We start from the raw sequence: 57,671 nt of genomic DNA, 5'->3' as shown, positions 1-57,671 counted from the left end.
CCAAGCAAACAGCAACCAATACAGGAAAAACGACTGCCAAGGCTGCACAGCAAGCGACTGACGAAGCCGAGAAGTATAAGAAAATGAGCAGCGACAAGCGTATTCGTTACGGTGCTTACGACATTGTCGGCATAGAGAAAACGGTGGTATTAAAGAAAGGTCAGACCATGCAATCGTACAGTCGTAGGGCACTTGGTCCCGACATGGTGGGCTATTTCCAAGTGTTGAACAATGCCACAACGATGTCTGCAGGCGACACTATGAAAGTTCCCAAAGTGGAACTCCGTCCACAATACCGCACAAAATAAATTGTCAAGAACATAGCAACGATTCGTTAAAGGCTATGAACGGTTCGTCAGGAGGTTATGAAAGAATAGCCGACCGCCGTTCATAGTGCAATCGTTTGACTTCATATAAGCTGTATTTATTCCACTTTCTTTCTACTAATATTGTCTGAAAGCAGTATCTTTGCAATGTAATAGTATTAGTAGTGATAAGTAAAGTTGATGATTGAGAATATCAAAGGCAATTAGTTAGTATAAAGGTTATAGGCTTTTTCCCCTTAACATACTTAATTAAGATTTGGTATTTAGTTTTTGATTAGTACGGCTAAACATTTTTATTGGTTTAGAGTAAGGCCCCATTTGCTGATAGAAGTAAGTGGGGCTTTTATTTTATAGGTACGTAAGTACTTCCTATAAGCACAACAATGGAACAATTGAAAATGAATGGATACAACCTATTTTACGAATGAAAAGAAGGGTATATAGCTGTAAATATTTTTCGCAAGTTTAACTGTCGCATAACTATCTTGCTATCAACGTTTTGCAAAACCTATTGTTTTGCATTCTAAAAGCGGCTGTTTTGCACGCTAAAAGCGTAGGTTTTGCATCGCAAAAGAGCCGCTTTCGCAATGCCAAATCGAAATTATGGTTTTTCCTACGAATTATTTTTACAGAACTAAAGCTGTTTTCAAGTTCTGTCTTAGAATTTCTAGAAAGTTCTAGTTTCCTAGATTTTCTAGATAACACTGCTGTCTCTTCGGTGTTAGGGGTGCGGTTTATCGCACCCCTACCTGCCACTACGCAGCATAAAATCTATGTATCTGCAATACTAAAGCAACTTTCAGCAACCATTCCAAGCAAGTTTTCTCAGCCTATATTCAGCAACAGGGAGGAATCAACTTTAAGAATCGGTTGCCGTTGAATATTTATTTCAGCAGCTTTTTCACTTCTACAAGCGCAGCAATCCAATTGGTGTCGAGCGAGAATTGAGTAGGGTAGTCCTCGCGATTGTAGTATGCCAAGATAATATCGTCGTTCTCGTCGCCATACAATGGGTTGTTTATGCTGGCTTCACGAAATATCTTCTTTATGCGGTTCCGCTCTCTTTCTGTTGTCGCCTTTGCGTAACTCTTCAAATAAAGGTTCACATAGTCGTACATATAGTAAGCCATTGAGTCCAACCGACTGTTCAAACGTGCGATTTCTTTAGCTGTTAGTTTTGTTTGGGGAGCAGAAAGTGCTTCCAAAGTCTTTGTTTTCAGATAGCCGATAGCGTCTACCTTGAACGATGCAATCTTACGTACTTCGGTGTCTTCTTTCTTGTCGGAAGCTACTTTATATGAGCTTCTGTAAATCTGTTCGTACACACGCTGTGGCTTTTGTGCATAAGTTGTGGCTGTGAATGCCAAGGCAGCGAGTGCCAAAGCTGTTTTCTTAAATCTAATCATTATACTTGAATTTTATTATTATCTTATTTCTTTAAATGCAAAAATACATATCTTTTTACGTAAAAACGAACGAAACGTTTAATTCTTGAAAATGTTGTATGTTATTTATTACTAATTACGTACTTACTTGTTGCTAATTCTTGACTTGTTTTTTACTGCGAAATCTTTCCACGACCCATAATGTTTGGCATCGGTTTCGGGGCGGTTCGATTGCAGGAAATGGCAATAGGCGGCTCCAAGAGCGTCGGTTGCGTCCATAAACTGCGGCATTTCGTTGTCTTGCAGGTGCAACAAACGCTGAAGCATTCCTGCAACTTGGTCTTTCGACGCTGCACCGTTGCCCGTTATAGCCATCTTTATCTTCAGCGGTGCATACTCGTGAATGGGAATATCGCGCTGTATGGCAGCTGCAATGGCTACCCCTTGAGCACGCCCTAACTTCAACATCGACTGGATATTCTTGCCAAAGAAGGGGGCTTCTATCGCCATTTCATCGGGCAAATACTCTTCGATGATGCCCGTAACACGCTCGAAAATCTTGCCCAATCGCAAATATACGTCTTTCTCTTTGCGCATATCAATAACGCCCATCACCACCATTTCGGCTTTGTTTCCTTGCGTTCGGATAACGCCATAGCCCATAACGTTGGTTCCAGGGTCGATGCCAAGGATTATTTTCGAGGGTCGTTGCTGCACCGTTGCCATACTTTTATCGGTCCATATAGGGGTTGTGTGCCAACTCGTAGCCTATTGTTGTCTGCTCTCCGTGCCCCGAATAAACAACTGTATTATCAGGAAGTTGCGATAATTCTCTCAAGCTGCTGATTAATTGAAACATACTGCCACCTTCAAAGTCGGTTCTTCCCACGCTGCCACGGAAGAGTGTGTCGCCCGTAAAGGCTATGTTCTCTTCTTTACAGTAGAACGTTACACCACCAGGAGTGTGTCCGGGGGTATTGATAATCGCAAGTTCGTGTTGCCCGAACTTTATCGTTTCGCCTGCCTTGAAAGTGTTTCCAACAGGTGGAAAGTCGTAGTTTAGCTGCATTCCGAACATATTTTGCGCCTGTTCTTTGAGCGAACGCAATGCTGGAGCGTCTTTTTCAGACACTTCGGGCAGCAAACCGAAAGCATCGTTTATGGTGTTTATGCCGAAGTTGTGGTCGAGATGAGCGTGTGTTGCCAACAAATGCACAGGCTTCAGATTATTCTCCTTGATGAAGTTTACAATTGTTTGGCGTTCCTCTTCATAGAAAGCACCGCAGTCAATGATGACGCATTCCAAGCTGTCGTCCCATAGAATGTAGGTGTTTTCTTCTATCATATTGAACACAAACCGCTTTACTTGTACCATATTTTTTAGTTTATTGAGTCTTCTTATTTACTTTAACGAACAACTATAAATACATTAAACACGAGGAACATATATCAAATTCTTTTCCTCGAACCACGCTTCCGTGAACCATTGCAATAGGTTTTCCACGATAGCAACCTTACTAAAGGGTTGCAACTCTTCGTTAAGGTTGCCTCCTTTCAGCACAATGACACCATTTTCGAGTGCATTGTGGTTGTCTTTTGCGATGTTCTTGCGCACTATTTTCATTAAATCGGGCAGCGGCATCACTGCTCTTGATACGATAAAGTCGAACTTTCCCTTCTCTTCCTCTCCACGTTTGTGTTGCGGAAGTACGTTTTCCAAGCCAATAGCGTTCGCCACTTCTGTTGCTACCTTTATCTTTTTGCCTGTGCCGTCAATCATTTTGAAGTTCGCATTAGGGAACATTATCGCCAAAGGAATACCTGGAAAGCCACCGCCAGTGCCGAAATCGAGTACGTTTGTGCCGTCCTTGAAACGTATGAACTTTGCAATGGCAAGCGAATGGAGCACGTGGTGCTCGTATAAATTGGTAATATCCTTGCGCGAAATAACATTTATCTTTGCATTCCAATCTACATATAGGTCGTACAAAGCTGCGAACTGCTCTCGCTGTCTCGCTGTTATCTCGGGAAAATATTTAGTTATAACGTCTATCATATCTGTTTCTTAATTAGTTATCTATCGTTACACGCACTTCTTTTGAGTTGATTTCGCCTGCCGAATACACAAAGGTTGTGGAGTCTTCGTGAAGTATGAAGTTGGCAGAAGGATAAAGCTTGATGCCCACAAAGTAACCTTTGCTTTGCGCTTGTGCCGCATTGTCGTCGTCCCAATCGTAGTTTTTCGCCATCTGTGCTATGATTTTCTTCGTCAGTGTTTCGTTATAATCGTCTCCAAAGGCTTCTTTCAGCGTTATCTGCCTGCCTGTTTTGGGGTCGATATTGAAGCACAGCGAATATTTCGTGGTGGTTTCGCCCGTTTTTATCGCAATGTCGGAGATATAAACTATGATGTTATCCCTGCTCGGAAGTATGCGCGTATCGATGTTGAGTGCCCAGTTGAGTTGGCTTTTCTCGTGTTCACGGTCTTTCAACCAGCGTGCCAACTCTATGTATTCTTTACCATAACGACGTACTAATTCCGAAATGACACGCTGTGGCGTAAGCCGTTCGAGGCTTGTAGCAAAGTAATTGGGCTGCAAAGTGCCCATACGCAGCAACGAATCGTTGGCTACGGCATACTCATTGCCTTTCAGAAAGGCATAGTTGATGTGTATTTTGCACGCTTCGTCTTTGCTGAAACTTATGGTTGTGTCCATTGTTACCTTATCAACAGGCACAGCCAACTGCGGTTTAGCTTTCTTTTCGGTGCAGCTTATTACGAAGAAACAAGCGGCAGCAACGACCGAAAGGCATATAAAACTCTTCTTTACCATATTAATGGGACAAAGTTACAAAAAACTTTCGTAACTTTGCACAACGATTATAACAATATAAAGAAAATGATAAAAGCGTGTCTTTTCGATTTAGATGGAGTGGTTTTCAATACCGAACCGCTTTATACCGTGTTCTGGGGAGGTATCTTTAAAGAGTTCTATCCTGCAGAACAAGGTTTGGAACTAAAGATAAAAGGGCAGACACTCACACAGATTTACGACCGTTATTTTGCGGAACAGCCCGACCGACAGGCAGAGATAACACGCCGATTGGACGAATATGAACGGCAAATGCAGTACACGTATGTAGACGGTTTGACAGACTTCGTGCAACAGTTGAAGCAAAAAGGTGTAAAAACCGCAATAGTAACGAGTTCCAATAAATCGAAGATGGAAAACGTTTACCGCCAACACGCAACGTTCAAGCAACTTTTCGATGCCGTGTTTACTGCTGAAGACTTCCACGAAAGCAAGCCTTCGCCCGACGGATACCTTACTGCTGCCCGTGCATTGGGCGTAGAACCAACCGACTGTATCGTATTCGAGGATAGCTTTAACGGATTGCGTTCAGGTCTTGCTGCTAAGGCACAAGTAATTGGACTATCAACTACAAACTCGGTAGAAAGTATCAAAGAATTTACAAAAGAAGTAATACCAAACTTTGTTGGCTACAAGCTGACAGAGTGATAATAAAACATAGAAACCATAATGGGTTATTTATCAACAGACAAAAAGAAGATAACGGCAAAGACACTCCGCGAGATGAAGGTTGCCGGAGAGAAGATTGCGCAGATTACAGCCTACGACTACACGACGGCAAAGATTTTCGACGAAGCGGGTATCGACAGTATTTTGATAGGCGATTCGGCATCGAACGTAATGTGCGGTAACGATGACACTTTGCCCATCACCATAGACGAGATGATTTATCATGCCAAATCGGTGGCAAAAGCATGCAGCCACGCCTTCGTGGTATGCGACATGCCGTTTGGCAGCTATCAGATAAACCGCGACGAAGGTGTGCGCAACGCCATTCGTATCATGAAGGAGAGTGGTGCAGATGCCGTGAAACTGGAAGGTGGTAGCGAGATTATAGACACCATAAAAGGTATTCTCGCAGCGGGCATTCCTGTGGTGGGGCATCTTGGGCTGACCCCTCAAAGTGTGCATAAGTTCGGTGGTTATAGCGTTAGAGCAAAGGACGAATCAGAAGCAGCTAAACTATTGAGCGATGCAAAGTTATTAGACGAAGCTGGAGTGTGCGCTTTGGTGTTGGAGAAAGTGCCACACAAGCTGGCAGCTGAAGTGTCGAAGCAAATAGAAGCCCCTACAATCGGAATAGGTGCAGGCAACGAAACCGACGGACAAGTGCTGGTTTATGCCGATGCAATGGGTATGACACATGGATTTAAGCCGAAGTTTCTGCGCGTTTTTGCTGATGTTAGCAAGTGTATGAGCGAGGGAATTGCTGATTATATGAAGTGTGTGAAGGAGCAGACGTTCCCTAATGAGGGGGAGTCGTATTAGGGAATGGCAGGTGGTTATAGAATTTCTAGGAATCTTAGATATTCTAGGAGCATAGACATTATAGTTCTTTTGGAAACCATTGGGAATTATTAGCTGAAGCATGGAAAAACCGCTGTTGTTTTGTAAAGATAATTCTGAAGAAAAACGATAGTTTCGATTTGGCATTGCAAAAGCGTAGGTTTTGCACGCCAAAAGAGCCGCTTTTACCGTGCAAAAGCGGCTCTTTTACAATGCGAAACAATAGGTTTTGAAAAGCGTTGATAATGAAACAGTTATGCGATGGCGACGCTCTGAAAAAATATTTACACTTTTATAACATTCTTTCCATATAGATAAGATGGTTTAAAGCAGCAACAAGCATAAAGCAAAAGGTAGGGCAAGATTAGATTTTGCCCTACCTTTATTGTTTCTATTCTGTTTATTCCTTGCTATCGCCTAACGGTGTTCGGCTATCTTGAAGAATGTTCCCGTAGGACAAACAAAGCGGCAATAGGGACGTGGGACGAAGAAAGAGAGGACTGCCACCACACCGCCGAGCACCAAAACGAACACAGAGGCAGTTTGGAAAATGAAGGCTGAGAACACCTCGTAGTCTATCCACTCAAACCAAATACCACTAAGCGTGAGCACCAACAGCACTGCAAAAAGGAGTTTTCGGAAAGCATTCAACCGCTTCACCGTATTTGCGCCCATACGCCACTTCTTGTTTTTCGTCTTTGCGGCTAAGTCTTGAAACGCTCCGCAAGGGCATACATTCGTGCAATAGTAGTTCTTCTTGCCGAAAAGAGGGTAGGCAAAAGCCGTTATCAGCATAATAATCGGTACGAGAGAAGCCCAGAAATTAATGCCGCTCGACATAAAATTGATGAACAAAGTCCACGAAAGGAAGGTGCCACAACCAAATCCCAACACCACCACGTTGAGCAAAAGCTGCACCGTATGGTAGCGTTTGCTGCGATAGAACAGCGGAATGGTGGCAGCCAAGAGCACCACGAGAAGTCCTGCCACAGCCTTTGCATCAAGGTTCATCTGCTCTAATATGGTCGGTTCTATTGCTTTCTTCGCGGCATAAGCCAATCCTCGGTGCATATTTCCGATGATACCGTGCGACGAGAATGTTGCACCACTGACGGCATCTACCTTCAATGCCTGTGCCTGTTCGATGGTTTTGCCGTTCCATTTCGTAAGCAACGGCTTCACTTGCTCGAAGAATTCGGGTGTTTCAGCATTCTTCAACGCCTTCACCTGCACTACTTTGCCATCTTTTATATATATGTCCAACGGCACAGCACCGCTATATCCTACGATGTCTTTGCCCAGTTCGGTGGTGTTTATCACCTTTGTACCATCGTCGAGCGTGCGCATTGTGTCTACCTTTGCGGTCTTCACGCTGTCGGCAAGCAACGTTTTTATGCTGCGCCCCCATACTTTTCCATCACGCTGAATGGCTGCCACCATCAGCACAAGCATACAGGTGGCAAGCATTAAAATCTGTTGTAGTTTCTTCATCATTCGTTTGTTTAATCCTTTCCGACGTAATTTTCAATCTCATCAGATATTCGTCGACAAAGATAGAAGTTTGTCTATACTTCAGCCATCTTGCTCGCTACTGACCACAAACTATTAAGCAAAGGTAGGAAAAAGATTTCTTTTATTGAAGCATTTTTGCTTTTTTAATGGAGGGAAATGCTACGGTTGGCAATAAAAACACTACCACGCTCGCCCGAACCAATATTTTTTCGTAAATTTGCAAGCCCTCGATTGCGGTGGAGAAGCATCGGCTTTTGCCGCCCAACGAGTGGGTACATATATATAATAAGGTGGGAAAAGCCACCGACAAACATAAAAAATATAGGTCTAAACAATGAAATATATCATCATTCCTGAACGAAAAACAACCCCTCAGTTGCCTTTCTACTTTGCCGTAGAGGAATATGTGGCACGCACATACACCGATGACGACTACTTTATGGCGTGGCGTGTGGAGCCTACGGTGATGCTTGGACGCAACCAGCTGACTGAAAACGAAGTGAACATAGACTACTGCAAGCGCAACGGCATACATATTTTCCGCCGTAAAAGTGGTGGAGGCTGCATCTATGCCGACAAGGGTTGTATGCAATTCTCCTACATTTCGTTTGCCGAAAACGTAAATCATGCCTTCGTAGAGTATATGCAGGGCATTGCCGATATGATAAAAAGCCTTGGCATAAACACTGAACTATCAGGCAGAAACGATATTCTCGTGGAGGGAAAGAAGGTTGCAGGAAGTGCCTTCTACCGACTGAAAGGACGCAGCGTGTTGCACAATTCGCTCTTGTTCAGTACAGAATTGGAGCATCTTGCACAAGCACTGACACCCGCAAAAGAGAAGTTGCAGAGCAAGGGAGTGGCGTCGGTGAGCCAGCGTGTAGGCAATGTGGGCAACCATACCGACCTCAGCATCGAGGCGTTTATGGACTACGTACGCAAGTATATGTGCGGCGACGAGGTGTTGGAACTGACTGCCGACGATATGAAACATATCGAAGAAATAGAAAAGGAACTTGCTTCTGACGACTTCACATATGGCAAAAACCCGAAATATACGGAGGTTCGGAAAAAGCGTTTTGCCGATGTGGGCACCATTCAGGCTCACATAGAACTGAAGAACCAGAAGATTGTGAACATTAATCTGATGGGCGATTACTTCCTTTCGGGCGACCTCGACCGTGAGTTGCTCGACCTTTTGCACGGCGTAGATTTCACACGCGAAGCGGTAGCAGCAGCGATTGAGGGTGTGGAAATGGGCAACGTGATTCGCAATTTCACGACAGAACAATTCCTACGCCTGCTCTTTGGACGTCCGCCACACGTGATGAAGCCCGATTGGTTGAAGATAAATCTTACCTCGAAAAAGTCGTCTGGCGAAACGGCGGGCATTCTCGCACGCCACCACATGAATACTATCTGCACGAGCGGACTATGTCCCAACCGCACAGAATGTTGGGCAGCACGCACCGCAACACTTATGATAGGGGGCGAAATATGCACCCGCAAGTGTAAGTTCTGCAACACATTGAGCGGTCGCCCCAACGCTTTGAACCCACACGAACCGCAGCACGTGGCAGAGTCGATAAAGGCTTTGAACCTGCGTTATGCCGTGATAACATCGGTAGACCGCGACGACCTGCCTGACTATGGTGCCGACCATTGGGTGAAAACCGTGGAAGCCGTGCAGCAACTGAACCCCGACACGAAGATAGAACTGCTGATACCCGACTTTATGGGCAAGAAAGAGCTGATACAGAAGGTGCTGGCAACAAAGCCACACGTGTGTGGGCACAATATGGAAACCGTTCGCCGACTGACTCCTTCGGTGCGTAGCGTGGCACAATACGACCGCAGTTTGGAGGTGTTGGCAGAGATTGCGCGCAACGGTGTGCAGGCAAAAACAGGCTTTATGCTGGGCTTGGGCGAAACACACGAGGAGATTTTGGAAACGATGGACGATATTCTTGCCACTGGCTGCAAGCGTCTGACATTGGGACAGTACCTCCAACCAACATCGAAACACCTGCCCGTAGCTGCCTACATCAGTCCGAAGCAGTTCGAGGAATACAAGAAGATAGGATTGGCAAAAGGCTTTAAGCACGTAGTGAGTGGTCCGTTGGTGCGCAGTTCGTACCATGCAGCAGAAACAATGTAAGCTGAACGAAAGCGTTTTTTATATGTTGGGGTGGGGGGTACCATGTTCCTAACAGTGAAGAACAAGCAGGTTTATCTAGAAATTCTAGGAAAACTAGAACTTTCTAGAATTTCTACGACAGAAGTTGAGAATAGCTTTAGTTTTGTAAAGATTATTCGTAGGAAAAACGCTAATTTCGATTTGGCATTGCGAAAGCGGCTCTTTTGGACGGCAAAAGAGCCGCTTTTACCGTGCAAAACCTACGCTTTTGGAACGCAAAACAATAGGTTTTACAATGCATTGATAACAAGCGAGTTACACAACAGATACGCTTGTGAAAAATATTTACACCTTTATTGTCTGTTTTTCGCTTATATCATACGGTGAGAAAGCCTCGCTTTCTTGGTACTGAACAGAAATCAGGACAACGAAAAAAGGCATTCCAATGGGTGTTGGAATACCTTTTAAAAAACTAACTAATAGCTCTCCAATAGAGTAATGTATCTAACACTTGATAATGATTGATAAAGGAAAATTGTTTAATTTCGTTAAAGACATAACGTATTTTTATTCTAATAGTTAATTATATGTTTTTATAATGAATTTTATCATCTAAATAAATATTTTTTTATATCTTTGCTTTAACTATTTAAATCATCAAAAATCAATCTTATGAACACTAAAAAATTATTTTCAATTTGTGCATTTGGAGTATGTCTAACATTTGGGGGATGTTCAACCAATGATGAGTTAGACGATATTCAAACTATGCCCGAAACACAAGTTACAGTTACAGAAAAACAAACTTCTGAATTTACTTATTCTTTAGTAACTGCTATAGAACAAGCTGTTTCTAACCCAGTTTACTTTATTTACGACTGTGCAACTAAAGAAAGCCTAATTTGTAATGAGGAGCAATTCATTTTAGGTCAAAGTCTTTATAAGGTTCTGAATGCTGGAAATGATAACATTGTAAAAGATAATAATGAGAAAACTAAAATAGAAATGGAGAACGAAGGTTGGACTTTTGCTGGAAATATCAACGGTAAACTGCAAGCATTAAAACTTGCTTCTAAGTTATCCACACAACTACCTGCTGATAAGACGGTGGAAATAAGGATTGTACCACGTAAGGACGGTAGCAAAGACGTGTATTATCGGATTGAAGGATAAAATTCACTGAGAGTTTCTTTACAAAATTGTTCAGCTTGAATAATAAAATGAGAATAGCTCTATTAAATTTCTACTGAACTCATTTTGCGTATAGGATACATGATATAACAACATAAAAAGGCATTCCAATACCCATTGGAATGCCTTTTTTACATATACTTTTTCTTTTGTTTCGTTTGCTTATCGGCGTATAAAGTTGTAGTCAGACTCGAACTGCTTAGGCGGACGCCCTATAAGAATGGTGTTCAGCAGGCAGTTGGCTACAATCTCTTCTTTCGATAAATCGACTTTCGGGTCGATGCGTACATCTTTTCCCAACAGCACGTCCCAAGGGCCGTTGAAGTTGCTGTCGTCGGCACCGAAGAACATTTCGTTCGTGTCGGGGTCTTCCATAAGCTGGTAATGAATGTACTTTTTCGTTGCAACAGGCTTGATGTCCAACAGCAAGTCGTAAGCATGCTGGAAGGCTTTGCGCTGGTTGCGTGCCTTCGGATACATCAGTCCGATGTATGGAAAGATTTCTTCAAACTCGTATGCTTGGAAGTATTCTTTTAGTTTCATTGTGTCGTTGCTGACTTTTCCTTTAGAACTTAGCCATCTTTATGGCTACTATTGCGCATTCATCGCCTTTGTTTCCGTGCTTACCACCACTTCTATCCTTTGCCTGTTGCAGGTCGTCGGTGGTGAGAAGTCCGTATATTACAGGGATTTCGCAGCTTGCATTGAGACGCGAAATGCCATAAGTTACACCTTGACAGATGTAGTCGAAGTGGGGCGTTTCGCCACGAATGACGCTTCCGAGTATGATGATGGCATCGTATCCGCCGTTCAATGTCATTTGGTGGGCACCGTAAACAAGCTCAAAACTGCCAGGAACGGTTTTCACGTGAATGTTTTCGGGAATTGCTCCGTGCTTCTCAAGCGTCTTCACTGCACCGTCAAGGAGTGCTCCCGTTATTTCTGGGTTCCATTCAGATACCACGATGCCGAAGCACATATTGCTGGCATCGGGTACGGAAGTGAGGTCGTAATCTGATAAATTGTGTAATGCTGTAGACATTTCCTATATCAGATTAGTTGCTTGCGCGTTCGATATACTTATCGATGTCTTGGCTCATAGGAGAATTAACATACTTAGACTTAATCTCCTGATAAATCTTCAATGCGTCAGCCTTCTTGCCCTGGCTTTCAAGAATGATGCCTGCCTTTCTCAAAGCCAATGGTGCAACGCTGAGGTTAATGCCCTCGAAGCCTTTTGCATTTGCCATATCGGCAGCCTTCTTGAAGCTTTCAACAGCCTTGTCGTTCTGGTTGTTGTTGGCGTAGATGTCGCCAAGAGCCATTTGCGATGCAGGACTGATGATTTGGTCGTTTGAAGTAGAGAACTTCTGCACGTATTCCAATGCCTTTGTCCAGTTTGGTTTTTCTTGGTGTGCATAGCAAAGACCAACATAAAGGTTAGCGAGGTTGCCTGCATCGGTGCTGCTATAATCGCTTTGAACCTTTTGGAAACCCTTGAGAGCTTGGTCGAACTGCTGCATTTGGAAAAGCTTTTGTGCTTTTGCCAACTCTGTGCTTGCTTCTGCTTCGCGAGGTTCAGAGACGTAGGTTCTGTAAAGGAAGAAAGCTGCAACTACTACAAGTACTGCTACGATAGCAATGATTGCGGTCTTTCCGTACTTCACGAAGAAGGCTTCCGATTTGTTGAGGGTTTCTTCGTAAGTACCCTCTGCTTTTTTGTTTACCATTTTTGTTTATCTTTTTTTATTATTTTCGCTTTTGTTTTGCTATGCTGCTGATTGCGGCAAGTTTATATAACGTGGCAAAATTACTGAATTTCTCGCATATATTGAAATATATTGCGCTTTTTTTTAACATAGATATAAAAAAGGTCGCTCAATGTGTTTACATTGTAAGTATAATCTTCTTTATTTCTTGTCGAATGGCTTTGTTTGACGATGAGAAATTCTTTGGTATCGAGTAGGTGTTTAAAATCAGACAGTGGAAAATGAATTATACAACCTACTTTAGGGACGAAAAGAAAGTGATAAAGTTGTAAATATTTTTCACAAGCTTATCTATTGTGTAACTCGTTATCTTTCAATGGTTTGCAAAACCTATTGTTTTGCGTTCCAAAAGCGGCTGTTTTGCACGGTAAAAGCGTAGGTTTTGCAACGCAAAAGAGCCGCTTTCGCAATGCCAAATCGAAATTATGGTTTTTCTTGCGAATTATCTTTACAGAATCAAGGCTGTTGTGAAGTTCGGTTCTAGAAATTCTAGAAAATTCTAGTTTTTCTAGAATCTATAGATAACCCTGCTTTTTCTTCGCTGTTAGGAACGTGATAAATAACGCCTGTGCCTGCAATTGCAATTATGGAAACTATGGTTTTGCGGTATCGAAAATGTTTTCGGAAGCTGCTTTAAGCGAGAAAAAGGAAAGCTGTCTTTCTTTTTAAAAACCGCTTGTTCCTACGTTGTTGCTTGCAACAGTGTATATACGGAAAAAGGCTGATACTATGCAAGCTTTGCTTTGCACAATATCAGCCTTGTTTGTTCTGCCATTATGGGACTTTCTGCCCATAACGTTGGTTTACTTTTCGCCCTTGTCTTGCAAGAAGCGTTCAGCCTCGATGGCTGCCTTGGCACCACTGCCTGCTGCCACAACACCCTGACGGTAGGTTGGGTCGGCAACGTCGCCAGCGGCATAAACGCCTTCTACGCTTGTAGCAGTAGACGTGCCTTTGGTAACGATGAAGCCCTGTGGGTCGAGTTCCAGCTGACCTTTGAAGAGGTCGGTGTTGGGGAGATGACCGATAGCGAGGAAGAAACCGTCTATCTGAATGTCGTATTTCTCTTCGTTTTCTTCGCCCTTAAAGCGTACCAAATGTGCGCCTTCTACGCCGTTTTCGCCGTAAAGTCCGAGCGTATTGGTGTTGTAAAGTATTTCAATGTTTTCTTTTTCCTCTACTCGCTTGCGCATTATTTCGGCTGCACGGAGGTAAGGCTTGCGCACAATCATGTAAACCTTCTTTGCCAAACTTGAAAGATACATTGCTTCTTCGCAGGCTGTGTCGCCACCGCCTACTACGGCTACGGTGCGCTTGCGATAGAAGAAACCGTCGCAAGTGGCACACGCACTGACACCTTGTCCGCGATATTTCTCTTCGTCTGACAAACCAAGGTATTTCGCACTCGCACCTGTTGCAATGATAAGCGTGTTGGCTTCGATTACGTTGCCACGCTCGTCCTCAACGATGAATGGACGTTTGCTGAGGTCAGCCTTGACGATTGAGCCGTCGCGAACGTCAGCACCAACGTTTATAGCTTGCGCTTTCATCTCCAACATCAGCTGGTTGGCGTCGATTCCGTCCTTGAAACCGGGGAAGTTTTCTATAATGGTGGTCGTTGTAAGTTGTCCACCGGGTTGCAAACCTGCATATAACACTGGCTGCAAATTTGAACGGCTTGCGTAGATAGCTGCAGTGTAGCCTGCGGGACCGCTACCTATGATTAATGTTTTTACTTTTTCCATAGCGTTTATTTTACAAATTTTATGTCATTTTTTAGTTGTTCCTATTTGTCAATACTGTGAAGCATTGTTTCTGAAAGGATAGGGCGTGTGCCTATTTCGGGGGGAATAGACCGAAGAGGCGGGCGTCTATCATGTCCTCGATGCGCTTGAAGTCTTGCGGATTACCAGCGAAATCGGTGGTATCGCCGTCCACTATCATCAGCTCACCCTCGTAGGTTTTAATCCAATTCTCGTAGCGTTCGTTCAGTCCTCGCAGATAGTCGATGCGCATTGTCTGCTCGTAGTCGCGGCCACGCTGCTGAATGTGGTCGATAAGATGCGGCACGCTGCTCCTTATATATATAAGAAGGTCGGGCAATTTCACCAAACTCAGCATAAGGTCGAACAGGTGTGTGTAGTTCTCGAAGTCGCGGTCGCTCATCAATCCCATATCGTGGAGGTTGGGAGCGAAGATGCGTGCGTCCTCGAAAATGGTTCTGTCCTGTATCACGGTGTCACTCGAACGTGATATTTCCACCACGTCGCGAAAGCGTTTGTTCAAGAAATATATCTGAAGATTGAATGCCCAACGGTTCATATCTTCGTAGTAGTCGGCGAGGTAGGGGTTGTTGTCCACTGGTTCGAACTGTGCCTTCCAGCCATATCGTTTGGCAAGCATCGTTGTAAGTGTCGTTTTGCCTGCTCCAATGTTTCCTGCAATTGCTATATGCATAGTCTTTATTATAAAGTATATGTAAGTTTGGTTGTAAAATTAAAATAGTCCGAAGAGCTCACGGTCTATCTTGTCGGTAATGAAACCGAAGTCCTTGGGGTTGTGCTGATAGTCGAGATTATCGACATCGATGGTCAGCACACGTCCTTTATACTGGGTTTGTATAAACTCGTCGTAGCGTTTGTTGATGTTTTCGAGGTAGTCTAACGGCATACGCTGCTCGTAATCGCGACCTCGTTTCTCGATGTTCTCCACCAAATGGCTTACCGATGCCCGCAGATAAAGCATAAGGTCAGGATAGCGGACAGCGTCTGTCATATCCTCAAAGAGTTCCATATAGGTTTCATAGTCGCGGTCGTCAAGGTTTCCCATAGCGTAGTTGTTCGCCGTGAACACGTAGACTCCCTCGTAAATGCTTCGGTCTTGAATGACGTCAGCATTCGATTGGCTAATTTCCAACAAGTCTTTGAAGCGTTCTTTCAGGAAGAACACCTCCATAGCGAACGACCAACGCTTTATGTTTTTGTAGTAATCGTCAAGGTACGGATTGTATTCCACCGACTCGTAACGTGGCTGCCAGCCGTAACGCTTTGCAAGCATCGTGGTCAATGTAGTCTTTCCGCTGCCAATATTTCCTGCTATTGCTATGTGCATAGGTTGTTTTAGTTTTATCGTAATACAGCCTTGCCGATGCAGCCGTTGGGCATTTGTATCTTCAGCATTGCACAAACGGTGGCTGCAATATCGTTGATGGTAACTTCTTGGGTGGTTTCTCCGTGGTTCACGTGCCAACCGAACATCACCCAAGGTATATGGCTGTCGTAAAGATAAGGCTGTCCGTGCTGTGTGCCAATGTAGTCGGGAGAGTTCCTTGCGCCGAAGTATTGCGCACGGGTAACTACTCCTATCTCGCCTGAACGATGACGCATATAGCCGTTCATCATACGTGTCTTAATGAAATCGGGCATCGTTTCGGTGGCAATACGCTCTTCGTCGAACACGAAAATGTATTGTGGGTCTTTCTTCAAGAACTCAACAGACTCTTCAATAATGTCGTCCTTATCCTTTCCTGCCTTTTCTATCATCTTGTCGTTGAATGCAAACTGATAGTTGTCTTCGCCCATAACGGGTTTGATACCGAACTTCTTTTGCAAGTGATTGTTAAGGTCTTCCACCGCTTTCTTGTATTCGAAGGCCCCACCAGGCATACGATGCTTCTTCAAGAAGTTGTAGTTGTGGGCAGCACCGTGGTCGGCTGTGAGGAAAAGAAGATAGTTTCCGCGTCCTACTTTCTCGTCCAAAGCATTGAGGAACTGGGTCAAATCCTTGTCCAACTGCATATATACATCGTGGTTTTCCTTGCCTCTTGTGCCGTATTTGTGCCCGATAGCGTCGGTAGAAGAAACGCTGACAGCGAGCATATCCGTTTCGTCGCCCTGTCCTAAACGTTCGTTCTCCAATGCAGCAATAGCCATCTTGAAAGTCATTGTTACACCTTCGTTCGATGTCTTGATGTTGTAATTCGGTGCTGTACGGTTGGCTTTGTTGAACTTTTCCACCCACGCTGGCAACTTGTCCATATAATAAGTAGAGGTAACGAAGTGCCCTGCTGAGGTGTCCCACCAATATGCTGCGTCGGCAGAGTGCCCCGCTGGCAGAATGGCAGCACGGTCTTTCAGAGATACACCTATTACTTTTGAACGGAAGTTGGTAGCCAATTTCAGTTGGTCGCCAATGGTTGTGGTGAGCAAGCGGTGCGGGCTCATCTGTCCTTCCTTGCTGTTCGAGCCTACGCTGCGCACGGTTGTGTCAGTGCAACAGTACACATACTGGTCGTTTTGCCAGAAGTTGTTGCCACAAATGCCGTGAATTGCGGGCACCGAACCTGTGTAAACAGACGAGTGTCCTATGGCTGTAACCGTAGGAGCGTAGTTTATTTGTGTGTTTTCAAAGGAGAATCCCTCGTCAAGAAGACGGCGCAAGCCTCCTTTTCCATATTCGTTTTGATAAAAATAGAGGTAATCCCAACGCATTTGGTCTACCACAAGCCCCACGATAAGTTTAGGTCTTGCCACCTGAGCTTGCACTGTTATCGCCATAAACAGCGTTAGTACAAAGACTGATATTTTTCTCATTTTAAGCTATTTGAACGGTTTTAATTGAACTTTTGCTCTACCATTGGCAGGGCAAACAATCGTTATTTTACTCTTGCAAAGATACAATTTAATTATGAAACAAGGGTAACAAACCTGCAAGTATTTTCCGTTGCCCTGCAATTTCATTATTTCAACATCAGTTCGATATAAGAATTACGTCAGTATATTATTTTATAAGATATTTAAAGAAAGAATTGATTATAGTTTGATATGCTTATAATCAAAAAGAAGTGAAATATCTTCACCTTCAAATTCTTATACCGAACTCACGTTGTTTTTGAACGAAAAGAAGACAACAAAGGTGTAAATATTTTTCACAAATATAACTATTGCGTAACTATTTGTTTATCAACGCTTTGCAAAACCTATTGTTTTGCGTTCCAAAAGCGGCTGTTTTGCACGGTAAAAGCGTAGGTTTTGCATCGCAAAAGAGCCGCTTTCGCAATGTAAAAGCGCAGTTATCACTTTTTAACAGAATTATCTTTACAAAATTGGATAGAAAAACGCTCATTATTTCATTAGGACTTTCTTAAAGACATCTGCGAGCTTACCTTTCTTAATCTGCTTTCTTTATGCTAACATCACGTTATTTTATAATGTGCAATCTTGGTAATACCAAAGTTTTATTTTATATTTGCCGAAAAATAAAAATTACACAAATGAAATATGTAAACGAAACCGTACGCCGACAAGACCGCCTTATGGACGAGGCAAAGGCGTTGAAATTGCTGGAAAACGGAGAGTACGGTGTGCTCTCAATGGTATCTGACGGAGGCGGCTATGGCATTCCTGTGAACTACGTTTGGGACGGTAAGGACAGCGTTTATATACATTGCGCGCCCGAAGGACGCAAGTTGGAAGCACTGAAAGATAACAACAAGGTGTCGCTCTGCGTCATCGGCGAGGTGAATTTGCTGCCAGACAAGTTCACCACCGAGTACGAAAGTGCCCTCTTTTTCGGCACGGCGCATATCCAACTTAGCGACGACGAGAAGATGAAAGCCCTGCACCTGCTCATCGACAAGCTTTCTGCCGACTTCAAGGACATAGGCGACAAATACGCCAACAAGAGCTTCCACCGTGTGGAAATCATACGCATCGACTTCACGGAGTTCAGCGGAAAGCAGAAGAAAGTGCCGCAGGCAGCACGATGAATCCTTGCATGAGATAGGTAAACAAAGTATTAAAAAAACAGAAAACAACTGCTGTTCCGAAGATATTGCTTATTTTTGCTGTCGTTAAGACATAGACATCATAAAACAACAAGAATACTAATAAAAAAGAAAACATATAAATTTATGAAGAACAACTTAAAGAAAACTTTCCTCGTTGCAGGAATTGCTTGCGCCGCGCTCATAGCAACACCTGCTTCAGGGCAAAAGATTAAGAGGGGACAATCTATGTACACGAACCCATTAATGCAGAAAAGTCCGTTACCATTTGGCGCACCCGACTTTAGTAAAATAAAGAGCGAGCACTATCTGCCTGCTATTCAAATGGGTATAGAGGAGCAGCGTGCAGAGATAAAACAGATTGTAGCGAACAAGCAAAAGCCTACATTCCAGAACACTATCTTGGCATTTGAAAAGAGCGGAGAACTGCTCGACAGGGTTAAAAACATCTTCTTCTGCATTACAGAAGCCAACAAGACACCCGAAATCGAGGCTGCCGAAAAGGCTGCAATACCACTGCTGACAGAGTTTGAAAACGAAATCAACTTCAATCAGGACTTCTTTAAGCGTGTGAAATATGTGTACGACAACGAGCGAAACAGCCTGAAGGGCGAAGATAAGGTGTTGCTCGAAGAAATATACAAGAACTTTGTGCGTTCGGGCGCATTGCTGCCAGAAGACAAAATGGAACGTATGGAGGAAATAAACAACCGTCTTGCACAACTGCAACAAGACTTCGGCAATATGCTGCCAAAGGCTTCTGTGGCATCAACCGTATGGGTGGACGACGTGAAAGAACTTGCTGGACTTAGCGAAAGTGCCATCGCACAATGCAAGAAAGACGCCGAAAGCCGTGGCGGAAAGGCTCCTTACTGCATCGTCATCACCAATACCACACAGCAGCCCATACTTGCAAGCCTCGACAACCGCCAGCTTCGCGAACGTGTTTACAACGCTTCTATCCACCGCACCGACGGCACGGGCGAGTTCAACGCCTTCCCTCTGATTGTGGAAATTGCAAAACTGCGTGCCGAAAAAGCAGAACTGATGGGCTATAACAACTTTGCGTCTTACGGTTTAACCAATGCTATGGCGAAGAACCCCGACAACGTGTATGCTTTCTTAAAGCAACTCATCAAGGAATACCAACCCAAGGCAGAGGCAGAAACGATGGCTATCGAGAAGTATGCACGCAAAACACAGGGCGCAAGCTTCAAGTTGCAGCCTTACGACCGCTTCTACTATTCTGCAAAGATGAAGAAAAAGCAGTTCAACTTCTCTGACGACGAGGTGAAACCTTACTTCAACATCGACTCTGTACTCATCAACGGCATCTTCTATGCAGCCAACAAGGTGTATGGCTTAACCTTCAAAGAACGCAAGGACCTGCCCACCTATCACCCCGACATGAAGGTTTTCGACGTGATAGACAACAACGGAAAGCAGCTCGCCCTCTTCTATTGCGACTACTTCCGCCGCCCTTCAAAGCGTGGCGGTGCGTGGATGAGCGCATTTGCAAAGCAAAGCGGCTTGCGTAACCAAATCCCTATTATATATAATGTGTGCAACTACGCCAAGGCACCCGAAGGTCAGCCGACACTCGTAACGTGGGACGAGGTTACAACAATGTTCCACGAGTTTGGCCACGCACTGCACGGAATGCTCTCAAACTGCTACTACAACACGCTCAGTGGTACAGCCGTATCGCGCGACTTCGTGGAAATGCCATCGCAATTCAACGAAAGCTTTGCCAGCATACCCGAAGTTTTCAACAACTACGCAAAGCATTATAAAACCAACAAGCCTATGCCTGCGAAGCTGCGCGACAAGATGTTGGCGTCTATCAACTTCCACGCTGCCTACGCAATGGGCGAAAACCTTGCTGCAACCAGCGTAGATATGGCTTGGCACATGCTCAATTCAAAAAACATTCCTACTGCCGAAGCAGCAAAAGACTTTGAAGTAACAGCACTGGGAGAGGTTGGTTTGCTGAACAACCAAATACCTCCACGCTATTCAACCTCTTATTTCAACCACATTTGGGGTGGTGGCTACGCAGCAGGATATTACAGTTATCTGTGGTCAGAAGTGCTCGCAGTGAACATCGCCGACTATTTCGCAAAGCACGGAGCATTGACACGCAAAGTCGGAACCGACTTCCGCAACAAGGTTCTCAGTCGTGGCAACAAGAAAGACTTGATGGAAATATTCTCCGACTTCACAGGTTTGAAAGCTCCTGACGCTTCAGGACTCTTGAAAGCAAGAGGATTGTAATCCTTTTACAATAAACAATTGTTCATTTTCCGCCATTGCATTCACTTGCAGTGGCGATTCTTTTTTATAGCCTGCGTAAGGCTGTCATGCCCCCACATTTCAGATATCAAAAGCACATACCACAACCCTTGTTTTGTCAAAATAATTCCCTTAAAAAGTGATAACTGCGCTTTGACATTGCGAAAGCGGCTGTTTTGCAACGCAAAACCTACGCTTTTACCGTGCAAAACAGCCGCTTTTGGATTGCAAAACAATAGGTTTTGCAATACATTGATAAACAAATAGTTACGCAATAGTTACCATTGTGAAAAATATTTACAGCCTTGTAGCTTTCTCTTCGCCCTTCAAACGCAACAAAGTGGTGGGCACTTTCTTCCAACAGATAGTACGATTCAACATACTGCCGTATCGCCGATAACCATCAAGCGCAAGCTTGCCGCACTTCAACACAAGGGGTTGCGAAAGCCTGAAATAGGGCAGGGAAGATGCCGAATAAAAACAAAAAGACGCAAAGAGCAGAACTGTTTTATAATGAATCTATCGCAATGTGGAATTTACAGAACCTACCTTTAAATAACATTTAGCATTTTTCTTTCGCTAATCACATTAAAAATATGTAAGTTTGCAGCAAGAAACATTTAACCTTATAAACCCAAAATTATGATTAAAGAGTATATCAAGGAAAATCAAGACCGAATACTTGAAGAGCTGTTCAGTCTTATTCGCATACCCAGTGTGAGCGCGCAGCCCGAAAAGCACGGCGCAGATATGATACGTTGTGCCGAGCGTTGGAAGGAGTTGCTGCTGATGTCGGGCGTCGATAAGGCTGAAGTAATGCCCACCGACGGCAACCCTGTGGTTTACGGCGAGAAGATTGTAGACCCCGCTGCAAAGACGGTGCTCATCTACGGCCACTACGACGTGATGCCTGCCGAGCCATTCGAGCTTTGGAAAACCGAGCCATTCGAGCCCGTTATCAAAGACGGACGCCTGTGGGCGCGTGGTGCCGACGACGACAAGGGGCAGTCGTTCATTCAAGCAAAGGCTTTCGAATATATCGTTAAGAACAACTTGCTGAAGCACAATATAAAGTTCATACTCGAAGGAGAAGAAGAAATAGGCTCGCCAAGTCTGAGCGCATTCTGCGAAAAGCACAAGGAACTGCTCAAGTGCGACGTTATTCTCGTTTCCGACACAAGTATGATTGCCAAGGACATACCGTCGCTCACGGTTGGTCTTCGTGGTCTGGCTTACTGGCAAATCGAGGTTACAGGTCCGAACCACGACCTGCATTCGGGACACTTCGGCGGTGCGGTGGCAAACCCCATCAACGTGCTTTGCAAGCTGATAACCGACGTTACCGACAAGGACGGCAAGATACAGTTCCCCAACTTCTACGACGATGTGGAAGAAGTATCGAAGGAAGAGCGTGCAATGGTGGCACAGATACCTTTCGACGAAGAAGCTTACAAGAAGTCGCTCGACGTTGAAGAACTCTTCGGCGAGAAGGGTTACAGCACCATAGAGCACACTGGCTTCCGCCCAAGTTTCGATGTCTGCGGCATCTGGGGCGGCTATCAGGGCGAAGGAGCCAAGACCGTTATCCCTTCAAAGGCATACGCAAAACTCTCTTGTCGCCTTGTTCCACACCAAGACCACAAGAAGATAGGACAGTTGGTGGTGGATTACTTCAAGCGAGTAGCACCCAAGACCGTGAAGGTGAACATCGAGTCGCTGCACGGCGGACAAGGTTACGTGTGCCCAATCGACCTCCCTGCCTACAAGGCAGCCGAGCGTGGGTTCGAAATGGCATTCGGTAAGCGTCCTATCGCAGCACGCCGTGGCGGCAGCATTCCTATTATTGCAGCCTTCGAGGAAATACTCGGCGTGAAAACAGTGCTTATGGGCTTCGGTTTGGAGTCGAACCTTATCCACTCACCAAACGAAAACATACAGCTCGATATGTATTGGCAAGCCATTGAGGCAGTTATCAACTTCCACTTGGAATACGACAAGCTTTAAACCTCGCCACTGCCGTTCGATAGCGGCATCGGCGCACAACAGAAACAGCACACAGCCACGAGGTCATCGCCTTTGTGGCTGTTTTGTTTTCTGCTATTGCCGCCCAACGAGTCATAAAACCGCACCCACACACCTTATTGTATATAGGGGTGAAAGGCGAAAAGTGTGTAAATATTTTTCGCAAACATATCTATCGCATAACAGCCTTATTATCAGCGCATTGTAAAACCTATTGTTTTGCGTTCCAAAAGCGTAGGTTTTGCACGGTAAAAGCGGCTCTTTTGCATCGCAAAACCTACGCTTTCGCAACGCCAAATCGAAATTACCGTTTTTCGTCCGAATTATCTTTACAAAACGAAGGCGGTTTTCCGCCTTTGTTGAACCAAAATTTTGTGGAAGCCATTTACTTTACAAAATATTTTCGTACCTTTGTTCTTGTTAGCCGTAGCGATAATTGTTTGCTTTTCTTTGCGTTGCAGAGAGGCAAGTTTGGAACCGTTTTCGCTCGTTATTAAATTCAAAAACACTTAGCCATTGAAATAATATAGACATAACAGAAAAAGTTTAAGGAATTTGCTGTATAATAATGTGTATTCACCCAATAGGTAATAAAAAAATGTAGGGACAAATATTTTATTTGCCCCTACATTCTTTTTAGGTCGTCGTTTTTAGAATACCAAGTTGAAGCCGAAGCGTATGCCGTGCTTTGAAATGCCTGGCAGTTCGGTGTAGGTGAGGCGGCGCACATAGTCCACTTCAAACATCTTTAAGATGTTGTGCACACCCACTACGAATTCCAAATAAGGTTTCTTGCCCATTACATTGGTGCCTTCGGGGAACTTGTAAAGCTCTGTGTCGGCAGCATTCTGTGGCAACAGCGGATTATTCTTGTCGGTAAGGTGTCCCCACATACCCTTGAAAGCGAGGTATTCGCGCCACTTCAGCTTCTTTACGAGCGGAATACGGTTGAACACTTTGCCCTCCAAGTTCCACGCAATGTTGAACTGTGCGTAGCGGTCGTTGAGGAATTCGAGGTTCTCCATTAAGTTGAACGAACCTTGATGCTCGAAGTACGACGTGTTTACAGGGGGCATTATGAGCAGGTGGTAAGGCACTTTGTTCCACTGTGCACCTGCTTTAAGGCGCATGTCGAACTTGCCCCAGCTGCCGAGCCATACACGTTTGTATGCCGAAAACTCGGTAAGGTTGTAGCTGAACTGTCCGCCCAATACGTTTTTAAGTCCGATAGTGTGGCTCAACGTGAACTGCGGGGCGTCTAAATTCACCTCGAAGCGACGCTGTTTCGAGTTGATGTAGCTTTGTCCGGGGCGGTAGTCGAAGCCCAAGGTGAGCGATGTCATTCGCACTTTGTCTACAAACGAGCCGTCCATACGTTCGTAATAGAGTTTTCCCAATGGGCGGTGGCTCTCGGTGTTCAGCTGTATCTGTGTTGAAAAACCGTAGTCGGTTTCCCATTGGAAGCCCAATCTTTGCCTGTTGTAGAGGTAGAGTTTCTCCACCTTTACGGGGCGGAAGGTCATAAAGATGTTGTCTTTGTTGTGCACAAGATACTTGTCTGACGGCGATTCCAAGTCGCGATACGACTCGAAAGAGAGTGTGCGTACAGGAAATTCAGTAGGTTGGTACTCGGGTTTTCTGAACGAATACGTCAGCTTACCGCCGTAATAGTGGTCTTTCGACTTCGTTCCGTAAGCGTAATAGCCTTCTGCAAACCAGTGCGGACTAAGGTTGGCAGTGGTTCGTGCAGCCGCTCTCAGGCGTATTCCGTCTATGTAGTTCTTCGAAATAAAGGTGTTTACAGGTCCTATGTCAATCTTGCTTGCTGTCTTTTCAGAGCCTGTTTCCACGAAGTTTTCGGCGAAAGCCTTTACCACGAACATAACGGTTTTGAAGCCTTTGGTGCGCCCCATGCGCTTAATGAAGTTGCCCATGTTGTGCTCGCTCTTCGATAGGGCAGTGGTGCGGTGCTGCTCCCAGAAACCATCGTCGCGCATTTTCGCGTTCGGGTCGTATGCCTTCTTTGCCTTTCCTTTGAAAAGGTGTGGGTCTATCGGCTCAAATGCGTAGTTCTGCAAGCCTGTCGTGCGTATAACGAGCACTTGTCGGAGCATGGTAACAAGCTCTAACTCTGCCATCATGTCGTCTGTGGTGAGCACCCAGTCGCCGTTTGCAAGCTTGGAGTATTCCTGTTTGAACTTCATAGCTGCGACAAAGTTCACGCCAGTGCCTGCTGGGAGCTGCATATCGCAACGTCTTACGTGCAGGGAAGGGTCGTTCAGCACGTACAATTCGCCACGGAAGCCGAAGTCTTGCTGGTTTGCGGGCATGAACTGGAGGCGTATGCACTCGTCGTCGCCCACCTTTACCGTGTCGTCGATGTAGAAGTGGTAGAACGAAATGGCAGTAGAACCGATGGGAGAGGGGAAGCGTGCCTGCAGCAATTCTATCTGGTCGTCGTACAGGTCAATGTCTTTAAAGAGGTCTTTCACGATGGTATTCATCGCTTCGCCTGTCTGTATGAGTTGCGAAATACCCTTCGTGCTCTGTCCCTTGATGATGTCTTTCTCGTCTTTTGGCGACTTTCGGTAAATGTGTTGCGTAACCGTTTCGTCTACGGAGATAGGCAATATCATCTTGTTATTGTAGGGACACATTTCCACTTGTTCCCTTAACCACGGCGCATTCTTGAACATTCCCGTCTCTAACTGTGCTTGGGTGATGTTGTTGAGTGCCATTGTTACCTTCTGGTACTTGTCGTATTGATAGTAATCGTGGTTGTTTAAGTTGGTCTTATGCTTGGCTGCGATAACCTTTCGCATAAGTTCCACGGCTGGATTGTTCTTTCTTGAATACCTGTGGCGGCGTTTCGCCTTTACCACAACGCCTTCCAATTGCTTCGTTGTTGATATTAAAGTAACTAAAAGTTCGTTCGGTGTCTTTTCCGTTATCCTTATCTTGCGTGGCTTGTAGCCCACTGCCGTAACCTCAAGCATTTGTCCGTTGTGCCTTGCAATGGTGAATTTGCCGTACTGGTCGCCCGCAGTTAGAATCTTTAAACTTCTATATGTGGCATTTGCATACGCAATTGTGTCTTGCGTCTGCGCATCAATTACAGTGCAGTGCAAGTCTTGCGCCGCTACCGTTGTTATCCCAATAAATAATCCGAGTAGCAAGAAAGCCATTCTTGCTGCTCGGTTCTGTTGTGTTCTTTTAATCAATTTCTTCATCAGCTTCGTAACCGCCCATTTCGCGGATTGCATTTTTCAGCATGGTGTATTGCTGAAAGAGGTTGTTCACAGCTTCCTCTCCTTGCGTATAATCGTGCATCGGACTCTTGAGATAGAAGCTCAGGAATCGTTGAATACCGTAGCGTCCGTCTCGCGCAGCAAGGTCGCTCAGGAGGGCAAGGTCGAGCAACAGCGGTGCAGCGAGGATAGAATCGCGGCAGAGGAAGTTAATTTTAATTTGCATAGGATAGCCCATCCAGCCAAAGATGTCGATGTTGTCCCAACCCTCCTTGTCGTCGTTGCGAGGCGGATAGTAGTTTATGCGCACCTTGTGGTAGATGTTTCCGTAGAGGTCGGGCTGCTCGTCGGCTTTGCAAATCGTTTCTAAAGTAGAGAGTTTGCTCACTTCTTTCGTGCGGAAATTGGCAGGTTCGTCGAGCACAAGTCCGTCGCGGTTGCCCAGAATGTTGGTTGAGAACCAGCCATTCAAACCCAATGCACGTGTTTTAATGATAGGAGCGAATCCCGATTTCACAAGTGTCTGCCCTGTTTTGAAGTCCTTTCCAGCAATTGGCATACGTGTTTTTTCTGCCAATTCCCACATAGCAGGAATGTCTACCGTTGTGTTTGGCGCACCCATAATGAAAGGACAGCCTTCTGCAAGTGCAGCGTAGGCATAGCACATAGACGGCGCAATGTGTTCGCGGTCGTCGGCTTTCATAGCTGCTTCGAGCTTTTCGAGCGTGCCGTGGAACGCTTCTTCGTAAGGCACATATATCTCTGTCGATGCCGCCCACAGCACTACGACACGGCTGACACCTTTCTCCAGCTTGAAGTTCTGTATGTCCTTGCGCAGTTCTTCTACCATTCCCCAACGTGTTACGCCTTGCTTCACGTTGTCGCCGTCGATGCGTTTCGCATAGTTCTTATCGAAAGCAGCCTTCAATGGCTTAATGGCTTCAAGCTCATCGCGTACAGGTTCGATGTCCTTTGCTTTCAAAACTTCGGCATAGACAGCCGCTTGATAAGCGTTTTGCGGGTACACGTCCCATGTTCCGAACACGACGTCGTTCATATCGGCAATTGGTACGATGTCTTTATAGTGAAGATATTTCTTGTCTTTTCCTTTGCCAACACGTATCTTGTCGTATTGTGTCATTGCTCCGACAGGCTTTGCCAAGCCTTTGCGAGCCATTAACACACCGGTCATAAATGTAGTTGTTACGGCTCCACAGCCTACTACCATGATGCCTAATTTACCTTCTGCGGGTGCAACTTTTCCCTGTTTCATTATTTATTAGTTTTAAAATTTTGAACGGATTGTTAGACTATTTATTGTTATTTCTATATATGCTTTTTAGCTTTTTCATATATTCAGTTCCTTCAAGCTCGTTATCACACGGTCTGCCACGCCCTGTTCCTGCTCGTCGGGTGTCCAGCTTTCGCCTTTTATCCATACGGTTTTGCAGCCGATGGAATGGGCAGGCACAATGTCTTTATCGTAACTATCGCCCACCACAACGATGTTTTCGGCAGGCAACTGTAAGGCTTCGACGCCCAGCTGATAGATGCGTGGGTCGGGCTTGCGCACCTTTACCACTGCGCTCTCTATGATTTCCTTGAAGATACCGTCTAAACCGAACTCTTGCAGCACTACACCGATGTTGCCATAGAAGTTACTCACCAATACGAGCGGATAGCTTTCCTTGAGTTTCAGCAGCACTTCCTTACTTTCCGCCACGGTTCTGACAACGTCGTTGTAGAGCACTTCCACCACCTTAGCGCGGTTGTTGGCGAGCGAAAAGCCCGTTGCAGCAACCAGTCCTTGCAGTTGCAGATGCTCGAATTGCAGTCTTATCTTCTCTTCCAATGTGCGACGGAAGGTGAAGTCGGGCTGTATAATCGGATTCTTGCCCAACGTTCGCTCGGCATAAACGTAGGCTTCGCGATATTGTTCCTCCGTTACGGGGAAACCAAGCTGCTCGTAGGCGTGCCAAATCTTCATTCCCCAATGGCAGCCACACGTATCTATGGTTCCGCCATAGTCGAATATATATCCTTTAATCATAGTGCTTCAAGCTTTTAAAAGTTCCCGCATTGCTCGGCAATGGTCTTCGTGTCGTTTGTGCATAAACATATAAACGACGGTGTAGAGCAGAATTTCGACGAAGAGATAAACCCACGGACAGTTTGCCAACACCGTTATATAAAGAAGTATGGCGCGCGAGTTGAACGTCAGGAAGTTGGTCAGCGGCATCAGCGGACGACTGCCTTCGAGAAACCTTTCCTTCCATTCCGCAGGTATGTTCTCCACTGTTCCGTAGCGTTCGCTGAGTTCTTGTCGAAGTTTCTGGAACTCTGGCGTGCGTCGTTCTTGGTTTCTGCAGTAGTTCTGATAGTTGGAATGGAACGCCCAGTCCCAAAACACGCCCTTCTTACCCTTCAAACTCTCCACGATAGCGTGCTCCGTTGCATAGCTGTCGAGCTCCGAACCCGCCTTTCCCTTGAGGAAATAGAGGTGTATCTGTCGATAGTAGTCCGCCAACGAACTTTGCTGTGCGTGGCAAACAAGCCCTGCAATGGCTGCAAGTGCAAGTCCGAAAAGACCCCAAACCTCTGTCGTGCCTGGCATAGGCTGGTGCCAAATGCGCAGCACAATGGCAAGATAGATGGCTGCAAACCACGTGTCGCCTGCGAAACCGTCCAAGCATCGCCCCTTCATAGAACGCTGGTTGGTGAGTCGGGCAAGCTGTCCGTCGGTAGAATCGCAGAGGTTTGCCAGCACCAAGAGCACTACACCTATTATATTATACCACACATCTTGGAAGTAGAACATAGCTCCTGCTGCCACACCCAAGAAGATTGACAAGATGGTAATGGTGTTCGGCGTAACGCCCAACCGATACCACAGCAAGGCAAAAGCCAAGCCAACAGGTCGTGTGAAGTATATATCGAGCCACTCCTCCGTTTCGTCAGACTTCATAGAGGCTTTCAACAGCTCGCTGAATAATTTGTTTTCTATGTTCATATTCGTTTTCTTACAGTTCGGAAACGAAACTGATGCGTCCCGTCCCTACATTTTCTGCCGTGCTGCAACGTAGGCTATGATCGCCCTTGCAGCCTCATCTCTGCACCGTGAGAAGCTCGGCCAATCGTTGAAATCGATGATGCGGAACGCTCCGTCAGCCGTTATTATGGCGTCGCCCCCGTACACAGGCGTTTCGGTAAGTGCGGCAAGGCGGTTGGCGGTCGTTGCCAATGCCTCCAAATCGAAGGGGTAATGGTGGGCAATGCCGTTGCGCTGCTCGTCGCCGAACTTCGTCGTGCCGTCGTCGGTGGGGTAGAAGTAGCGGAAGAATGCCGTACCCTCGACCCCGTAAAACTTCACAAGGTCGCCCTCAATGTGTGCCTGCACCACGATGTCTGTAATGCCCCGACTGCGAAAATCGGCCTTTGCAGCTTCCAGTTCCGCATCGTTGGCACAATACCGAATGTCGTTTCGTGTCTGAGCAGTCTCATCGCCACGCTTTATCCAATAGCCGTTTCCGCCCTCTTGGGGCGGTATGGGAATGTCGGCATTGCGCATCAGTGTCGTTATTCGGCTGCGCTGGCAGTTCCTTATGCCTGCTGCGGGGTTCACGATGCACTTTCCTGCTGCGTATTCTTCGAGCAAAGACAGTGTCTGGGGCATTCGTCCCATATTCAATATCGTGTCTGCTTCGGCAACATCGCCCACCGTCAGCTGACTTTCGGCTACTATTCTGCCCCCCATTGGCAGTGCCACCGCCGTGAGAATGGCAAGGTCTTTCTCTACCGAATTGGGCGAAAAGCGTGGGTCGCGCTGTATGGCTATCGTCCGCATACGGTGCCGTTTAAGAACTGTTCCGCCTTTTCTATGTCGGAAGCGTGGTCGATGTCGAGCACCTTTGTGAAGGGGTGCGCCACCGCTTTGCGTCCGTCGGCAATCAGTGCTCGCTGAAAATTGCGCATTCGGCTTTCGCCTCGCTGCATACAATCATCGAGCGTGCGGAGCGTTTGTGGGTGCAATCCGTAGATGCCGCCCGATATATAGGTGCAGTCAGCCTCGTTTTGGTCGTAGAAACCCGTTATGTTGCGCTGCTCGTCGGTGCCCACGTAGAGTGGCTTTTCGTCGTCTATGTAGGCAGTTACGCCCATATAGGCTTGCACGCCGTTGGCTGTTGCCTGTGTAAAAGCGTCGATGTATGCCTTGAATTCGTCTTCTCGGAAGATGGTGTCTACCGTTGTCAGCACAAACGGTTCGTCGGTCAGCCATTGGCTTAGCTCCGCAAAACTGTGCATAGAACTGGGTGTCGATTTCACCACAAAGCGCAACGGAACGTCCTTTCCAGCCAATCCGTGTTGCTGAATATGGGCGAGATGCTCCTGCACATCGGTCATTTCTTCGTTGCAGATAACCACAATTTCGGTGGCATTGTTGTTGCAGAACACCCGAACAAGGCGGTCTATAAGCCGTTCGCCATTGACTTTCACCAATGGTTTCGGTGCTGTTACGCCTTCTTTTGCAAGTCGCGAGCCGTTTCCTGCGGCAATAATGGCATACTTCATTGTCTGTTTTTCTGCTTGACGAAAATTGCTTTTATTTCATTTACATTACAAAGATACGCCTTTTTAATTGAAAACGAGAACCGAAAAAGAGGTTTTTTACATTATATAAAAAATAAGGTTAAATTCTTCTTTCAAGGCTGAAAGAGAGCCAAGAATAGTGTAAATATTTTTCACAAGCATAGCTGTTGTGTAACTGCTTATTTATCAAGGCTTTGCAAAACCTGTTGTTTTGCGTTCCAAAAGCGGCTGTTTTGCACGGTAAAAGCGTAGGTTTTGCGTTGCAAAACAGCCGCTTTCGCAGTGCCAAATCGAAATTAGTGTTTTTCTTCAGAATTATCTTTACAAAATCGAAGCGTTTTCCACGTGTTATCCTAGAATTTCTAGGAGGTCTAGAAAATCTAGAAATCCTAGAATAACTATAAGCCCCAACCCCCTCAAACCCCTACCACAAGAGCACTACCCACCACATTCCGCACACCTCCAAACGCTGCCTTACTGTGTTATTTTCTACGAAAAGCACAATAAAAACGTAAAAACTTTTGGGCTGCTATCTATTTATTTATTATCTTTGTAACTGAAAACGTAATAATAAATCCTATAATAAGCAAATGTTAAAACTACTTATTCAGCTGCAGATAACGAAGAAACGCCGCAATTTTAAGTGGAAAAACTTTTTCCTCGCTGCCTACTTTTATGCTCTTATAGCCATAGTGTTTGTTTCTTCGCTTGCAGGTGCAGGCGATGAAGTATGGAAGATGTTGGCGGAACTGAAGTGGGAAAGCATTGTCCCCGTAATCGCCTCAATGATGCTATTGCCCGATATAATAATGAAATTGATATTCAAATCGGACTCTGCCATTATGGACGCCTACATTAAGTCGCGCCCTGTGAGCAAACGAACGTGGATTCGCTTCGTCGCCATTACCCACCTTGCAGACTTCTGGACAATGGCTTGGGCACTGCCTGCTGCCATCGGCTGTTTCTTTGCAATGCCTTTCGGCACAGCCTTAGCATCGGCATTGTTGTTGCTTTCCGCATCATACACAAACAGTTTGGCTATCGTTGCTCTCCGCACCGCACAGGGTTGGGAGTGGAAGTCGGCAGTAATAGTGGGCTGGATTATGTGGTCGCCATTGGCATTTATACACGGACTGAACCTCTTTGGAATGTCGTGGGGCATACACATTGCCTATTTCTTTGCGCTCATCGCTATAGCCCTCTATCTCGAACTCTACTATTTGGGCTATTTGCGCAGCTACGACGAGAACAAGCGGAAGCAGAAAAACGTAAGCAAGTCGCGCCGTTCGGCGTTCTTTATAGAGATGCGTCCTTTCCTTCGTGGCAAGCGATTGCGTATGCTTGTTATATTTCCGATTCTGTTTATCGCGCAGACTTTTTGGTACGCATCTATTGGTTACGAAGAACCTGATACAATTAATACCAACTTGTTTCTACCCCTTGCCATTATCATAATGCCCATTGTGATGCTGCAACTTACGTTTGCGCTGGAAGGAAACTACTTCGATGGTTTGTGGACACGCCCTGTAAGCATTGAGCGACTGCTGTTGCGCAAATACTATACAGCCGCTCCGTTGGCGGTAGGTAGTTTCTTGTTGCTGCTCCCCACTTACTTCTTGTTCGATACAAACCTCTTTATACTGGTTAGCAGTATGCTCTTTTCGATTGGCTTTGCCAATCTTGTTATGCTCACTTACTGTTTCCGAACCAAGGCAATGGATATTTTTGCGTCGGGTTTTATAAACACACAAGGTACCGATTTCAGTGCTTCGAGCTTTGCAATCGCCTTCACGGTGATGTTGGGACCAATGCTGCTGATAAACGTTTTACCTGAAAACGTTTATTGTATCTTGCTCAGTGCACTGGGCATAGTCGGATTTTCTGCACACCGATACGCTATTGCATGGATAGCACGCCGCTACGAAGCAAACCGCTATAAACACTTTGAACGTTACAGAAGCAAATAACAGCGGAACAAAACATTTATACAAGAAAAATAAAACATAAGAAAACAATAGCCGAATATGGAAATAAAGATAGAGAATTTAAAGAAGATTTACGGACAGAACACCGTGATAGACATACCCGAACTGACGCTACACAAAGGCGAACTCATAGGATTGGTGGGCAATAATGGGGCAGGAAAGACCACGCTGATGCGTCTGATACTCGACCTTATCAGTGCCAACGAGGGGCGAGTGCTGTCTAATGGCAGTCCTGCAAACGAGTGTTTCGAGTGGAAAAAATACACAGGGTCGTTCATTGATAAAGGTTTCCTCATCGACTACTATACGCCTGAAGAGTTCTTCGACTTCGTTGCGGGCGTCTACGGCATCGACGACACAACGCTTGCAGAACGCTTGAACAGCTTTGAATCGCTGATGCGCGACGAGATTATGAGCACAGGGAAACTTATTCGCGACTTCTCTGAAGGCAACCGACAGAAGATTGGCATCATCGGAGCAATGATTGTGAACCCCGAAATACTCATTCTCGACGAGCCTTTCAACTATCTCGACCCTTCGTCGCAGATAAACATAGCACGCATTATACACGAGGTAAACCAGCAACACGGCACCACCGTGCTGATTTCGAGCCACAATCTAAACTTCATTTCCGAAATTTGCAACCGCATTATATTAATGGAAAAGGGTGTTATCTTGAAGGATTTAACCAACGCCGACGAAGCTGCAGCCAAGGAATTGCAAAGCTATTTCGAAGGAATGTAGGCGCAACGGCAGGAACATAATACAATAAAGATATGATACAGAGAATGCTTTTAACTACTTTCGTCTGCCTTTCTGCCACACTTTCTACTTATGCAAAGCCGAAAGAAGGAGGGAAAATAGACAAGGTAAAGTACGAAATTACCTATCGTACGAAAAGCGTTATCGACACCACGAAGGTCGATTCGCTCGGCAATTTCATCTACAGCGAGGAGGATATGCGACTCGAGGTGGGCGAGCAGGTGAGCTTCTTTTATAGTTATTCCAACGCTCTCTACGAGCAACAGCGCATCGAAATGATGAACAAAGGCAACTTTTCAGTGCCTAATATGCGAGGTGGAAGCATCAATTGGAAGCTATTCAAGAACTTCCCAACAGGCAAAACAACTTACGTAGACAATGTTTTCCGTGATGGATTTCGTGTTGTAGAACCCATAGAACAACCCCAGTGGGAGCTGATATCCGACAGTACAGCCCGCATTCTCGGCTACGACTGCCAGATGGCATGCTGCAATTACAAAGGCAGACAATGGTTTGCATGGTTCACAACCGATATTCCAATCGACAACGGACCGTGGAAATTGGACGGATTACCGGGACTTGTGCTCCGTGCATACGACAATTCCCGCCACTATATTTTCGATTGTGTAGGCTTAAAGCAAACCGACGGCACACGCGACATAGTGTTCGATGACCGCTTTAACAGCTACGAGGAAACCTCTATGCGCAACTTGCAGCGACTCAAAGCCAACACCACGCCTATGGATATTATGAATAGAAGTGGCAAAGATGTAACGTTCAAGGTAGTAAGCGGCAATGTTCATGGCAAGCTAACCGAAGCACAGCAAGAGTCAATGCGCAAGCAAATGCAGAAAAGACAACCACAAAACCCAATAGAAAGATTATGAAACGTATTATTTTAACATCGGCAGCACTCGCCCTTGCAGTGCTTACTATGAGTGCAAAGCCTAACAAAAAGGACGAAAACAAAGTTATCGACAAACTCAAGTACACCATTACCTATCGGACAAAGAGCGTACGCGACACCACAAAACTCGACTCGGTGGGTCGCTATAACTACGGAAACGAGGATACGCAGCTCGAAGTTGGCGAGAAGGTAAGCTACTTTTACAGTGCCACCCGCCGCGCTTATATGGAGAATTTACTGAAGTCTCTTGATGGAAGAAGCGTTCAAATACAAGGCTCAAACCCCGCGCGTGGCAACCTTTCGATGGACTTTTATCGTGGCTACCCGACAGGAAAGTCTACTTATTTAGACGAGGTGCTTGGCGAAAAATTCCGCATCACGGAGCCTTTGGAGCAACCGAAGTGGGACATTATAGCCGATAGCACAAAGCAAATTCTCAACTACGATTGCCAAATGGCGCGCTGTACGTTCAAAGGACGCACATGGACGGTATGGTTTGCTGCCGATATTCCGTTGGATAACGGACCTTGGAAGCTGTGCGGACTGCCAGGATTGATACTCCGTGCTTACGATGCCAAGCAGCAATACATCTTCGATTGCGTCGGTATGAAGCAGGCTGGAGAAGGCGAAAACATTATTTACGACAGCAAGTTTGACAAGTATAGTACTTCAACAATGAAAGAATTTATAGATTATCAGCGCAAGGCACTGCCCGAAGATATATTTGCAGCGAAAGGAATAAAGATAGAAGTGTCCGAAGAAATGAAATCGGAAGTGCAGCAATTATTGGCGAAACCGCAGCCCAGTAACCCACTTGAGCTGTACTAATTTGCTCTTTCGGATATGCAAGACTTGCCCACTATAAGGCTCAGAAGGGCTTGTTGCCACTGCAGCAAGCCTTCTCCGAGCACACAAAACTTATTCTACCAAACCATTTATAACGTTATTTACAATGAAAACAACACCGACAGCCACCGCCCAAACAACCTTCCTGCTTTCGTCGAAGTGGGGCAGGGCGAGGGCTATTGTATCTTTCCTATTCCTTATTTTCACCCTTTCCTTATCGGCACAAGACCGCATTTCGGGCGTTGTCGTGGACTCTTTAACCCATAAACCCATCGTAAAAGCCAACGTAATGTTGCTGAAAGGCGGCAAGGTTGTTACCTTTTGCCGCACCAACGATAAGGGCGAATTCAGCCTTTCGCACAGCACTGCCAACCTGAAAGAACTTCAATTGCAAGCCACAGCATTGGAATACGAGAGGAAACGCATACGCATTGCCGCCCCAACGGGCAACCGCATAGCAATGGCGCAGAAGGTTTTTGAGATGCAAGAGATAACGGTGAAGGCAGGACCGATAACGGGTGGCAAGGACACCATTACGTTCGACCTCACCCGTTTCGCATCAGAAAGGGACAATTCGTTGAAAGATGTGTTGGCAAAACTGCCTGGCGTGCATGTCGGAAGCGACGGAAAGATAAGTGTAAACGGCAAGGACATCAGCCGTTTTACGGTAGAAGGGCTCGACCTTAGCGACGGAAGGTACAACAAACTCACCGAAAACATAAAGGCAAAGGACGTGAAAAAGGCAGAGGTAATAGAGCACGACCAACCCATTAAGGCTTTGCGGAACAAGGTTTTCAGCGACAATGTAGCGATGAACGTAACGTTGAAGGACGATGCACGCGACCGTCTTTCGGTAACGTTGCGCCCCTATCTTGCCATCGGAAAGCCTACCCACGTGGCAGGTTCTGCCAATGCAATAAGCATAGGTAAGCGCAGGCAGGTGATGTACGATGCCATATACGACCGTCGGGGCAGAGATGTGGCGCAGTCGGGCTTTGCTTTTGTCGCCGACTATATGGCACCGCAGCCTGCAAACCTCTCGTCGTGGTACTCCGTTCCTACGCTTAAAGCACCGATAGAAGCCGACCGCCTGCGTTTCAACACGTCGCAGAGTTACAGCATCAGCCGATTGGTGAAGACGAAAAACGATAGCCAAGTGCGCATATCTGCCGACTATTTCCGCAACATTCTTCGCCAAAACACAGCCAACAGCTCTACTTACTACTTTGCCGAAACGCCTACAACCACCACCGAAAAGCATCGTATGATGCTGAAGAAAGACGTCTTCAACTTCAGCATAGACAAGAAAATAAACACCGAAAAGCACTATGGTTCGATGCGTTTCAGTGTGAATGCCAAGCAGGACGATGCCCTCTCGGAACTCGAAAGCACAGGGCACGCCAACCTTTCGCAGCGGGTTCGCACGCCAGAAGCGAACGTGAAAGGCTACATTACCACCACGCAAAATCGTGAGTGTGGCACACTCTCCCTGCAAACCATCGTAGATTATCACCACGCACGCAATGATTTGTATATCAATACTAACCGTGAGAGCATTCAATCGAACCTTTGGCACAACAACAGTGAAGTGGCTTGGCGAACTACAAAGAATGGTTTTACGCAGAAATACAACTTCGATGTAGACTTCCAACACCTGAATGTGCGCAACGGACACACACTGTTGGCTTTCAATTCATCGCCATCGCTCACCTACAATAAAGGCAAGTGGCGCGCCTCGGTGCGTCAGGGAATGGCATTGAAGTATTTCACACAGCAGCGCAAGTGGTACTTCCTTGTGTCGCCATCACTGTATGCAAACTATAAAAAGAGCAGTCGCACCGAAACGAATGCGTCGTTTGGCTACAACCAATCCATACAAGGACTGTCCGATTTCGCCCTCGACAGATACCAAACCAACTACCGCACGTGGCGAGTATCGCCCACGTTTATGCCTCGTACCCATTCGCTAAATTTCAATTTTACACACAATTACAAACGTGTAGTAAAGGAATTCTTCAGTAACTTCTCGCTTATGGCAAACCGCATGTGGAGCAATTCGGTGGTGGATATGCAGATTAGCAATGGCAACTACCTTATGACGTATGCCCAACACAACACGAAAAACACTAATTTAACGGGGCGTTTCTGGTTTTCAAAAGGCTTCTACAAACAGCATTTCAAGACATCGTGCGGCATTTCGGCAAGTTATGGAGACGGCGAACAATACACCGCAGGCAAGGTGGTGGGCTACAAATACCGTTCATTAATGCTTTCGCCATCGCTCACTTATTCGCCTTCGTGGGCATTTGTAACCTACAGTGGCGACTTCACTCTCAGCAAATCAATGTCCGACAATGCGTCTATGGCATCACGTTTCAATTGGAAACAGAGCCTGACGCTTACTTCCACCATTCAGAAAGTAGACCTTTCGCTGTCGGGTATTTACTATCACAACCAGCTTGAGGGCGCAACGCTCAACACGTTCCTTGCCGATGCAAAGGTAACTTGGCGACAAAAGAACTTCCTTGTGCTTGCTACGCTTGCCAACATATTCAACAAACGCAACTATGTAGAAACATCATACAGTGGTGTGGGCATCTTTACAAACAGCTACGAACTGCGCCCACGAGAACTGATACTTTCCTTTGAGTTCAGGTTCTAAAGCCGAAGAAGGACTCCATAAATGTGTAAATATTTTTTACAAGCGTATCTACCGCATAACAGCCTTATTATCAACGCATTGTAAAACCTATTGTTTTACGTTCCAAAAGAGCCGCTTTTACCTTGCAAAAGCGGCTCTTTTGCGTTGCAAAACCTACGCTTTCGCAACGTCAAATCGAAATTACCGTTTTCCTTCCGAATTATCTTTACAAAATCAAAGCGATTTTCACGTATTGTTTCTAAAGTTTCTAAGCGTTCTTGTAAAAGCCAAAGCATACTAAAAGATGCGTGCCACTTGCTGTCCTCCAATTACTGCAAGGAAGCCAACAAGAAGGCTGGCAAAGGTATAAAGCAACGCCGTGGTGGGCATTCCTTCTTTCAACAGCGTGGCATTCTCGTTCATAAAGGTTGAGAAAGTGGTAAAGCCGCCACATAATCCTGTTGTCAGCAGCAGGCGAGTGTTAGGACTGAGCAAACAGCCAATGGGCAAAGCCGAAACAAAACCAATGACGAAGCAGCCCAGAACATTCACGGCAAACGTGCCAAAAGGGTAGGGAGAAACCACCATAACCGACAACATACGTGTTACAAGGTAGCGAACAACGCCACCGAAAAAGCTGCCGAAGCCCACAAGCATAATGTTTTTGAACATCTGTTTTTTATGTGCAAAAATACGAAAAATGCAATTAATAAACAAACTCGCATCGGTTTTAAAAAGAAAAATAGTAACTTTGTCGCTCCAAACACGCCTTGTCAAAGGCGCATGACAACGACAATTTTACAAGCAAAGATGATATACCCCAACAATTTTGAGCAGAAAATAGGTTTCAACGAAATACGCACACTCTTGCACGAGCACTGTCTTTCCACGCTCGGACGCGAGCAGGTAGACAGTATGGAGTTCTCTACCGACACCACACAAGTAAACCGCTGGTTGGCAGAAGTGCGAGAGTTTCGCCGCATTCAGGAAGGTGCAGAAGCCTTTCCGCTCGATAATGTGTTCGATGTTCGGGCGAGTGTGGCACGCATTCGCCTCGAAGGCACGTATATGGAAGAGAGCGAACTCTTCGATTTGAAGCGTTCGTTGGAAACCATCATTGCGATTGTGAAATTCCTAAGCGCAGGCGACGAGTTGCCCAATGGCGACATTCAGCACACTTATCCTGCCCTCTATGCCCTTGCCGACGGCGTGGCTACATTCCCTATATTGGTGCAACGCATCAGTCAAATCATCGATAAATTCGGCAAAATGCGCGATTCGGCATCGCCCGACTTGCTCCAAATCCGCCGAGAACTGGCACATATGGAAAGCAGTATATCACGCACGCTGAACCGTATCTTGCAATCGGCGCAGAGCGAAGGCGTGGTAGACCGTGATGTTACGCCGACGATGCGCGACGGCAGACTGGTTATCCCCGTTGCACCGGGTATGAAACGCAAAATATCGGGCATCGTTCACGACGAGAGTGCCACAGGAAAGACGGTCTTCATAGAGCCAACCGAGGTGGTGGAAGCCAACAACAAGATACGCGAACTTGAGAACGAGGAACGCAAAGAGATTATCCGCATACTCCGAGAGTTTGCCAAACTGGTGCGTCCGCACATTCGCGAAATCCTCGACTCGTATCATTTCCTCGCACTTATCGACTTTATTCGTGCAAAAGCAGAGTTGGCTCGTATGTTCAAAGCCATTGAGCCAGAAGTCGGAACAGAACCTTACGTAGACTTCATTCGTGCCATTCACCCGCTACTGCAGCTTTCGTTATCGAAGAAACAGCGCACGGCAGAGAACAGCGATGCCCCTTTGGCAGTGGTTCCGCTCGACATTCAACTCACAAAAGAGAAACACCTGCTCATTATTTCTGGTCCCAATGCAGGCGGAAAGTCGGTTTGTCTGAAAACCGTCGGACTGCTTCAGTATATGCTTCAGTGCGGTCTTTCAATCCCAGTGAGCGAGCGTTCCACCGCAGGAACGTTTCGCAACCTCATGATTGACATAGGCGACGAGCAGAGCATAGAGAACGATTTGAGTACCTATTCGTCGCATTTGATGAACATGAAGAACATGATGAAGCAGGCAGACCGCCACACGCTCATCTTAATCGACGAATTTGGAACGGGCACAGAGCCGCAAATAGGCGGTGCTATCGCCGAATCGGTGCTGAGACAGTTTTGGAAAAAGCAGGCGTGGGCGGTGATAACGACCCACTATCAGAACCTAAAGCATTTCGCAGAAGACCACAAAGGCGTGGTAAACGGTGCAATGCTGTACGACCGCCACGAGATGCGGCCGCTCTTCCAGTTGGCTATTGGGCGACCGGGCAGTTCATTTGCCATAGAGATAGCACGTAAAACGGGTATTCCAGAAGAAGTTATCAGCGACGCTTCTGTTATTGTTGGTTCTGATTACATACAGAGCGACAAGTATTTACAGGATATTGTTAGAGATAAACGTTATTGGGAAACCAAGCGACAAACCGTACATAGCCACGAAAAGGAGTTGGAACGAACCATTGCCAAATACGAAAAGGAAATGGAAGAGTTGCGCCAAAGCCGTAAGGAAATCATCAAGAAAGCAAAGGCGGAAGCTGAGGAAATAATCCGAGAAAGCAACAAGCGCATTGAAAACGTCATACGAGAAATACGCGAACAACAAGCGGAAAAGGAAGCAACAAAACGACTTCGTCAAGAACTTGCTGAATACGAGGAAGCTATGCTCAACGACTCTATGGCTGCTTTAAACAATAAAAGCAAGACTAAAGCGAAGAAAGCAGCCAACAAGCAAGCAATGCGCGAAGACGGTTTGATGACCGACGAGGAACTGAAAGCAAAGATAGAGAAGATAAAGAATAGGAAAGAACGCCACGAACGCCGCTTGCAAGAAAAGGAAGAACGCAAGCAGAATGCTGCCGAAGCGTTGAAAGCGGCAACACAGAAACGTGCCGAAAACCGCCCAATCGGTATCGGCGATGCGGTGCGCATAAAGGGTCTGACCTCCATAGGCGAGGTTGAATCGACCGATGGCAAGCAGGCAATGGTGATATTCGGCGGTATGCGCACCAAAATGGCGGTTTCTCGGTTAGAACGTGCCGACGATGCTGCAGTGAAAGAAAGTCAAAAGCAGTTCACAGCTTATAATTATAGCCGACAGACATGCGAGACCATTGACCAACATCGCAATCAGTTTAAACAGGAAATAGACGTGCGGGGTATGCGTGCCGACGAAGCTTTGAACCAAGTGCAATACTTCATCGACGACGCCATACTTGTGGGCGTAAGCCAAGTGCGCATACTTCACGGCAAGGGAAATGGCATTCTGCGCACCATGATTAGGCAGTATCTGAACTCTGTTCCAAACGTAAAAAGCTGCCGAGACGAGCACGTTCAGTTTGGAGGAGCAGGCATAACGGTGGTGGAATTATAGGCTCAAAGGAGGTTTGTAGGGTAATATTGCATAGGATTTCTAGAACCTATAGAAATTCTAGTAATTCTATTTAAGAAGTTGAAAACACCTCGCAACTTTGTAAAGATAATTCTGAAGGAAAATGGCAATTTCGTTTTTGCGTTGCGAAAGTGCCTCTTTTGCGATGCAAAACCTACGCTTTTACCGTGCAAAACAGCCGCTTTTGGAACGCAAAACAATAGGTTTTGCAAAGCGTTGATGCACAAGTAGTTAAGCGATAGCTATGCTTGTAAAAAATATTTACAGCGTTACTGCCTTCTTTTCGCATATCAAATAAGCTATCAACACGAAATATCGGTCGTCTCAGATGATAAGAAACGAATGCGCAATGCCGTAGTAGTGGTGCTGCCGATGCGGTATGTTTCGCTTGAGCGACGCCCCACCAACCACATAATTTCGCCGTTTCCATCGACCAATACAAGCTGTTTGCGCTTGCTTACGGCATCTACTTTCAAGTTTGTAAGGTAGTCGCTGACCAGCTTTGAGCCCCTCATTCCAAAAGGACGGAAACGGTCTGCCGTTGCTGTACGGCGCAAAACGAGTGGGAAATGCACCTTTGCTTTGTCTACAACTATCTCGTTTATTGCGGTAGGAATGGTGAAGTTGCTGTCTACCGTCTCTTCTTTTATCTCAATACAGCACTGCTCCGAGTAGATGTATTTGCCTGTTTCGGGCAGTTCCAATGGTTTTGGAGCAGTCTTTTCACGCTGCGAAACAAGCATCATTTTTCTATCGAACAGAAGCGTGTAACTATCTGTTATGTATTCTTTTCCGCTTCCTGATGATAGCGAAGAAGCGATACCCCTTACCTGTGGCGAAGTAAAGCCATAGGGAATGAGCAGATAAAAGAGGAAATATTCGGGAGAAACATAGGCTTTCAGTGCTGCAATGTCGATGCGAAGGTTGGGCAATGCCTGTTTGAGCGTGCCGTCTTGGAGTTGCGAAAACAAAGTGTCTGCATCGCCGTTTTCTACCGACACGATACTTGAAAAGGCACTTTTCAGCGACGCATTGATGATTTTCTGCGCCTCGCCGATGCTTTCCGACATTTTCATAATGGTTTCGTCGAACGACGGATTGATTTCTTTCAGCGTTGGAACAACCTCCAATCGCAGTTTGTTGCGCTTTACATCGGCTACAAGATTACTGCTATCGGTAACAAAGGCTTGTCCTTTTGCAGCCAAATAAGCCTCTATATCGGCTTTGGAACAAGCAAGAAGGGGACGTATAATGTGTTTGTTGCGAGAGCGAATGCCCATCAATCCGCGCAAGCCAGTACCACGAACAAGGTTCAAGAGCACTGTTTCCACCGAATCATCTCGGTGGTGCGCCACGCAAACAGCATCGGCACCAATATCTTGTCGTAAGGTTTCAAAATAGTTGTAGCGCAGTGTACGCGCTGCCATTTCAATACTTACTTTATGCCTTTCTGCATATTCTACTGTTTCAAAGCGAGTTGAGTGCAATTTAATACCTTGTTCCCTGCATAGGTTTATACAATATTCTTCGTCCCGTTGGCTCTCTTTGCCACGCAAATGGAAGTTGCAATGTGCTGCTTCAATGCAATAACCTAACTCTTTGAGTATAAGCAAGAGAGCAATACTGTCTGCCCCTCCAGACAGTCCAACAATGTAACGACCGTCTGGGCGAAGCAGTTTATGGGTGTCGATGTATGTTTTTACCTTATTCAACATAGAGTACTAACCCCTTCAAATATTCGCCTTCGAGGTGATAAATATTAATAGGGTGATCGGCAGGCTGGTGTATTTGATGCAGTATGCGTACCTTTCTACCTGCTTGAGCAGCAGCAGTAAACACAGCTTGACGGAAGCTTTCCTTTGTAACAACTTGCGAACAGCTGAATGTAAACAATATGCCGCCTTTCTTAATGCGTTCAAAACCTTTCACGTTCAGTCGGGTATAGCCACGCAATCCGTTCTTCAATGCACTGCGATGCTTGGCAAATGCAGGAGGGTCGAGCACGATTAGGTCGTACTTTCCATCGTTGTCGTCAAGATATTTGAAGGCATCTTCGCAAATGGCAGCGTGTCGGTTGTCGTTCGGAAAGTTCAATGCAATGTTCTCGTTGGTGAGTTCCACCGCCTTTGCCGAACTGTCTACGGAGTGCACCATCTTTGCTCCGCCACGCATCGCATAGACCGAAAAGCCGCCCGTATAACAGAACATATTCAGCACCGAACGTCCTTTTGCATAATACTCGAGCAAGCTGCGGTTCTCTCGCTGGTCGATAAAGAAGCCTGTTTTTTGTCCTTTCAGCCAGTCAATGTGGAACTTCAGTCCGTTTTCAATGGCAATATTGTTGTCGGTATCGCCGTAAAGGAAGCCATTTTCCTGTCCTAAGTCAGCCTTGAACGGCAGCGTAGTTTCGCTCTTATAATAGATGCTGTCAATCTTTTCGCCCAAAACGGCACGCAAGGCATCAGCTATTTCGTAGCGAGCGACGTGCATTCCCACCGAATGAGCCTGCAATACGCACGTCTTTCCGTACACATCGACGATTAATCCAGGCAGATTGTCGCCCTCACCATGCACCAAACGATAGGTAGTATTAACGGTTTCGCCAGTTGCAGCTACGCTTTCTTCAGGCCGGATTACACCAATCGCCTCCCGTACCGCCACGGCAGCCTTCAAACGGCTTTGCCAAAAGTCGGCATCGATGGACCCATCGTGAAACGAAAGTATGCGAACGGTGATGGAACCGATTTGGAAATGCCCCACACCAATGAAGTTTCCACCGTGCGTATAGACCTTTACGAGTTCGCCTTCTTCCAGTGTTTCGTCCATTTTAAGGATTGCACCAGAGAATACCCAAGGGTGTAAGCGCAGCAAACTCTCTTCTTTTCCTTTCTTTAAAACTATTTTCTTGTACATATCAATCGTTCTTTTGTGTGCCGTCAGTGTCGGTTTCACCGATTCTTTCGGCGTTTTTCGGTTGTGGTTCGGGCACTATTACGGTTTCGTAATTCTGTGTATTGTGCAGTTCCTGCAGTCGTTCGTAAATCTGAATGCACGTCCACGCATCGGTTGCAGCGTAGGTTTTCTGCTGCTCTGTCAGTACGGGTGCTTCCCAGTTCGACAGCTGCTGGCGTTTCGTAATGCGTTCGTGGAAGAGGTTGGCATACAGTTTCTGCAAGCTAAGGTCTTCTATTCCGAACTGACTGACGATGTCTTGAAGGTCGATGAACCGCCCTTTCTTGAATTCGGCACGCTGGTGCAGCATCATAAAATCGTCGTGCAAAGACAGTCCAACCTTCAATACGGTGGTGTCTTCGAGCAGTCGAATGATGCACGGCGGCATACCGATGAGGTTCAAACGGAAGAGAAAACAAATATCTCTCGTGCTTACCTGCAACAGCGCAACCTTATGATGTTGCCCCTTTTTGAATACAGGGCGCGTTTCGGAATCAATTCCAAGAATGTCCGCCGACAGCAAATAATCAACGGCTTTGTTGGCTTCTTCTTCGTTAAGAACCACCACTATCTTACCTTGAAAGGTAACACGGGGCAGGTCTGGAATGCTCTTTTTATCGAACTTGTTGTATAATTTAGTAATCATGATGTCTGTTTCGTTTTGCAAAATTAGCAAAATCTTCTGAAAATATGCCCGATTATATGGCAAATTTTTACTACTTTTGCATTTGGTTTAAACATTTGATAATGGCAAAAAAGAAAACGGAAAGAACTCCGAAAACATTTAGTGAGGCTATTGGCGCACATTATATAATAAACGATAAGACAGGCTTTGTATTTGGTTTGGTATTGTTTTGTCTTGCCGTCTATATAATTTTTGCCTTTGTAAGCTATTTCTCAACAGGGCAAGCCGACCAAAGTCTGGTTACGTCGCTGCGCCCCGGTGAGATAGAAAACAGTGCAAAAGAGTTTCAGAACTATTGCGGTTCTGTGGGAGCGTTGCTGTCTTACTTCCTCATATCGCGTTGCTTCGGTATTCCCGCTTTTCTTATACCTTTATATATCATACTTTGCGGTGTGAAAATGATGAAGGCTTACGAGAAAGTAAACCTTTGGAAATGGTTCTTCGGAACGGCTTTGGTGATGATATGGAGTTCTGTTACCTTTGCCAAATTCCTGACACCGCTGATGAGCGAAAACATTTTCAACCCTGGAGGCGACCACGGAAAGTTCGTTGTAGAGTATGTTGAAAACATCATTGGTTCGCCAGGGCTGCTTGCAATCCTCGCCGTTACGATGATAGCATTCCTTACTTACCTTACTTCAGAAACCATTACGGTGGTGAAGAAGATGCTGAACCCAGTGGGTTATCTGCGCAACAAGGTGAAGTTTACGATTGTTCACCACAACAACGGTAAGGAGGAAATAACCGAAAACACCGATGGAATGGACGAAGAAGCGGTGGAAAAATTCTTGAATACCGAGCCTCAGACGGTGGATTTCCTCGACGACAACCTGCCCGAAGCGATGATAAAGCCAAGCACGAAAGGCAAAAACGCCAACAGAACGGGCACAACAGAAGATGCTGCCGATGCTGAAATAGGTATGACGGTAGACATTCCTGTGGAACAAGAGAAGGCACAAGGCAAGGTAGTGGCAGGCGCAACAGACCTTTCTACCCCCATTAATCCGCACGAACCCTTTACACGTTGGAAGTATCCGACCCTTAATTTGCTGAAGCAATACGACTCGGACAACAACGTAAACTTCGTGGACAAGGAAGAATTAGAGGCGAACAAAAACCGCATTATAAAGGTGTTGAGCGACTTCGGTGTACAAATTCGCAGCATTCGTGCTACGGTCGGACCTACCATTACGCTCTACGAAATCACGCCTGCACAAGGTGTGCGCATCTCAAAAATTAAGAACTTGGAGGACGATATTGCGCTCAGTCTTGCTGCCATCGGCATTCGTATCATCGCACCGATGCCTGGCAAGGGTACTATTGGTATAGAAGTGCCAAATGCAAAGCCTTCTATCGTGTCGATGTTCTCTATTCTGAACTCACGAAAGTTCCAAGAAAGTACGATGGAATTGCCAATTGCGTTAGGTAAAACCATTACCAACGATGTGTATATGGTGGACTTGGCGAAGATTCCACACTTGCTTGTGGCAGGTGCAACGGGTCAGGGTAAGTCGGTAGGACTAAACGCCATCATCACTTCGCTGCTGTATAAGAAGCACCCGAACGACTTAAAGATAGTGCTCGTAGACCCTAAGAAGGTTGAGTTCAGTATCTATTCGCCTATTGCCAAACCATTTATGGCAGCGGTAGAAGAGAACGAAGACGAACCGATTATTACCGATGTGCAGAAAGTGGTGAAGACGCTGAAAGGTCTTTGTGCGCTGATGGACAGCCGCTACGATATGTTGAAGGTTGCAGGAGCACGCAATATAAAGGAATATAACAGGAAGTTCCTGAACCACCAGCTTAACCCTGAGAATGGCCACGAGTTTATGCCGTACATCGTTGTTATCATCGACGAGTTCGGAGACCTTATCCTCACCGCTGGAAAAGAGATTGAAATGCCAATCACACGTATTGCCCAACTGGCACGTGCCGTTGGTATTCACATGATTATTGCGACGCAACGCCCAACCACATCTATCATTACAGGTAACATCAAGGCGAACTTCCCTGGCAGAATAGCTTTCCGAGTGGGTGCCATGATGGACTCTCGCATCATTCTCGACCGCCCCGGAGCGCAGCAGCTTGTAGGTCGTGGAGATATGCTTTACCTTAACGGAGGCGAGCCAACCCGTGTGCAGTGTGCCTTTGTAGACACGCCCGAGGTAGAGGATATATCGAAGTTCATTGCCACGCAGCCTGGTCCTGTTGCACCGTTGGAGATACCTGAACCTGCTACCGATGAGGGAGGAATGGCTGGTGGAAGCCTCGACGAGAACCTCGACCCGCTCTTTGAAGACGCTGCCCGTGCCATTGTGCTGACCCAACAGGGTTCTACAAGTATGATACAACGTCGCTTTGCCATTGGCTACAACCGTGCTGGTCGCCTGATGGACCAGATGGAGAAGGCTGGTATCGTAGGTGCAGCACAAGGTTCGAAGCCCCGCGAAGTGCTCATCAGCGATGAAACGAGTCTTGACTCGTTGCTTTCAACATTGCATAAGTAAATATAGAAGGAGGTATAAAGACAATGAAAATACAACGTTACATTTTATTCGCTTTGGCATTCCTATTGGGTGTCAATGCTTTCGGACAAAGTTCTGCAGATGCAAAAAAAGTGTTAGACAATGCCGCTGCCATCGTTGGACGCCGTGGCGGAGCCGCTGCCAACTTCTCAATCACTGGTGGAGAGATGGGCAGAACATCGGGCAGTATTGCCATTAAGAACAACAAATTCAAGGCAGTAACGCCCGAAACCACCATTTGGTTCGACGGTAAGACGCAGTGGGCATATATGAAGAATACGAACGAGGTGAATATTTCCACGCCCAACGAAGCGCAACGCCTTTCGATGAACCCCTATGCTTTCATTACAATGTACAAAAGTGGCTACCGCCTTTCAATGAAAACAACTACCGACTCGTACATTGTTCACTTGCAAGCCATTCACCCTGCACGCAGTATGCAGGAGTTTTATGTTACCGTTTCGAAGGCTTACTATCCGCAACAGATAAAGATGCTGCAAGGCAAGAAGTGGGTAACGATTAACATCAGCAACTTCCGTGCTGCCTCGCAGGCTAACTCTAATTTCCGTTTCAAGCATTCCGATGCGCCCTCGGCAGAGGTTATTGATTTGCGGTAAAGGCGGTGTTTGGTTGTTCTTTTTAGTTTCTCTAGGAATTCTAGGGGTACTAGGAAGAACTAGAAAATTCGCTTTGAATTTGTAAAGATTATTCCGAAGAAAAACGATAATTGCGCTTTGGCGTTGCGAAAGCGGCTGTTTTGCAATGCAAAACAGCCGCTTTTATCGTGCAAAACCTACGCTTTTGGAATGCAAAACAATAGGTTTTACAAAGCTTTGATAATGGGAATGTTATACAACACTTGTGCTTATAAAAAATCTTTACACTTTTATTGCCTGCTTTCCACCTATATAATAAGGTGTGTGAGCGAAATGGAGTAGGGCAGTAAAGGATTCTTCCGATTCGGAAAGACGAAACTATGCGCTTGCTTGCAGTAAGTACATGCGGTTGCAAAGTTTCTTTTCAAGCAAATGTTTTTAATTGGTTGCCACTGTGCTTAAAGCTATCTTTCAGTCTTTCTGTCGCTTTGTAAGTTCCTTTATGTTGATAGATTTCAATTCTTTCAGATAGGCAGCATGCGCCTTTTCCACCTTATTATATACGTCCCTGTCCCACGCATTGTTGGGGGAAATGCCTAAAAGGGCAAACTTAGAAGCAGGTGCGGCTTCCAAACGGGCTACCATTTCGCCCACAGTTATGTTGCTTGTGTCGTGTGTAGGCGTATAGGTTACCTCGTCGGTGGCAGTAGAATGGTTTTCCGAAATAAGTTCCACCTCTTTCAGTTTGTGGAGTATGTCCATCGTAACACGCAGCGGAATACGTGTCAGCGTTTTTAATTCCAATGCCGTGTAGGGACTTTCGCCGTCTGAAAAGCGTTGGCAGATGTGGCTCAACACGGTGGCACTCATCACGAGAAGGTCGTTATGGCACACGTCTTTCGTTTCTACAAGGAACTCGTAGTACTCCAAATTCTGGTTGGTATAGCTGAGTTCGGCGCAGAACAGGCAGATATACCACGACGCAAGTATCCACAACATAAACAGCGGAAGTGCTGCAAACGAGCCGTAGATGGCGTTGTAGCTTGTAAGGAATATCTGTCCGTGAATGTAAACCGCTTGCAGACAGAGCATCAGCAGGCTGGCTATCATTGCAGGCACTATGGTTTTCGAGATTTTTACCTTCGCATTGGGCATGAAAACATAAAGCGCGATGAACATAAGGGTGAGAATTATCCACGGCACAATGTAGCGGAGCGAGAAGCGGGCAATGGTTCCAAGAACACGAAGACCGTTCAGATTTTCCATAAAACTGTAAAAGTAGATGCTCAAACCCGACATTATGATGATGGCAATGGGCACGAAGAACATCATAGCGGTGTAGTCTATGAGCACCCGACTGAAGGGGCGTGTGTCCTTTACCTGCCATATACTGTCGAAAACCCGCTCTACGGTGTTTATCAACGAGAATACACTGTAAAGCATAATCACCAATCCGATACCGATAAAGATGCCTGTTTTGGCGTGAGAAAGGTAAGAACGGGTGAGCGTCAGCAGCCAATCGGCGGCTTGTGGTTGCGCCGACAGCATTTCGCGGAACTGTGTTTCGATGAACTTACCGAAGCCAAAGCCGTTCGCAATCGCAAATATCATAGCAGCAATGGGCACTATTGCCATTATCGTAGAGAACGAAAGCTGCGTCGTAGCTGCGATATGGTCGCGTTCCAAGAAGAATTTTATGGCGAGATAGAGCTTTTGCAGCTGTCTGATAACTATGTTCCTGCGTTTCGAGCGTTGCTCTGTTTTCAGCCACATTCCTGTGGTCAAGAAGTATTTTATGTTGTCTATGTCTATCTTCATTGTCGTTCCTGTTTCGTAAAAGGGTAGGGGTTACTGTGCAAACTTAATAAAAAAAGGTGAAATCAGCAACGATTTCACCTTTTTATATTTGCACATATTGTAACTTTCAGATAAAAAATCAGAAAGCAGCCGTATATGATAAACCTTGTTTTTTACTTTATCAAATCCACCGAACGCTTAATGAACTTGTCAAGCGCAGCACCTTTCAGCATACCATTTTGCAAGAGTGCGAGGTCTATAAGCTGATGTATGGCGTTGTTGCCCTTTGCGTAATTGGCGATTACATCGTTCTTTTCGGTGCGCTGTTTGCTGAGCGATTCCTCCGTATTCTTGAGGTCGTCTTTCTCTTCTTGCGTAATTTCTTCTGCCTTCTTCTTGCCTTGTTCTTGGCGCAAAGCAGCTTCACGAGCCTGCAAGCCCTTTATTTCGCTGAGGATAGGCTTCAGCTTTTCGGCTGTCTCGGCATTGCCTTCTTCGAGTATTCGCTTCACAAGTGCGTGGTCAGAGTTCAGCACAATAGTGTAAGTGTCAGGCATTTGCGCATAGAAAGCCATACCTTGCTGATATTGGCTCATCTCTTTCATACGGCGCATATATTCGTTTTGCGTTGCCACAACAGGCTGTGCGGTTTCGCCCAACGCTTCTACTGCCACCATAAATTCAGCTTTCTCCATCTTAGGCACCTGCGATTGGAAAGCCTGCGTAAGCAAATCGGTGTCGTTTTCGGCAAGTTTCTGCTCGTTGTCGGCGTTGTCTTTCACGATGATGCGGTCGATTACGTCAGAATCTACACGTACGAAACGCGACTTTTCGAACTTCTGTTCGAGCATCGAAACAGCAGGAACGTCCAACTGTCCGTCTGCCAAGACAACGGAATAACCCTTTGCACGTGCCGCCTCGATATACGAATACTGCTCCTCCTTGTCGGTTGCGTAGAGGTAAATCAGCGTTCCGTCCTTGTCGGTTTGGTTGTCTTTGATGAGTGTGCGGTACTCTTCGTATGTGAAGTTCTTGCCGTCTACGTCGGTAAAGAGCGAGAAATCCTTTGCACGGTCGTAGAAATCGGGCTGCGAAAGCATACCGTAGTTCACGAAAAGCTTCAGGTCGTTCCACTTCTCTTCGTATTCCTTGCGGTTCTCTTTGAATATTCCGTTCAGGCGGTCAGCCACTTTCTTGGTGATGTAAGTAGATATTTTCTTCACGTTGGCATCGCTCTGCAAGTAGCTGCGGCTTACGTTCAGCGGTATATCGGGCGAGTCTATGACACCGTGGAGTAGGGTAAGGAACTCTGGCACAATGCCTTCAACTTGGTCGGTAACGAACACTTGGTTGCAGAAAAGCTGTATTTTGTTGCGCTGAAGTTCTATGTTGTTCTTCACACGTGGGAAGTAGAGGATACCTGTGAGGTTGAAAGGGTAGTCCACATTAAGGTGAATCCAGAACAAAGGTTCGTCGTTCATTGGGAAAAGTGTGCGGTAGAAGCTCTTGTAATTTTCGTCGCTCAATCCCGTTGGTGCCTTTGCCCACAGTGGTTCCACACTGTTTATAACGTTGTCTTCGTCGGTTTCAACGTTCTTTCCGTCCTTCCATTCAGTGCGTTTGCCGAATACAACGGGCACAGCCATAAACTTACAGTACTTGTTGAGCAGGCTCTCAATCTTCTGTTTCTCCAAAAACTCCTTGCAATCGTCGTCGATGTAGAGCACAATGTCCGTACCACGACCCGCCTTCTCTGCATCTTCGAGCAAGAACTCTGGGCTTCCGTCGCAGCTCCACTTCACTGCCTGCGCATCGTCGCGATAGCTTTTCGTAATGATTTCCACCTTTTTAGACACCATAAAGGCTGAATAGAAACCGAGACCGAAGTGTCCGATAATGGCTTCTGCCTTATCCTTGTACTTGTCTAAGAAGTCTGTAACGCCCGAAAAGGCTATCTGGTTGATGTATTTGTCGATTTCTTCGGCTGTCATACCGATACCGTTGTCGCTGATGGTGAGCGTTCCTGCCTTTTCGTCGAGGCTTATGCTGACTTTAAGGTCGTTGGTTTCGCCTTTAAATTCGCCCGTTGTAGCGAGTGTGCGCAACTTCTGTGTTGCATCGACAGCATTGGAAACCATCTCACGAAGGAAGATTTCGTGGTCGGAATAGAGGAATTTCTTGATAACAGGAAAGATGTTTTCTGTTGTTACACCTATTTTACCTTTTTGCATAGTTGTATGTTTTATTTGTTAATTTCTATCTGCCTGTAGTTTTACAAATAGTGTGCCAAAGTATGTTAAGTGGCGAAAGAAACCCTTAACCGATAGGTCTTTATTCGTCAGATTTTCGGTTTTGCAGCAATTTTATTGTTCTTTCTTTCGTTATTTCCTATTTAATTTTATACTTTTGCATTCACAATTAAGTCTATTAAAGCAAGATAAGAATTAACTTACTATATATAATAAGGTGGAAAAAAGCAATTTGGAAACCTAAAATATATAAGTATTAACCACATGAGTGCAAAGAAAATGGTAAGCCGTGGACAGGTACATGTCTACACGGGCGACGGCAAAGGCAAAACGACAGCAGCTTTTGGACTGGCTCTGAGAGCCTGTATGTCTGGCAAAAAAGTATTTATAGGGCAGTTCATTAAATCGATGCGCTATAACGAAACACGCATTGCAGATTTCTTCGAGAATATATCTGTCGAGCTGTTTGGCTGTGGTTGTATGCTGATGCGCGCACCCGACGAGGCGGACAAGCAGCGTGCGCAGGAAGGTTTACGCAAGTGTGCGGAGTGCTTGAAGTCGGGCGATTGGGACATGGTGGTGTTCGATGAAATCACGATAGCACTGAATATGGAACTTATTGGTATCGAAGAACTTATAAAAGCACTCGACAACAGAGCCACTAAAACGGAAGTTGTGCTGACTGGCAGATACGCTCCGCAGAGGCTAATCGACTATGCCGACCTTGTAACCGATATGCAGGAAGTGAAGCATTACTATGCCAACAAAGGACTTTTGTCGCGCGAAGGCATCGACCGATAACCACGCAAGGCAAAGCAAACAACCGTTTGTTTCCGTATAGAAAATTATCAGCAGAATACGAGAAGCAATCGTTCGTTTTGTCAAAATAATTCCCTTAAAAAGTGATAACTGCGTTTTGACGTTGCGAAAGCGGCTCTTTTGCAACGCAAAACCTACGCTTTTACCGTGTAAAACAGCCGCTTTTGGAATGCAAAACAATAGGTTTTACAAAGCATTGATACAGAAGTAGATACACAATAGTTATTGTTGTGAAAAATATTTACACGTTTCCTGCAGTTTTAAAGCCTTACTTTTATAAACTAATGGGTATTATGATAAATAGTGTTTATGGCTTTTATATCATCGAAATATTGCATAAGTCAAGGCAAAAACAAAAATCCACGTTATGATAATACCCTATCAAAACGTGGATTTTCAATAAATCTTCTGTTTTAAAAGAAAAATATTTTATACTACATCGCCTGTATCATCGACTGCAACTTCTTCTTCGCCACGTTTCACATCGCCTGCATAAGTAACGAAATAGAAACCTTTGTTCGGTGTCCATTCCATACAGAACAATTCTGAAGGAGCATTAAAGCCATTGCGCTTGATATTGCGAAGCACCCACGCCGAAGTACGGTCGCACTGTCTTAATGTGCTTTCAACAATCTCGCCATTGTTCACAAGCAAGAAAGAAGCCGACATATTTCCTGGAGAAAGTACGGTTACTGCACCGTTGGCTTCAAAAAGTACGTCATCGACATCAAACATAGAGAAGATTCCTTTCTGTCTTAACAACAGGCGGAACTGCTCCATTTCGAGGCTGTTACGCTTAAAGTTCTTGAAGTTTATAACACCGTCTTTCACGAGAAGCACGCTCTCTCCCTTAATGAAATGGCGCAAACGAGCCGACCGCATCGCAAAACGAACAAGCATGTTGAATGCCGTCCACACTGCCAAGGCAAAAAGAATATGCCACATAGACATGTCTGGATTGTACAAAACACCACCGACCAAAGCACCTATCACGAAAGCACTCACAGTGTCGAGCGGTGTAATCTGTGCCAACTGCGCCTTTCCTGTTATGCGCAGAAATACCAATATGCCTATCATACCTGTGATAAGTTTCAGGGCAATATCTATGTAAGGCTGCACTAAATGTATCATTTGCTTTGTATTTTATTTATTACACCATTATAAATATAGAAGTTGCGTTTTTTCAGCAAGGTTAAAACGGCGGTCTGTCGTCGGGCGGTGGCAGCGGGTCGTCGTTCATTTTGCTGCCAATAATTTCGCCACCGAAATCGTTTGGCAAGCCTGCGGGCATAAAGCTGTCCTCGTCAGGATTGGCAAAGCGTGTGTATTCGCCACGGAACGATAGCAGAACATCGTCGGTTGCGCCTTTACGGTGCTTGGCAATAATGATTTGTGCCTTGCCGTGGAGGTCGTTTCCCTTCTCGTCTTGGAAGATTCGATAATATTCGGGACGGTGTACGAAGAGCACCAAGTCGGCATCTTGCTCGATGGCACCCGATTCGCGCAAGTCGCTCAGCTGTGGTCGTTTGCCCTCGATGCCGTCGCGCTGTTCCACCGTACGGTTGAGCTGAGAAAGTGCCAACACAGGTATGTTGAGTTCTTTCGCCAATCCTTTGAGCGAACGGCTGATGGTTGAAACTTCTTCCTGACGACTGCTGAAGCGCATTCCGTTGGCATTCATCAGCTGAAGGTAGTCCACCATTAGCACCTTTATACCATGTTCGCGCACCAAGCGGCGTGCTTTCGTGCGAAGTTCGAACACCGACAGTCCTGGCGTATCGTCTACATAGATGGGTGCGCCCTCCATTTTGCGAATGTTGTTGTCGAACCGTTCCCAATCGGAAGGGTCCAACTGACCGCTCAAAATCTTGCTACCCGAGATGGAACAAACGTTCGAAAGCAAGCGGTTCACCAACTGCACGTTGTTCATTTCGAGCGAGAAGAAAGCCACAGGCACACGGCTGTCGATGGCTATATTCTTGGCAAGGCTGAGGGCGAACGAGGTCTTACCCATCGCAGGACGCCCCGCAATGATGACAAGGTCGGACGGTTGCCAGCCTGCTGTTATCTTATCCAATTGTGTAAAGCCTGTCGAGATGCCTGTCAAGCCGCCGTTTTCTTGGTTGTGGGCTGCTTTCACCAACAGTTCGTGCGCTTGTTTCACGATGGGGTCTATCTGCGTGTACTCCTGCGCCATATTCTTTTGCGAGAGTTCAAACAGACTTCCTTCGGCTCGCTGCATCAGTTCGTCCACATCAATGGTTTCGTCGAACGCTTCCGTCTCTATCATTGAGGCGAACTGAATCAATTGGCGTGCCAAGAATTTCTGCGCCAATATGCGCCCGTGATATTCGATATGAGCCGACGATGCCACGTGCGAACTCAGCTCAACGATGTAGGCAGGACCGCCCACCTCTTCCAATTCGCCACTGCGTTTCAGTTCTTCCGCCACCGTCATAATATCGACTGGCTTCTCGTGGAGGTTCAATGCCTGTATCGCACCATATATTTTCTGGTGCCGAGGGTCGTAAAACGTTTCTGGACGAATCATTTCTGACACGACGGTGAAGGCATCGCTGTCTATCATCAATGCACCGAGCACTACTTTTTCTATATCTAATGCTTGGGGCTGCAAGTGCCCAAACGATGTATCGATAGGCGCGGCAGGGCGTCTACGGGTACTTTTTGCGCTATTACTTTTCTTTTCTGGCATAACAGCTACAAAATTAATGAAAATTCTGCAAACTCTCGCAACTTATCCATAATGATTTTCTATCTTTGCAAAAGGTTATGGCTGAACACCCCCAACTATTTGCCTTCCACCATAAAACATAAACGCAAGAAAAATGATAGTATATCCGAACTGTAAAATAAACTTAGGTTTGAACGTGGTGCGCAAGCGTACCGACGGTTACCACGACCTTGAAACGGTGTTCTACCCCGTACCGCTCACCGACAAACTCGAAGCTGTCGTTGGCAACGGAGCCGACGGCACGTGCTCGCTTTCGCTCAGTGGCAATCCCATAGAGGGCAACGCTGCCGACAATCTGATAGTGAAAGCGTACAATCTGCTGGCTGCCGACCATCGTTTGCCGCACGTAGACTTCGATTTGGAGAAGCACATACCGTCGCAGGCAGGACTTGGAGGCGGCTCATCGGACGCTACCTACACGCTCCGACTGCTCAACGAGCTGTGCCAGCTGCACCTCGACTCCCTCACCCTGCAACGTTATGCAGCCCGATTGGGTGCCGACTGCGCCTTTTTCGTTACTGCCGAGCCTTCGTTTGCTACCGGAATAGGCGACGTTCTCACGCCAATGGCTGACGAATGTGCCCATCTGAAAGGTTTATACTTATTAGTAGTGAAACCGTCGGTAGCCATTTCCACTGCGCAGGCCTTCTCTTTCGTGAAGCCACAGCCCCCTATTATAAGATGTAAGGAAGTAGTAGCGCAACCCATTGACGAGTGGCACAACCGTCTTGGCAACGATTTTGAAGTGTCAATCTTCAACATTCACCCCGAAATACGCAGCGTAAAGCAGCAGCTTTACAGTATGGGAGCAACCTATGCGCAGATGTCTGGCAGCGGCAGTGCCTTCTTTGGCATTTTCAACGAAGCCCCTACCCGACTTCCCGCAGCCTTTGACGGAATGTTTACCTACCTCTGCCAATTGTAGAATACACTTGTTTCTGCAAGTAACAAGTACATAAATAACTTGCAAATACTTGATTTATATCATTTAATTGCATTTTTTGGAAAATTTACAAACAATTGTTTGGAGGTTTCATAAATGTTCCCTAACTTTGCAGTACAAAAAATAAAAATAGAATAGATTGTTTAGGTTATAAAAATAGTTGTTTAAGTTAAGAAAAGTATTTAGGTTTCAATAGGATTATTAAGGTTAAAGATTAGTTGAATTAGGATAACACGTTTGATGCAAGGTTTTGGTTCGACGCCGTGAGGCGGCAACCTTAATCAAGCTCAACATAAATAGATTTTGATTTTAAATAGCTTTGGCACGACTTCGGTCGTGCTTTTTTAATGAATTGCCATTTCGGGCAAAATGCACGGTATTTTCGGCAGGAACTCGAAAAAAAACTTAATTCCACTGATTATCTTTGTGTTTTCTTTGTCGGTTTAGAATATTTTTGTAATTTTGCACCCTGTTTGGAATAGGTATCAATTAACGAATTACAAAACTACAGATAGAGATGTCTAAGATTTGTCAAATCACAGGAAAGAAGGCACAAATAGGTTGCAATGTGTCTCACTCAAAACATCGCACAAAGCGCAGTTTTGACGTAAACCTCTTCAGCAAGAAGTTCTACTATGTAGAAGAAGGCTGCTGGATTTCATTGAAGATTAGCGCAGCTGGTCTTCGTACAATTAACAAATTAGGCTTAGACCGTGCGTTGAAGCAAGCCGTATCCAAAGGTTATGTAGACTGGAAGGATATTAAAGTTATAGGAGACTAATATCGTGGCAAAGAAAGCTAAAGGAAACAGAGTTCAGGTCATTCTCGAATGCACTGAAATGAAGAGCAGCGGTATGCCAGGAACAAGCCGTTATATCACTACAAAGAATCGCAAGAACACTCCTGAGCGTATGGAACTCAAGAAGTACAATCCGATTCTGAAGAAGATGACTCTTCACAAGGAGATTAAGTAAGCACACGTTTATTAAATAGTTAAAGTACATTAGACTATGGCAAAGAAAGCGGTCGCTACCCTCCACGAAGGTTCAACGGATGGTCGCGCATACACAAAAGTTATCAAGATGGTAAAGAGCCCTAAGACTGGTGCTTACAT

The 57,671-nt window shown here is 45.8% G+C and carries 50 protein-coding genes (2 of these 50 cut by a window edge); 23 read left to right on the top strand and 27 right to left on the bottom strand.

Annotated features, from left to right (window positions below):
• Positions 1-308, top strand: the end of a protein-coding gene (locus BWX39_RS09970) for an HU family DNA-binding protein (RefSeq protein WP_028905262.1). It extends 847 nt beyond the left edge of the window; the window shows 308 of its 1,155 coding nt (coding positions 848-1,155); its start codon lies off the left edge, out of view; the stop codon is at positions 306-308.
• Positions 309-1,210: 902 nt separating this feature from the next.
• Here the strand turns inward: BWX39_RS09970 and BWX39_RS09960 are convergent.
• The 5 genes from BWX39_RS09960 to BWX39_RS09940 form a co-directional block, all read right to left on the bottom strand.
• Positions 1,211-1,732: a hypothetical protein gene (locus BWX39_RS09960; RefSeq protein ID WP_014708529.1), complete on the bottom strand. Its 522-nt coding sequence runs from the start codon at positions 1,730-1,732 to the stop codon at positions 1,211-1,213.
• 123 nt (positions 1,733-1,855) lie between these two features.
• A complete protein-coding gene (gene ruvC, locus BWX39_RS09955; protein ID WP_028905263.1) occupies positions 1,856-2,437 on the bottom strand; it encodes a crossover junction endodeoxyribonuclease RuvC in 582 nt (193 codons plus the stop codon).
• Positions 2,438-2,441: 4 nt separating this feature from the next.
• On the bottom strand, positions 2,442-3,086 hold the full coding sequence (locus tag BWX39_RS09950; protein WP_028905264.1) for an MBL fold metallo-hydrolase: 645 nt from the start codon (positions 3,084-3,086) through the stop codon (positions 2,442-2,444).
• A 54-nt stretch (positions 3,087-3,140) separates the two neighbouring features.
• Positions 3,141-3,767 carry a 16S rRNA (guanine(527)-N(7))-methyltransferase RsmG gene (gene rsmG, locus BWX39_RS09945; protein WP_028905265.1) on the bottom strand — a complete coding sequence of 209 codons (627 nt, stop codon included), beginning with the start codon at positions 3,765-3,767 and terminating at the stop codon, positions 3,141-3,143.
• Positions 3,768-3,780: 13 nt separating this feature from the next.
• Entirely contained in the window at positions 3,781-4,545 is a 765-nt protein-coding gene (locus tag BWX39_RS09940; RefSeq protein WP_028905266.1) for a DUF3298 domain-containing protein, read from the bottom strand.
• Between the two features lie 66 nt (positions 4,546-4,611).
• Here BWX39_RS09940 and BWX39_RS09935 point away from each other — a divergent pair, with 66 nt between their 5' ends.
• Positions 4,612-5,232, top strand: coding sequence for an HAD family hydrolase (locus BWX39_RS09935; protein ID WP_028905267.1), 621 nt, complete (start codon positions 4,612-4,614; stop codon positions 5,230-5,232).
• A gap of 21 nt (positions 5,233-5,253) precedes the next feature.
• Positions 5,254-6,072, top strand: coding sequence for a 3-methyl-2-oxobutanoate hydroxymethyltransferase (gene panB, locus BWX39_RS09930; protein WP_028905268.1), 819 nt, complete (start codon positions 5,254-5,256; stop codon positions 6,070-6,072).
• A 435-nt stretch (positions 6,073-6,507) separates the two neighbouring features.
• Here the strand turns inward: panB and BWX39_RS09925 are convergent, their stop codons facing one another.
• The gene (locus tag BWX39_RS09925; RefSeq protein ID WP_028905269.1) at positions 6,508-7,581 is read right to left on the bottom strand and encodes an FMN-binding protein; all 1,074 of its coding nucleotides are present in this window, start codon (positions 7,579-7,581) and stop codon (positions 6,508-6,510) included.
• A gap of 355 nt (positions 7,582-7,936) precedes the next feature.
• Here BWX39_RS09925 and lipA point away from each other — a divergent pair, with 355 nt between their 5' ends.
• Together lipA and BWX39_RS09910 are read left to right on the top strand one after the other, a co-directional pair.
• Positions 7,937-9,760 carry a lipoyl synthase gene (gene lipA, locus BWX39_RS09920; RefSeq protein WP_076123411.1) on the top strand — a complete coding sequence of 608 codons (1,824 nt, stop codon included), beginning with the start codon at positions 7,937-7,939 and terminating at the stop codon, positions 9,758-9,760.
• A gap of 651 nt (positions 9,761-10,411) precedes the next feature.
• Positions 10,412-10,912, top strand: a complete 501-nt coding sequence (locus tag BWX39_RS09910) for a hypothetical protein (protein ID WP_028905271.1) — start codon at positions 10,412-10,414, stop codon at positions 10,910-10,912.
• A 180-nt stretch (positions 10,913-11,092) separates the two neighbouring features.
• Here BWX39_RS09910 and BWX39_RS09905 read toward each other — a convergent pair whose 3' ends face one another.
• The 7 genes from BWX39_RS09905 to BWX39_RS09870 form a co-directional block, all read right to left on the bottom strand.
• A complete protein-coding gene (locus tag BWX39_RS09905) occupies positions 11,093-11,473 on the bottom strand; it encodes a hypothetical protein (RefSeq protein ID WP_014708518.1) in 381 nt (126 codons plus the stop codon).
• Positions 11,474-11,495: 22 nt separating this feature from the next.
• Complete coding sequence (ribH, locus tag BWX39_RS09900; protein ID WP_028905272.1) at positions 11,496-11,972, bottom strand: 6,7-dimethyl-8-ribityllumazine synthase; 477 nt, start codon at positions 11,970-11,972, stop codon at positions 11,496-11,498.
• Positions 11,973-11,985: 13 nt separating this feature from the next.
• Positions 11,986-12,660 (bottom strand): tetratricopeptide repeat protein, encoded by a 675-nt coding sequence (locus BWX39_RS09895; RefSeq protein WP_028905273.1) that lies wholly within the window; start codon positions 12,658-12,660, stop codon positions 11,986-11,988.
• Between the two features lie 842 nt (positions 12,661-13,502).
• Positions 13,503-14,444, bottom strand: coding sequence for a thioredoxin-disulfide reductase (trxB, locus tag BWX39_RS09885; protein WP_028905275.1), 942 nt, complete (start codon positions 14,442-14,444; stop codon positions 13,503-13,505).
• 91 nt (positions 14,445-14,535) lie between these two features.
• Positions 14,536-15,156 carry a deoxynucleoside kinase gene (locus BWX39_RS09880; protein WP_061868750.1) on the bottom strand — a complete coding sequence of 207 codons (621 nt, stop codon included), beginning with the start codon at positions 15,154-15,156 and terminating at the stop codon, positions 14,536-14,538.
• A 39-nt stretch (positions 15,157-15,195) separates the two neighbouring features.
• On the bottom strand, positions 15,196-15,810 hold the full coding sequence (locus BWX39_RS09875; RefSeq protein ID WP_014708512.1) for a deoxynucleoside kinase: 615 nt from the start codon (positions 15,808-15,810) through the stop codon (positions 15,196-15,198).
• 14 nt (positions 15,811-15,824) lie between these two features.
• The gene (locus tag BWX39_RS09870) at positions 15,825-17,291 is read right to left on the bottom strand and encodes an alkaline phosphatase family protein (RefSeq protein WP_028905276.1); all 1,467 of its coding nucleotides are present in this window, start codon (positions 17,289-17,291) and stop codon (positions 15,825-15,827) included.
• 350 nt (positions 17,292-17,641) lie between these two features.
• On the opposite strand from BWX39_RS09870, the gene BWX39_RS12640 reads away from it, so the two are divergent.
• The 4 genes from BWX39_RS12640 to BWX39_RS09845 all read left to right on the top strand — a co-directional run bounded on the left by BWX39_RS12640 (position 17,642) and on the right by BWX39_RS09845 (position 22,780).
• The gene (locus BWX39_RS12640; RefSeq protein ID WP_076123409.1) at positions 17,642-17,845 is read left to right on the top strand and encodes a hypothetical protein; all 204 of its coding nucleotides are present in this window, start codon (positions 17,642-17,644) and stop codon (positions 17,843-17,845) included.
• Positions 17,846-17,971: 126 nt separating this feature from the next.
• Positions 17,972-18,466 carry a pyridoxamine 5'-phosphate oxidase family protein gene (locus tag BWX39_RS09860; protein WP_028905277.1) on the top strand — a complete coding sequence of 165 codons (495 nt, stop codon included), beginning with the start codon at positions 17,972-17,974 and terminating at the stop codon, positions 18,464-18,466.
• Between the two features lie 144 nt (positions 18,467-18,610).
• A complete protein-coding gene (locus BWX39_RS09855) occupies positions 18,611-20,758 on the top strand; it encodes a M3 family metallopeptidase (protein ID WP_028905278.1) in 2,148 nt (715 codons plus the stop codon).
• A 660-nt stretch (positions 20,759-21,418) separates the two neighbouring features.
• Positions 21,419-22,780 (top strand): dipeptidase, encoded by a 1,362-nt coding sequence (locus BWX39_RS09845; protein WP_028905279.1) that lies wholly within the window; start codon positions 21,419-21,421, stop codon positions 22,778-22,780.
• Between the two features lie 668 nt (positions 22,781-23,448).
• Here BWX39_RS09845 and BWX39_RS09835 read toward each other — a convergent pair.
• From BWX39_RS09835 to BWX39_RS12275, 6 genes are all read right to left on the bottom strand, one after another.
• Positions 23,449-25,983: a DUF5686 family protein gene (locus BWX39_RS09835; protein ID WP_244271534.1), complete on the bottom strand. Its 2,535-nt coding sequence runs from the start codon at positions 25,981-25,983 to the stop codon at positions 23,449-23,451.
• 28 nt (positions 25,984-26,011) lie between these two features.
• Positions 26,012-27,319 (bottom strand): inositol-3-phosphate synthase, encoded by a 1,308-nt coding sequence (locus BWX39_RS09830; RefSeq protein ID WP_028905282.1) that lies wholly within the window; start codon positions 27,317-27,319, stop codon positions 26,012-26,014.
• A 75-nt stretch (positions 27,320-27,394) separates the two neighbouring features.
• Positions 27,395-28,096: an HAD family hydrolase gene (locus tag BWX39_RS09825; RefSeq protein ID WP_028905283.1), complete on the bottom strand. Its 702-nt coding sequence runs from the start codon at positions 28,094-28,096 to the stop codon at positions 27,395-27,397.
• Between the two features lie 6 nt (positions 28,097-28,102).
• Positions 28,103-29,056: a CDP-alcohol phosphatidyltransferase family protein gene (locus BWX39_RS09820; protein WP_028905284.1), complete on the bottom strand. Its 954-nt coding sequence runs from the start codon at positions 29,054-29,056 to the stop codon at positions 28,103-28,105.
• Between the two features lie 45 nt (positions 29,057-29,101).
• Positions 29,102-29,890 (bottom strand): hypothetical protein, encoded by a 789-nt coding sequence (locus tag BWX39_RS12280; RefSeq protein ID WP_028905285.1) that lies wholly within the window; start codon positions 29,888-29,890, stop codon positions 29,102-29,104.
• Positions 29,878-30,615 carry a nucleotidyltransferase family protein gene (locus tag BWX39_RS12275; protein WP_028905286.1) on the bottom strand — a complete coding sequence of 246 codons (738 nt, stop codon included), beginning with the start codon at positions 30,613-30,615 and terminating at the stop codon, positions 29,878-29,880. The genes BWX39_RS12280 and BWX39_RS12275 overlap by 13 nt, the downstream gene beginning before the upstream one ends.
• Positions 30,616-30,800: 185 nt before the next feature.
• Here BWX39_RS12275 and BWX39_RS12635 point away from each other — a divergent pair, with 185 nt between their 5' ends.
• From BWX39_RS12635 to BWX39_RS09785, 6 genes are all read left to right on the top strand, one after another.
• The gene (locus BWX39_RS12635; protein ID WP_076123405.1) at positions 30,801-31,031 is read left to right on the top strand and encodes a hypothetical protein; all 231 of its coding nucleotides are present in this window, start codon (positions 30,801-30,803) and stop codon (positions 31,029-31,031) included.
• Between the two features lie 192 nt (positions 31,032-31,223).
• Positions 31,224-32,600 carry a DUF5687 family protein gene (locus BWX39_RS09805; RefSeq protein ID WP_028905287.1) on the top strand — a complete coding sequence of 459 codons (1,377 nt, stop codon included), beginning with the start codon at positions 31,224-31,226 and terminating at the stop codon, positions 32,598-32,600.
• Between the two features lie 57 nt (positions 32,601-32,657).
• A complete protein-coding gene (locus BWX39_RS09800; RefSeq protein WP_028905288.1) occupies positions 32,658-33,362 on the top strand; it encodes an ABC transporter ATP-binding protein in 705 nt (234 codons plus the stop codon).
• Positions 33,363-33,394: 32 nt separating this feature from the next.
• The gene (locus BWX39_RS09795) at positions 33,395-34,267 is read left to right on the top strand and encodes a GLPGLI family protein (protein ID WP_028905289.1); all 873 of its coding nucleotides are present in this window, start codon (positions 33,395-33,397) and stop codon (positions 34,265-34,267) included.
• Positions 34,264-35,115 carry a GLPGLI family protein gene (locus tag BWX39_RS09790; protein WP_028905290.1) on the top strand — a complete coding sequence of 284 codons (852 nt, stop codon included), beginning with the start codon at positions 34,264-34,266 and terminating at the stop codon, positions 35,113-35,115. Before BWX39_RS09795 ends, BWX39_RS09790 begins: the two co-directional genes overlap by 4 nt.
• Before the next feature lie 124 nt (positions 35,116-35,239).
• Positions 35,240-37,795 (top strand): carboxypeptidase-like regulatory domain-containing protein, encoded by a 2,556-nt coding sequence (locus BWX39_RS09785; protein ID WP_051129487.1) that lies wholly within the window; start codon positions 35,240-35,242, stop codon positions 37,793-37,795.
• Positions 37,796-38,071: 276 nt separating this feature from the next.
• On the opposite strand, the gene crcB is transcribed toward BWX39_RS09785, so the two are convergent.
• Entirely contained in the window at positions 38,072-38,446 is a 375-nt protein-coding gene (gene crcB / locus BWX39_RS09775) for a fluoride efflux transporter CrcB (protein WP_028905292.1), read from the bottom strand.
• 138 nt (positions 38,447-38,584) lie between these two features.
• Between crcB and BWX39_RS09770 the strand changes: the two genes are divergently transcribed.
• Complete coding sequence (locus BWX39_RS09770) at positions 38,585-41,218, top strand: endonuclease MutS2 (protein WP_028905293.1); 2,634 nt, start codon at positions 38,585-38,587, stop codon at positions 41,216-41,218.
• Between the two features lie 320 nt (positions 41,219-41,538).
• On the opposite strand, the gene tilS is transcribed toward BWX39_RS09770, so the two are convergent.
• From tilS to BWX39_RS09750, 3 genes are read right to left on the bottom strand one after another with little or no spacing between them, the layout of a single operon-like run.
• A complete protein-coding gene (tilS, locus tag BWX39_RS09760) occupies positions 41,539-42,951 on the bottom strand; it encodes a tRNA lysidine(34) synthetase TilS (RefSeq protein ID WP_028905294.1) in 1,413 nt (470 codons plus the stop codon).
• Complete coding sequence (locus BWX39_RS09755) at positions 42,941-44,149, bottom strand: class I SAM-dependent rRNA methyltransferase (RefSeq protein ID WP_028905295.1); 1,209 nt, start codon at positions 44,147-44,149, stop codon at positions 42,941-42,943. The genes tilS and BWX39_RS09755 overlap by 11 nt, the downstream gene beginning before the upstream one ends.
• A gap of 1 nt (position 44,150) precedes the next feature.
• Positions 44,151-44,834 (bottom strand): 3'-5' exonuclease, encoded by a 684-nt coding sequence (locus tag BWX39_RS09750; protein WP_028905296.1) that lies wholly within the window; start codon positions 44,832-44,834, stop codon positions 44,151-44,153.
• Between the two features lie 101 nt (positions 44,835-44,935).
• Here BWX39_RS09750 and BWX39_RS09745 point away from each other — a divergent pair, with 101 nt between their 5' ends.
• A complete protein-coding gene (locus tag BWX39_RS09745; protein WP_028905297.1) occupies positions 44,936-47,383 on the top strand; it encodes an FtsK/SpoIIIE family DNA translocase in 2,448 nt (815 codons plus the stop codon).
• Positions 47,384-47,406: 23 nt separating this feature from the next.
• A complete protein-coding gene (locus tag BWX39_RS09740) occupies positions 47,407-48,018 on the top strand; it encodes a LolA-like putative outer membrane lipoprotein chaperone (RefSeq protein ID WP_028905298.1) in 612 nt (203 codons plus the stop codon).
• A gap of 450 nt (positions 48,019-48,468) precedes the next feature.
• Here BWX39_RS09740 and BWX39_RS09735 read toward each other — a convergent pair whose 3' ends face one another.
• Positions 48,469-49,815: a YihY/virulence factor BrkB family protein gene (locus tag BWX39_RS09735; RefSeq protein ID WP_028905299.1), complete on the bottom strand. Its 1,347-nt coding sequence runs from the start codon at positions 49,813-49,815 to the stop codon at positions 48,469-48,471.
• Between the two features lie 152 nt (positions 49,816-49,967).
• Positions 49,968-52,025: a molecular chaperone HtpG gene (htpG, locus tag BWX39_RS09730; protein ID WP_028905300.1), complete on the bottom strand. Its 2,058-nt coding sequence runs from the start codon at positions 52,023-52,025 to the stop codon at positions 49,968-49,970.
• Positions 52,026-52,307: 282 nt separating this feature from the next.
• On the opposite strand from htpG, the gene BWX39_RS09725 reads away from it, so the two are divergent.
• On the top strand, positions 52,308-52,844 hold the full coding sequence (locus BWX39_RS09725; RefSeq protein ID WP_036860424.1) for a cob(I)yrinic acid a,c-diamide adenosyltransferase: 537 nt from the start codon (positions 52,308-52,310) through the stop codon (positions 52,842-52,844).
• A gap of 447 nt (positions 52,845-53,291) precedes the next feature.
• Here the strand turns inward: BWX39_RS09725 and BWX39_RS09715 are convergent, their stop codons facing one another.
• Together BWX39_RS09715 and dnaB are read right to left on the bottom strand one after the other, a co-directional pair.
• Positions 53,292-53,993: a DUF421 domain-containing protein gene (locus BWX39_RS09715; protein WP_028905302.1), complete on the bottom strand. Its 702-nt coding sequence runs from the start codon at positions 53,991-53,993 to the stop codon at positions 53,292-53,294.
• 61 nt (positions 53,994-54,054) lie between these two features.
• Positions 54,055-55,575, bottom strand: a complete 1,521-nt coding sequence (gene dnaB / locus BWX39_RS09710) for a replicative DNA helicase (protein ID WP_014708482.1) — start codon at positions 55,573-55,575, stop codon at positions 54,055-54,057.
• 133 nt (positions 55,576-55,708) lie between these two features.
• On the opposite strand from dnaB, the gene ispE reads away from it, so the two are divergent.
• The 4 genes from ispE to BWX39_RS09690 form a co-directional block, all read left to right on the top strand.
• Positions 55,709-56,539, top strand: coding sequence for a 4-(cytidine 5'-diphospho)-2-C-methyl-D-erythritol kinase (gene ispE / locus BWX39_RS09705; protein ID WP_028905303.1), 831 nt, complete (start codon positions 55,709-55,711; stop codon positions 56,537-56,539).
• A gap of 535 nt (positions 56,540-57,074) precedes the next feature.
• Positions 57,075-57,338 (top strand): 50S ribosomal protein L28, encoded by a 264-nt coding sequence (gene rpmB, locus BWX39_RS09700; RefSeq protein WP_014708480.1) that lies wholly within the window; start codon positions 57,075-57,077, stop codon positions 57,336-57,338.
• A gap of 4 nt (positions 57,339-57,342) precedes the next feature.
• Entirely contained in the window at positions 57,343-57,531 is a 189-nt protein-coding gene (rpmG, locus tag BWX39_RS09695; protein WP_014708479.1) for a 50S ribosomal protein L33, read from the top strand.
• 36 nt (positions 57,532-57,567) lie between these two features.
• Positions 57,568-57,671: the 5' portion of a DUF4295 domain-containing protein gene (locus BWX39_RS09690; RefSeq protein ID WP_014708478.1), read on the top strand. The gene runs 55 nt beyond the window's last position; only the first 104 of its 159 coding nucleotides appear in the window; its start codon is at positions 57,568-57,570; the stop codon falls past the right edge of the window.

Origin of the sequence: Prevotella intermedia ATCC 25611 = DSM 20706 (assembly GCF_001953955.1) — a bacterium.
Taxonomy (GTDB): Bacteria; Bacteroidota; Bacteroidia; order Bacteroidales; family Bacteroidaceae; genus Prevotella; species Prevotella intermedia.
The sequence above is the reverse complement of the archived record's forward strand: the minus strand, read 5'-3'. Positions and strand labels throughout refer to the sequence as shown.

What these genes read in the sequence shown, in the direction of transcription:
- rpmB (WP_014708480.1), top strand. Translation starts at nt 57,075, where the DNA reads ATGTCTAAGATTTGTCAAATCACAGGAAAGAAGGCACAAATAGGTTGC.
- htpG (WP_028905300.1), bottom strand. Translation starts at nt 52,025, where the DNA reads ATGCAAAAAGGTAAAATAGGTGTAACAACAGAAAACATCTTTCCTGTT.
- ruvC (WP_028905263.1), bottom strand. Translation starts at nt 2,437, where the DNA reads ATGGCAACGGTGCAGCAACGACCCTCGAAAATAATCCTTGGCATCGAC.
- BWX39_RS09960 (WP_014708529.1), bottom strand. Translation starts at nt 1,732, where the DNA reads ATGATTAGATTTAAGAAAACAGCTTTGGCACTCGCTGCCTTGGCATTC.
- BWX39_RS09870 (WP_028905276.1), bottom strand. Translation starts at nt 17,291, where the DNA reads ATGAGAAAAATATCAGTCTTTGTACTAACGCTGTTTATGGCGATAACA.
- BWX39_RS09795 (WP_028905289.1), top strand. Translation starts at nt 33,395, where the DNA reads ATGATACAGAGAATGCTTTTAACTACTTTCGTCTGCCTTTCTGCCACA.
- BWX39_RS09740 (WP_028905298.1), top strand. Translation starts at nt 47,407, where the DNA reads ATGAAAATACAACGTTACATTTTATTCGCTTTGGCATTCCTATTGGGT.
- BWX39_RS09755 (WP_028905295.1), bottom strand. Translation starts at nt 44,149, where the DNA reads ATGTACAAGAAAATAGTTTTAAAGAAAGGAAAAGAAGAGAGTTTGCTG.
- BWX39_RS09880 (WP_061868750.1), bottom strand. Translation starts at nt 15,156, where the DNA reads ATGCATATAGCAATTGCAGGAAACATTGGAGCAGGCAAAACGACACTT.
- ribH (WP_028905272.1), bottom strand. Translation starts at nt 11,972, where the DNA reads ATGTCTACAGCATTACACAATTTATCAGATTACGACCTCACTTCCGTA.
- BWX39_RS09855 (WP_028905278.1), top strand. Translation starts at nt 18,611, where the DNA reads ATGAAGAACAACTTAAAGAAAACTTTCCTCGTTGCAGGAATTGCTTGC.
- BWX39_RS09845 (WP_028905279.1), top strand. Translation starts at nt 21,419, where the DNA reads ATGATTAAAGAGTATATCAAGGAAAATCAAGACCGAATACTTGAAGAG.
- BWX39_RS09935 (WP_028905267.1), top strand. Translation starts at nt 4,612, where the DNA reads ATGATAAAAGCGTGTCTTTTCGATTTAGATGGAGTGGTTTTCAATACC.
- tilS (WP_028905294.1), bottom strand. Translation starts at nt 42,951, where the DNA reads ATGTTGAATAAGGTAAAAACATACATCGACACCCATAAACTGCTTCGC.
- BWX39_RS09950 (WP_028905264.1), bottom strand. Translation starts at nt 3,086, where the DNA reads ATGGTACAAGTAAAGCGGTTTGTGTTCAATATGATAGAAGAAAACACC.
- lipA (WP_076123411.1), top strand. Translation starts at nt 7,937, where the DNA reads ATGAAATATATCATCATTCCTGAACGAAAAACAACCCCTCAGTTGCCT.
- BWX39_RS09835 (WP_244271534.1), bottom strand. Translation starts at nt 25,983, where the DNA reads ATGGCTTTCTTGCTACTCGGATTATTTATTGGGATAACAACGGTAGCG.
- BWX39_RS09940 (WP_028905266.1), bottom strand. Translation starts at nt 4,545, where the DNA reads ATGGTAAAGAAGAGTTTTATATGCCTTTCGGTCGTTGCTGCCGCTTGT.
- dnaB (WP_014708482.1), bottom strand. Translation starts at nt 55,575, where the DNA reads ATGCCAGAAAAGAAAAGTAATAGCGCAAAAAGTACCCGTAGACGCCCT.
- crcB (WP_028905292.1), bottom strand. Translation starts at nt 38,446, where the DNA reads ATGTTCAAAAACATTATGCTTGTGGGCTTCGGCAGCTTTTTCGGTGGC.
- rsmG (WP_028905265.1), bottom strand. Translation starts at nt 3,767, where the DNA reads ATGATAGACGTTATAACTAAATATTTTCCCGAGATAACAGCGAGACAG.
- BWX39_RS09785 (WP_051129487.1), top strand. Translation starts at nt 35,240, where the DNA reads ATGAAAACAACACCGACAGCCACCGCCCAAACAACCTTCCTGCTTTCG.
- BWX39_RS09725 (WP_036860424.1), top strand. Translation starts at nt 52,308, where the DNA reads ATGAGTGCAAAGAAAATGGTAAGCCGTGGACAGGTACATGTCTACACG.
- BWX39_RS09895 (WP_028905273.1), bottom strand. Translation starts at nt 12,660, where the DNA reads ATGGTAAACAAAAAAGCAGAGGGTACTTACGAAGAAACCCTCAACAAA.
- BWX39_RS09820 (WP_028905284.1), bottom strand. Translation starts at nt 29,056, where the DNA reads ATGAACATAGAAAACAAATTATTCAGCGAGCTGTTGAAAGCCTCTATG.
- BWX39_RS09910 (WP_028905271.1), top strand. Translation starts at nt 10,412, where the DNA reads ATGAACACTAAAAAATTATTTTCAATTTGTGCATTTGGAGTATGTCTA.
- BWX39_RS09875 (WP_014708512.1), bottom strand. Translation starts at nt 15,810, where the DNA reads ATGCACATAGCAATAGCAGGAAATATTGGCAGCGGAAAGACTACATTG.
- BWX39_RS09860 (WP_028905277.1), top strand. Translation starts at nt 17,972, where the DNA reads ATGAAATATGTAAACGAAACCGTACGCCGACAAGACCGCCTTATGGAC.
- BWX39_RS12280 (WP_028905285.1), bottom strand. Translation starts at nt 29,890, where the DNA reads ATGCGGACGATAGCCATACAGCGCGACCCACGCTTTTCGCCCAATTCG.
- BWX39_RS09745 (WP_028905297.1), top strand. Translation starts at nt 44,936, where the DNA reads ATGGCAAAAAAGAAAACGGAAAGAACTCCGAAAACATTTAGTGAGGCT.
- BWX39_RS09715 (WP_028905302.1), bottom strand. Translation starts at nt 53,993, where the DNA reads ATGATACATTTAGTGCAGCCTTACATAGATATTGCCCTGAAACTTATC.
- BWX39_RS09790 (WP_028905290.1), top strand. Translation starts at nt 34,264, where the DNA reads ATGAAACGTATTATTTTAACATCGGCAGCACTCGCCCTTGCAGTGCTT.
- BWX39_RS09825 (WP_028905283.1), bottom strand. Translation starts at nt 28,096, where the DNA reads ATGATTAAAGGATATATATTCGACTATGGCGGAACCATAGATACGTGT.
- ispE (WP_028905303.1), top strand. Translation starts at nt 55,709, where the DNA reads ATGATAGTATATCCGAACTGTAAAATAAACTTAGGTTTGAACGTGGTG.
- BWX39_RS09830 (WP_028905282.1), bottom strand. Translation starts at nt 27,319, where the DNA reads ATGAAACAGGGAAAAGTTGCACCCGCAGAAGGTAAATTAGGCATCATG.
- BWX39_RS09750 (WP_028905296.1), bottom strand. Translation starts at nt 44,834, where the DNA reads ATGATTACTAAATTATACAACAAGTTCGATAAAAAGAGCATTCCAGAC.
- BWX39_RS09905 (WP_014708518.1), bottom strand. Translation starts at nt 11,473, where the DNA reads ATGAAACTAAAAGAATACTTCCAAGCATACGAGTTTGAAGAAATCTTT.
- BWX39_RS09925 (WP_028905269.1), bottom strand. Translation starts at nt 7,581, where the DNA reads ATGAAGAAACTACAACAGATTTTAATGCTTGCCACCTGTATGCTTGTG.
- BWX39_RS09735 (WP_028905299.1), bottom strand. Translation starts at nt 49,815, where the DNA reads ATGAAGATAGACATAGACAACATAAAATACTTCTTGACCACAGGAATG.
- BWX39_RS12275 (WP_028905286.1), bottom strand. Translation starts at nt 30,615, where the DNA reads ATGAAGTATGCCATTATTGCCGCAGGAAACGGCTCGCGACTTGCAAAA.
- trxB (WP_028905275.1), bottom strand. Translation starts at nt 14,444, where the DNA reads ATGGAAAAAGTAAAAACATTAATCATAGGTAGCGGTCCCGCAGGCTAC.
- BWX39_RS09805 (WP_028905287.1), top strand. Translation starts at nt 31,224, where the DNA reads ATGTTAAAACTACTTATTCAGCTGCAGATAACGAAGAAACGCCGCAAT.
- BWX39_RS09800 (WP_028905288.1), top strand. Translation starts at nt 32,658, where the DNA reads ATGGAAATAAAGATAGAGAATTTAAAGAAGATTTACGGACAGAACACC.
- BWX39_RS09770 (WP_028905293.1), top strand. Translation starts at nt 38,585, where the DNA reads ATGATATACCCCAACAATTTTGAGCAGAAAATAGGTTTCAACGAAATA.
- panB (WP_028905268.1), top strand. Translation starts at nt 5,254, where the DNA reads ATGGGTTATTTATCAACAGACAAAAAGAAGATAACGGCAAAGACACTC.